We start from the raw sequence: 57,671 nt of genomic DNA on the forward strand, positions 1-57,671 counted from the left end.
AGGTGTGCGCGCAGGCGATCCGATGAAGGCCAAGCACCTTGAAAAGGCTCTGATGCAATTCGCCGAAGAAGGGGCGGCCAAGGTGTTCAAACCCAATATCGGATCGGGTTTCATCGTCGGCGTCGTCGGCGCGCTTCAGTTTGAAGTGCTCGCCAGCCGGATCGAACTGGAATACGGCCTGCCGGTGCGGTTCGAGGCGTCCCAGTTCACCTCGGCCCGCTGGATCATCGGCGACAAGGACGAGGTTGAAAAACTGGTCGAAGCCAACAAGCAGCACATCGCCCATGACAACGACGGCGATCCGGTGTTTCTGACGCGTCTTCAATGGGATATCGACCGTGTTGAACGTGATTATCCGGCACTGAAATTGTCTGCGACGAAGGAAATGATGGTCTGACTCCATGCCCACGCATCGCCCCTCGCCCTTGCAAAACCGCGTGTTACCAACGGGTGAGATTGTAGCGGACCGCGCGCGCGGGATGTTCACCGGCAACCGGGGTATTCTGCCCTTCACCCATGGCCGCCTTGGCACGTCACGCTGGAAGCACCACCACTGGATCATTTGCGCGCTGACCCATCCCAAGGGGCGCTATCATGGCCCCATGCCTGCACGCGGCTGGACGCCGTTGTTCTTTCTGGACGAGGCCGTAGGGCTTGCTGCAGGCCACCGCCCCTGTGCCTATTGCCGTCCAGAAGCCTACCGCGCGTTCAAAGCCGCTTGGGAAACAGCAACAGGTTGCGCCGCGAACCACAACAAGATTGATAAGGTTCTGCATCGCGACCGGGTCACTCGCACGCGCACACAAATTCGACACCGGGCTGCCCTGCCCACATTGCCAAACGGCAGCTTTATCATACATGATGACACGCCACATCTGGTAGGCGACGATCACCTTTTTCCCTTTCGATCAACAGGCTATGGCGCGCAGATTCGCCGACCATCGGGCGACGTCATCGTTCTGACCCCCGCGCCATTGATCAAGGTGCTACGCACAGGCTTCGCACCAATTCTGCATGAAACCGCCTGATCCCATCAACAATTGCAACGCTTTGCCCGGATTGTTCACAAACCGACCCATGTCATTGACCATAGCGCCATTTTTCTTTACCCACAGGGCATATCGAAGGGGCGTATTCTTGCGCATCGGCCATACGGGCTTTCCCTTCTCTTCCGCACGGGCCAGTGTTGTCCGTGAAACAGGACATACATGACTAAATTTTCCGACCTAAAGCTCAGCCCTAAAGTGCTGAAAGCCATCGACGAAGCAGGCTACACCAGCCCCACCCCGATCCAGGAAGGCGCCATTCCACCCGCCCTTGAAGGGCGTGACGTCTTGGGTATCGCCCAAACGGGAACCGGCAAAACCGCCAGCTTCACACTGCCAATGATCACGGCCCTTGCCCGTGGCCGCGCGCGTGCGCGCATGCCGCGTTCGCTGGTTCTGTGCCCAACGCGCGAATTGGCCGCGCAGGTTGCGGCAAACTTCGACACCTATGCCAAAAACGTGAAACTGACCAAAGCACTGTTGATCGGCGGCGTCAGCTTCAAGGAACAAGATCAGCTGATCGACCGTGGTGTTGACGTGCTGATCGCGACCCCCGGCCGTCTGCTCGACCATTTCGAACGTGGCAAATTGCTGCTGACGGGTGTGCAAATCATGGTGGTGGACGAGGCTGACCGGATGCTCGACATGGGCTTCATTCCGGACATCGAACGCATCTTCTCGCTGACGCCGTTCACCCGCCAGACGCTTTTCTTCTCGGCCACGATGGCGCCCGAGATTGAGCGGATCACCAACACGTTCCTATCAAACCCCGCCCGGATTGAGGTCGCCCGTCAGGCCACCGCGTCCGAGACGATCACGCAGGAACTTTGCATGTTCAAAGCGTCGCGCCGTGATCGCGCGGCGACTGAAAAGCGCAAAATCCTGCGCGCCCTGATCGACCGGGAAGGTGACGCCTGCACCAACGCAATCATCTTCTGCAATCGCAAAACCGATGTGGATACCGTCGCCAAAAGCCTGAAGAAATACGGCTATGACGCGGCCCCGATCCACGGTGATCTGGAACAATCCAAGCGAACCGAAGTGCTGAACGGGTTCCGCGCAGGCACGCTGCGCTTTTTATGCGCGTCAGACGTTGCGGCGCGCGGGCTCGATATTCCCAATGTCAGCCACGTGTTCAACTTCGACGTGCCCGGCCACGCAGAAGACTATGTGCACCGGATCGGCCGCACGGGCCGCGCAGGGCGTGACGGCAAGGCCATCATGATTTGCGAGCCGCGCGACGAAAAGAACCTCGATGCGGTGGAACGCCTGATCGAAACGAAAATTCCGCGCGTCGACAACCCGCTTGAGACCCATCAGCCAGCGTCCGAAAAACCGGTCGAAAGCGACGCCGAGGCAAAGCCAAAGCGCTCACGTGGCCGGCGGTCGGATGACACAGCCAAGCCTGCGCCCAAGGACGCGCCCGTCCAAGAAGCGCCTCAGGCACAAGACACCGAAACGAAACCGCAAAAACCTCAACGCCAAGCTGCCAAGCCGCAACGCGGTGGTCGTGGGCGTGGTGGGTCAGACCGGCGCGACGGCGGCAACAAGCCCGTCGGTATGGGCGATCACTTGCCTGATTTCATTGCCAAAAGCTTTGACGATCGCCGCACCAGCTAAGGCACAGATCACAGCAGAATAAAAAGGCCCGCATATCACAATGCGGGCCTTTTTTTGGTTCGTAAGTGGGCGTTTCTTCTGGCCAGAAATATCCCAGCCGGAGGCTGCCGAGCTTAGCGAAGCAATACTCAGCCTTATTCCAGGCGGCTGACCACAACAGTGACTTCCGGCTTGTGCCCGGTCTCATCGTTGGTGGTCTTGCGGGCGATACGTTTCAGCTCTTCGCCAAGCTTGTCGTCATCGCGCAGGCTCTTGCGCCCTGCGCGCATCAAGTACTGACCCAGATCTTCTTCCAGCACGTCAACCAATGGTGCTTTGGAACGCCCCGTCTCGGGCAGACCCATCAGTTCGACCCAAGGGTCGCCCAATGGCTCATCCCCCTCAACGATCACGTTAACAATGACATGACCGTTCAGGGCCAAGCGGATGCGGTCGCGCACGACCCCGTCCAGCGCGCCGATCAGGATATCGCCATCCAGATAGATGCGATCGGCCTCGACATGTTCGACCACACGCGGGGTGTCTCCGGTCAGGTCGCAAACAGCGCCGTTGACGACGACCAGCGACTTCCGCCCGCCCTCTTCCACGATCTTGGCATGTTCGCGCAGGTGACGGTGTTCACCATGCATCGGAATAACCATCTCAGGATTGATGAGATCATGCGCCCGTTGAAGGTCGGGCCGGTTGGCGTGGCCGGACACGTGGTATTGATCATTCTCGGCGACAATATCCACGCCCATTTCGGAAAACGCGTTCATGATGCGGATCACGCCGCGTTCATTGCCCGGAATGGTTTTAGACGAGAACAGGAACATATCCCCTTCCGCCATCGTCAGGCCCAGATATTTACCTCGGCTTAACTGCGCCGACGCCGCACGTCGTTCGCCCTGACTGCCGGTCACGATCAGCATCAGGCTCTCGCGCGGAATATCGCGTGCATCTTCGGGCGTCACCGTTGTTGGAAAGTCGCCCAACACGCCGGTTTCGACACCCGCTTGAATCATCCGCCGCATGGCACGACCCAAAAGGCAGACCGACCGCCCTGCTGCTTTACCAGCCTCGGCCAACTGTTTCACACGCGCCACGTTTGACGCAAACGTGGTCGCCACCACCATATGCGGCGCGTCCTTGATCAGCGTCACCAGCTCGGGGCCAACCTCAGCTTCTGACCGACCGGGATGGGTGGAGAACACATTGGTGGAATCGCACACCAGCGCCTTCACACGCTGGCCATTTTTGGGAGCCGCAATCTCGCGCCACAGGGCTTCGTCAAACGCATCGCCCAGCACCGGGGTTTCGTCCAGTTTGAAGTCGCCCGTATGCACGATGCGCCCCGCTGGCGTGTCGATCACAAGCCCCGCGCTTTCGGGGATCGAGTGGCTGAGCGGCAGATAGCTGACTTTGAACGGCCCCGCCTCGATCACTTGTGGATAGACATCGGCCGCGACGACGACCTCGGACACTTGGCCCGCTTCTTCCATCTTGCGCTGCGCGTGATAGCGGGTGAACGGTCGCGCGTGGATCGGCGTTTTCAGTTGCGGATACAGCCGCCCGACCGCGCCCACGTGATCTTCGTGCGCGTGGGTGATGAAGATCGCCTCTAGCCGGTCAGCGTTTTTCGCCAGCCAACTGATGTCGGGCATGATCAGGTTCACCCCCGGCGTCGTGTCCATATCCGGGAAGGTCACGCCCAGATCGACAAGGATCAGACGTTCTTTTCCGGGTTTGCCATAGCCATAGACATAGGCATTCATGCCGATCTCGCCGGCGCCCCCCAGTGGGAGGTAAATCAGACGGTCAGCACTCATAAGTTGCCCTGTTCCTTGTTGTAATCGTAGATCCGAACCAGACCGTGCATGGTCAGGTCGTGATCAATTACGTCATATAGATTGTCGCCCTGCTCGAACAGCGGGGCAAGGCCACCGGTTCCGATGACTTTCATTGGCAGGCCGTATTCGTCTTTCACCCGTTGCACAAGCCCTTGCACAAGCCCGACATAGCCCCAGAAGATGCCCGACTGAATGCAGCCAACCGTATTGGTGCCAATCACCTTATCTGGCTGGGTCACGTCCACATGCGGCAGGGCTGCGGCGCCTTGGTGCAGAGCCTCGAGCGACAGGTTCACACCCGGCGCGATCACGCCCCCGATATAGGCCCCGTCATGCGCCACCACGTCGATATTTGTGGCGGTGCCGAAATCGACAACCATTGCGTCGCCACCGTGGCGGTCAAAGGCCGCAACCGCGTTTGCCAGACGGTCGGGGCCAGGCACGGCGCCCACGTCAACACGTGGCGCAACGGGCAAAAGGCAATCCGGTTTGCCGACGACCAAAGGACGGCAATCAAAAAACCGGTCTGCGAAAACGCGCAAGTTCCACACCACGCGGGGCACGGTCGAGCTGACGACCACATCTGAAATCTCGGGTTTGATCCCATAGTGATTTATCAGGGTTGAAAACCAAGTGAAATACGCGTCAGCCGTGCGCGAATGGTGGGTCGAGGTGCGCATCGTGCACAAGAATTTCTCGCCATCCCAGATCGAGAATGCGGTGTTTGTGTTGCCAGCGTCGATTGCCAGAAGCATCGGTTCCCCCTCAGAAAAAAATCTCGGCCGCGGGGATGACCTCGCGGGATGTGGCTGTTGATAGAACAAGGTTGCCGTCCGCGTCCACCGTGTCAAACCGTCCGGTATATTCGGCGCGCGTGGTGCGCGCGGTGATGACCTCGCCCAGACGGGCGGCGCGGGCCAGCCACGCCTCGCGAATGGGCGCGAAACCGTAGGTGGTGAAGCTCGCCTCGTGTTGCGCATAGGCGGGGGCGAGCAGGTCAAGAAAGCCTTCAGGCGTCAGGCTGACCCCGGTTTCCCCGGCCAGACTGACAGGCGCAACGGCGCGCCCTTCGATCGCAGCCCCCGCAGGGGCGTCGATCAGGTTCACGCCGATGCCGATGGCAAAATGCCCAACCTGCGCGCCCAACCCGGCGCTTTCCAGCAATATGCCAGCCACTTTGCCGCCGTTCAGCAGCACATCGTTGGGCCATTTCAGCGAAAACGCCTCCGGCCGACCCGTGGCCATGACGAGTGCATCAAAAAGCGCCAGTGAGGCCACGAAGCTTCGCAGCGCCACCTGTGCAGGTGGTTCGGTCGGGCGCATCACAAGCGTGGCTGAGAAATGTCCCTTGGGGTCTGCCCAAGCGCGGCCCCGGCGACCGCGGCCTGCGGTTTGCCGGTGGGCTAATATCCATGTTGGACCCAAAAGACCCGGCGCGATGCGCCGGGCCTCTTCATTGGTGCTGTCGACCTGATCCAGAACGCGTTTTCCAACGCCCTCTGGCCAAGCCGTGACGGGTTTATTTGACAAGGGCTTCGGCCGCGGCAGCGGCGGCTGTTTCGATGCCGAAGAAATTGACGACGCCCAGAACGACAATCGCCGCCGATCCGACCAACGCCACCCAAGCCGCGGGTGACATGTTCAGTTCAAGACCTTCGCCTTCTTCCCCGAAATACATGAAATACACGATACGCAGGTAATAGAAGGCCCCGATCACCGACGCGACCACACCAGCGACGGCCAGCCATGTCAGGCCCGATTGCACGGCGGCAATCAGCACACCGTATTTGGCGAAGAAGCCAAGCATCGGCGGCACACCGGCCAGTGAGAACAGCAGCACCAGCATTGCCAAGCCTCTAAGCTTGTCGTTCACCGCGAACTGGTTCAGCGCTGCAATGTCTGCGACCGGGCGGCCGTCACGTTCCATCGACATAATGAAGGCAAAGGTGCCGATGTTCATCGTCAGGTAAACCGCCATATAGAGCAGCATCGCCTGCACACCGTATTCCGTGCCAGCCGCCAGACCCATCAGGGCAAAGCCCATATGGGCGATCGACGAATAGGCCATCAGGCGTTTGATGTTGGTCTGACCGATGGCGGCAATCGCGCCAAGGAACATCGACAGAACCGCAAGAAGGGCGATGATCTGCTGCCAATCGCCGATGGCTCCACCGAACGCATCAAACATAACGCGGCCAAACAAGGCCATGGCGGCCAGCTTTGGCGCGGTGGCGAAAAACGCCGTGACCGGGGTCGGCGCACCTTCGTAAACGTCCGGCGTCCACATGTGGAACGGCACGGCCGAGACCTTGAACGCCAAACCGGCAGTCACGAAGACCAGACCAACCAATAGACCAAGTCCGACATGGCCGTCATTTGCGGCTTCGATAATGCCCGAGAACAGCGTCGTGCCTGCATAGCCATAGGTCAGCGAGGCTCCGTAAAGCAGCAGACCCGAGCTGAGCGCACCCAGCACGAAGTATTTCAGACCAGCTTCGGTCGATTTCACGCTGTCACGGTTCAGCGAAGCGACGACGTAAAGCGAGAGCGACTGAAGCTCCAACCCCATGTAAAGCGCCATCAGATCGCCTGCGGACACCATCATCATCATGCCAACGGTGCCAAGCGCCACAAGTATCGGGTATTCGAACCGCAGAAGCCCACGGCGCGACATTGTTGCCTCGCCCATCACCAGAACGGTGGCAGCGGACAGAAGGATCGCAACCTTGGCAAAGCGCGCGTAAGCGTCGTCAAGGAACATGCCGTTAAAGGACGCCGTATTGCCGTCGCCACCCGCCACCATCAACGCGATGGCAACCATCACTGCACCGGTGATCCAGGTGATCGGTTTCGCCAGCGCATCCTTGCCAGTATAGACCGCAGCCAGCAGCGCCACCATCGCATAGATGGCCAGCGCCAGCTCAGGCAGGACCGTTTGAATATCAACAGAGCTCATCTGTGCTCTCCTTAATGCGATGCGGTCTGGGCCATCTCTGCGACGTCAGCAGGAATGGCGGCGTGGAAGTTGGTCAGAAGGGCCTCAACCGAAGGACCGATCATATCGGTCACAAGGCTGGGATAGACGCCCAAAAGCAGGGTCATGAACACCAGCGGTGCGAAGATCATCTTCTCGCGTGCGTCCATATCGGTGATCGACTTCAGGCTTTCCTTGATCAGATCACCAAAGACGACGCGGCGATACAGGTAAAGCGCGTAAGCGGCCGAGAAGATGACGCCAGATGCGGCAACCAAGGCGACCCATGTGTTGGCTTGGAACATACCGACCAGCGTCAGGAATTCCCCGACGAAACCCGATGTGCCCGGAAGGCCGACATTGGCCATGGTGAAGAACATGAAGATCAGCGCATAGGCTGGCATCCGGTTCACAAGGCCACCATAAGCGTCGATATCGCGGGTGTGCATGCGGTCATAGATGACGCCTACACACAAGAACAGCGCGCCCGAGATAAAGCCGTGGCTGAGCATCTGGAAGATCGCCCCATCCAAACCTTGTTGGTTGAGCGAGAAGATACCAGCCGTCACAAACCCCATATGGGCAACCGATGAATACGCGATCAGCTTTTTCATGTCCTCTTGTACCAGCGCCACCAGCGACGTGTAGACGATGGCGATGGCTGACAGCCACAGCACGAAACTCGCCATCACATCCGACCCAACCGGGAACATCGGCAGGCTGAAGCGCAGGAAGCCATAGCCGCCCATCTTCAAAAGGATTGCCGCCAGAACGACCGAACCGGCGGTGGGCGCCTGAACGTGCGCATCCGGCAACCAGGTGTGCACCGGCCACATTGGCATTTTCACCGCGAAACTGGCGAAGAAGGCCAGGAACATCAGTGTCTGCACCCCGCCCACGACCTGAATACCCAGCAAGCTGAACGTGTCAGACCCAAACTTATGGGCCATCAGCGTCGGAATATCCGTCGTGCCTGCGTCTACATACATATAGACCATCGCGACCAGCATCAGGACCGAGCCCAGGAAGGTATACAGGAAGAATTTGAAGGCGGCATAAATACGCTCTTTCCCGCCCCAAATCCCGATGATCAGGAACATGGGGATCAGGCCTGCTTCAAAGAACAGGTAGAACAACACCAGATCCAGCGCCATGAACACGCCAAGCATAAGGGTTTCAAGCAGCAGGAAGGCGATCATGTATTCCTTCACGCGGGATTTCACGCCCCAGCTCGCCCAGATGGTCAAAGGCATCATGAAGGTGGTGAGCATCACGAACAGGACCGAAATCCCGTCGACGCCCATCTTGTATTTCAGGCCCATGATCCAGCTGCCCTCTTCCACGAACTGGAAGCCCGTGTCGGCAGAGTCAAACCCTGTCAAAAGAAGAAGCGAGAACAGGAAGGTCGCCACAGTTGCCGCAAGCGCAAGCCACTTGGCGTTGCGGGTGGCCGCTTCGTCATCCCCGCGCAAGAACAGCGCAAGGATCACCGCCGCGACCAGCGGCAGGAAGGTGATGATGGAAAGCAGGTTGTTCATTAGTGCGCTCCACCGCTGAAGAGGATCATGATTGTGACCAGCGCGACGATACCAAGGACCATCGAGAAGGCGTAAGTGAAGAGGTAACCGGTTTGGGCCCGGCCCGCTTGTTTGGTAAACCAGGGCACGACGCCCATCGCCGTCCCGTTCAGGAACCCGTCAATGACATTGCCGTCGCCACGTTTCCACAAGAACCGTCCGATTGCGAAAATCGGCTTGACGAAGAGAACCTCGTAGATCTCGTCGAAGTACCATTTGTTCAGCAGGAACTGGTAGACATGCGGGAACGTCTCGGCCAGCTTTTTGGGCAGGCTGGTGTTCACCATGTAGAACCAATAGGCCGTCACAAGCCCGATCAGCATCGCAATGAACGGTGACACCTTGACCCATGCAGGCGCGTGGTGTGCGTCGTCGATCACGTGGTTATCGGGGCCCATAAAGATCGCGCCCTTGGGTGCCTCGCCGTGATGAACGGCGGCCACGGGGGCGTGGGCCGGGTCTGCCATCGTGGCGGCGTGGTCCTCGCCCTCGGAATGGGTTGCGTCCGCATTTGTGTCTGCGGTCGCTGCATCCGCGGCCTGATCACCAGAGGCGTCTTCGTGGGTTTCCCCAGCCTCGGCATGATCGCCTTCAGCCGCCATTTCAGCGTGCGCTTCGATCCCGAAGAAACTGTTGACCTTGTCGTGGTCGCCAAAGAACGAGCCATACCAGATCATGCCAGCAAAGACCGACCCCAGCGCCAGCACACCCAGCGGCACCAGCATGGTCATCGGGCTTTCATGCGCGTGCTCATGCGTGTGCTTGTCGCCGCGCGCCTTGCCGTAGAAGGTCATGAACATCAAACGCCAGCTATAGAAGCTGGTGAACAGCGCTGCGATGACCAGCATCCAGAAGGCATAACCGCCTTGGGTGCCCGCATAGGCGCTTTCGATCACAGCGTCTTTTGACAGGAATCCCGCAAAACCGATGGTGGTCAGCGGAATGCCGACACCGGTGATGGCCAGCGTACCGATCATCATCGCCCAGAAGGTCATCGGCAGTTTTTTACGCAAGTCGCCATAGTTCCGCATGTCTTGTTCATGGTGCATGCCGTGGATGACCGAACCGGCCCCAAGGAACAACATGGCCTTGAAGAAGGCGTGGGTGAACAGGTGGAACATGGCGACCGAATAAACACCGACGCCCGCGGCCACAAACATATAACCCAGTTGCGAACAGGTCGAATAAGCGATCACCCGTTTGATGTCGTTTTGCACCAGTCCCACGGTGGCCGCGAAGAATGCAGTCGTGGCCCCGATGAAGACGACAAAGCCCGTCGCCTCGGGCGCGTATTCCATCAAGGGAGACATGCGGCAGACAAGGAACACACCCGCCGTCACCATGGTCGCAGCGTGGATCAGCGCCGACACAGGGGTCGGGCCTTCCATCGCGTCGGGCAACCAAGTGTGCAGGAACAGCTGCGCTGATTTACCCATCGCGCCAACGAACAGCAGGAACGCCAGAAGGTTGGCCGCGTTCCAGTCGCGCCAGAGGAAGTGAAGCTCGGTCTCGGCCAGCGCGGGAGCTGCGGCAAAGATGTCGTCCAGCATCAAGGAGTCGGTCAGATAATACAGACCAAAGAGCCCCAACAAGAAGCCGAAATCACCGACACGGTTGACCACGAAGGCCTTGATCGCGGCCGCGTTCGCCGACGGTTTCTTGTAGTAAAAACCGATCAGCAGATACGACGCGACACCCACGCCTTCCCAGCCGAAGAACATCTGCAACAGGTTGTCGGCTGTGACCAGCATCAACATCGCGAAGGTGAAAAAGCTGAGATAGGCGAAGAAACGAGGGCGATAGCTTTCGCCCTTAAACTGTGGATCGTCAGCCATGTAGCCCATCGAATACAGGTGAACCAGCGACGACACCGTGGTCACAACGATCAGCATGATCGCGGTCAGGCGGTCCAGTCGGATCGACCAGTCAACAGACAGCGTGCCAGACTGCACCCAATCCATAATGTGGATGTGTTGGGTTTCCGACCCAAGGCTCAAGAACGTTGCCCAAGACAGAAGCGCGGACAGGAACAAAAGCGCGGTGGTCAAAACCTGCGCGCCCTTGTCGCCAATGACCCGATGGCCAAAGCCCGCGATCAGCGCTGCGATCAGGGGGGCAAAGAGGATGATTTGTACCATTTGCCGTTAGCCTTTCATCACGTTGACATCTTCAACCGCGATGGTGCCGCGGTTTCGGAAGAAGCTGACAAGGATCGCCAGACCGATGGACGCCTCGGCGGCCGCAACGGTTAGCACGAACAGGGTGAAAACCTGCCCGACCAGATCGCCAAGAAAGCTTGAGAAGGCAACGAGGTTGATATTCACCGCCAGCAGCATCAATTCGATCGACATCAACAAAATGATGACGTTCTTGCGGTTCAGGAACAGCCCGAAAATGCCGATGACGAACAAAGCCGCCGCCACCGCGAGATAATGTTCAAGTCCAACCATGTGCTTGCGTCCCTTCGTTCCGGGCTTGGCTGCCGGTGCAGCCTGCCCAAGTCTTGTTATTCGTATTCATCAAAGCCCCTGCCCCGGTTTCACGTCGATGATCTTCATCGCCTCGGCCGGGTCGCGGTGCATCTGGGCAATCACGTTCTGGCGTTTGATATTGGTGCGGTGGCGCAGCGTCAGGACGATTGCGCCGATCATGGCGACCAACAGGATCAAACCGGCCAGCTGAAACAGCAGGATGTAGTCGGTGTAAAGGATCATCCCCAGCGCCTGCGTGTTATGCGCGACATCAAGCGCCGGCGTCACAGCGCCGCGCGCCGCCTCGGCACCATCCGAAAACTGCCAGACGCCGAAAATCGTGCCCAGTTCCATCAACAAGATCACACCAATCAGCAGCGCCAGCGGCAGCGACTTGGCCATTTCAGCCTTCAGTGCCGCGAAATCCACATCCAGCATCATCACGACGAACAGGAACAGAACCGCAACCGCGCCCACATAGACGATCATCAGAAGCATCGCCACGAACTCGGCGCCCAGTAGAACGAACAGCCCGGTTGCGCCAACGAAGGCGGTGATCAGCCACAGGACCGAATGCACGGGGTTGCGTGCCATCACGGTGAAAAACCCACCCACGACCGTCGTCATGGCAAAGAGGTAAAATGCGTAATCGGCAACGCTCATGCGTCCCCCTCCTCGTTGTCGGCAAACACGGCTTGCGCCAGTTCCAATGCGCGGGTCATGGCAGGAAGGCCGCCCAGCATCGACATTTGATAGATCACCTCGGCGATCTCTTTCTCGGTCGCGCCCGCTTCCAAAGCGTGGCGCACGGTCATCTTGATCTGCGCGTCCGCTTGCGCGCCAAGAACGGTCAGACCCGCCAGCGTGATCAGCATCCGCGTTTTCGCGTCCAGCCCGTCCTTGTTGAAGGCGTTGCCAAACATCATGTCCATCATGTCTTTCGGCATGGTCGGCATCATCTTGTCAAAGCCCTGCGGCTTGAACGTCTCCAAGGCGGGGTTGAAATTGCGGAGCATTTCCTGCCCCTGCTCCATCATCTGCGCATATAGTTTGGAGAAATCGTCCATGGCTTTTTCCTTCGCGATACTTTGCAATGCTTAGCGATACGGCGCATCAAGTTCGATATTGCGGGCAATCTCGGCTTCCCAGCGTTCGCCGTTCTCAAGCAGTTTCGCCTTGTCGTAAAACAGTTCCTCGCGCGTTTCGGTCGCAAACTCGAAATTCGGACCTTCGACAATCGCGTCCACCGGGCAGGCTTCCTGACAGAAGCCGCAATAGATGCACTTGGTCATGTCGATGTCATAACGCGTGGTGCGGCGCGACCCGTCATCGCGGGGTTCCGCATCAATGGTGATCGCCTGCGCCGGGCAGATCGCTTCGCACAGTTTACAGGCGATGCAACGCTCTTCCCCGTTGGGATAGCGGCGCAGCGCGTGTTCACCGCGGAAGCGCGGGCTCAGCAGGCCTTTTTCATGCGGATAGTTCAGCGTCGCCTTGGGCGAGAAGAAATATTTCAACCCCAGTCCGAACCCCTTCACGAAGTCCGCTAGCAGGAAGTATTTCGTTGCGCGTACGTAGTCGAATGCCATCCGATCAGCCCCCTACAGTCCAGCGGGCGTAAGTGCCCCAGAATGCCCCGTATTGGGCGAAGAATGCGACCAGAACAACCCAGCCAAGCGACAAAGGCAGGAAGACTTTCCAACCGATGCGCATGAGTTGGTCATAGCGGTAGCGCGGCGTGATGGCTTTCACCATCGAGAACACGAAGAAGAAGAAGAAAATCTTTGCAAACAGCCACAGGATGCCGTCCGGCAATGCCTCGACCGGCGACAGCCAGCCGCCGAAGAACAAGATCGAGATCAGCGTGCACATCAGCACGATGGCCACATATTCTCCGATCATGAACAGAAGGAACGGGGTCGAGGAATATTCGACCTGATAGCCCGCCACCAGTTCGCTTTCAGCTTCCGGCAAGTCGAACGGTGGGCGGTTTGTTTCCGCAAGTGCAGAAATCAGGAACAGGAAGACCATCGGGAAGTGCGGCAGCCAATACCAGCTCAAGAGCCCCTTGCCGTCTTGCGCCATCACGATATCACCGAAGTTCATCGAGCCTGTGGTGATGATCACACCGATGATGATCAGGCCAAGCGACACCTCGTAAGAAATCATCTGCGCGGCCGACCGAAGCGACCCAAGGAACGGGTATTTCGAGTTCGACGCCCAGCCGCCCATGATCACGCCATAGACCTCAAGCGACGAGATCGCGAAGACGAACAGGATCGCCACGTTAATATCGGCCAAAACCCAGCCATCATTGAACGGGATCACCGCCCAGGCCAACATCGCCAGAACGAAGCTTGTCATCGGGGCCAGGAAGAAGACAAAGCGATCCGCCCCGGACGGCACCACGATTTCCTTCAGCACGTATTTGATGAAGTCCGCAAAGGACTGCAAAACGCCGAACGCGCCGACCACGTTGGGCCCTTTGCGCATCTGCACCGCTGCCCAGACCTTGCGGTCGAAATACAGCAGGAAGGCCAGCGCGACCAGAAGCGGGACCACGATCAGCAGACACTGACCAAGGATCAAAAGGGCGATGCCCAGATTTGTTGTCGTGAAGAATTCAATCATTTCTCTTCATGCCCTCAGACCGTCGGTATTCCGTTTTCGCTTGCAGAAACATTAGGATAGACAGGCACACCGGTTGCGCCTGTATGCAGGCCCGTCCGCGCGTTTGCGTCTTATGTTCGTTTAAATACATCCCTGTTCCGCTCTCTGTCTTACTCTGCAGCCAGTTTCGACGAAGCACGCGCGCGTGCCTGTGACGAAAGCTCTGCCATCACCTCTGACGCCCGTGCTATCGGGTTGGTCATATAAAAATCACCGATCGCGTAACGGAAGCTGGCAGCCCCCATCTTGTCGACCGGCAGCGGTTGCCATTCATTCGCAGCCACCTGATCGACGCCACCCAGAACCGGTGCGGCCTCAACCATCGCCCGGCGCAGGCCCGCCAGGCTGTCCCACGGCAAGGTCGCGTCCAGTTCAGCAGACAGAGCGCGCAGGATGGCCCAGTTTTCCTTGGCCTCGCCCGGTGCGAAATTCGCCCGCAGCGCCAATTGAGGACGCCCTTCGGTGTTCACAAACAGCCCGCCTTCTTCGGTATAGGCCGCACCCGGCAAGATCACGTCGGCACGCATCGCACCACGGTCGCCGTGGCTGCCCTGATAGATCACGAAGGGGCCAGCATCGATGTCAATCTCATCGGCACCCATGTTGTAAATCACGTCCGCGCCCATCGTGGCGGCGTCTATGCCACCTTTGGTGACGGCGCCAACATCCATCGCGCCAACACGGCCCGCGGCGGTGTGCAGGATCATCAGCTTCGATCCGGTGTCCTCGGCCAGCTTCATCGCGTTGGACAGAACCGCCAGACCATCGGCTTCGCGCACAGCACCCATGCCCACGATCACCACTGACGGTGCGTCTTTCACCGCGCCGTAGTCTTTGCCCACGATGCTTTCCAGCGCAGCGCGGTCATTGCCGACATGCGCATAATCATAAGTCAGATCAACGGCTTCGCCGACCAGACCGACTTGAGCGCCCTTGAGCCACGCCTTGCGAATGCGCGCATTCAGAACCGGCGATTCAACGCGCGGGTTGGTGCCGATCAACTGGATGAATTTCGCGTTGTCGATATCTTCAATCGACGCCGTGCCGACATAGCCCGAACGATTGCCGATGGGCAAACGCGCGTTGTCGGTGCGGCACTCGACATTGCCGCCCAGCCCTTCGATCAGGGTTTTCAGGCTGAACGCGGTTTCGGTCGAGGCCAGATCACCGACCAGACCCGCAACCTTCTTGGCGCCCTTCATGGCGTCAGCGGCCTTGGTCAGCGCCTCGGCCCAGGTGGCTTTGCGCAGTTTGCCGTCTTCGCGAATGTAGGGCACGTCCAGACGCTGGCGGCGCAAACCGTCCCAGATGAAGCGGGTCTTGTCGGAAATCCACTCCTCGTTCACGCCATCATGGTTGCGCGGCAGAACGCGCATGACTTCGCGGCCCTTAGTGTCGACCCGGATGTTTGATCCAAGCGCGTCCATCACGTCGATGGTTTCGGTCTTGGTCAGTTCCCAAGGACGGGCGGTGAACGCGTAGGGTTTCGAGGTCAGCGCGCCAACCGGACACAGGTCAATGATGTTGCCCTGAAGGTTGCTGTCCAGCGTTTGGTTCAGATAGCTGACAATCTCGGCATCTTCGCCGCGACCGGTCTGGCCCATCTGGGCGATACCGGCGACTTCCGTGGTGAAGCGCACGCAGCGGGTGCAGCTGATGCAGCGCGTCATCGCGGTGCCGATCAGCGGACCCAAATCAATATCGTCCACGGCACGTTTCTGTTCCTTGAACCGCGAGCCGGACAGACCATAAGCCATTGCCTGATCCTGCAAATCACACTCGCCGCCCTGATCGCATATCGGGCAATCCAGCGGGTGGTTGATCAGCATGAACTCCATCACGCCTTCACGGGCCTTCTTGACCATGGGCGAGTTGGTTTTAACCACAGGCGGCTGTCCTTCGGGACCGGGGCGCAAATCGCGCACCTGCATGGCGCAGGAGGCCGCGGGCTTGGGCGGACCGCCCACGACTTCGACCAAACACATGCGGCAGTTGCCAGCAATCGACAGGCGTTCGTGATAGCAGAAACGCGGCACTTCGATCCCGGCCACTTCGCAGGCCTGGATCAGCGTCATCGCGCCATCAACTTCAACTTCCATGTCGTCAATGACGATCTTTTTCAAGTCGCTCATCACGGTCCCTTTTTCAATTCGCAAGCCGGGGTGTTCCCCGTGCCCGCACGTGTCTGCCCCTAGCGTTCGTAAAGCAACGAACCAGCGAAGGAGCCCTTTTCAATCTCGGCGCGGCCAACCGCGCAATAGCTTTCCTCGTCGCCCGCATTCACACCACGCTTGGCCAAGATCGGCTCGGCAATCGCGCGGAACCGGTCCTGCTCGGATTTGCTGTCGACATAGGCCATCACCTCTTTCGACGTGAAACCCAGTGCCATCGCATGTTTGCGCAGTGAAAACGCCTTGTTCAAAAGGCGCAGCTTGCGCAGGTGCAAGGACGAGCAGTTTTCGTCAACCAGATAGGCAATCGACGCGCCCAGCAATTCGCTGTGCATGCGGTCGTCGTCACGCAGCGGTGCATAGTCCTGGGCCGAGGCCATGCTCGTCGTGGCGGTGGCGGCCATAACCGACGCAAGGGCGAAAATACGTAATTTCTTCATGACAGTTCTCCTTTTGTCATGAAGCACGTGGGGACGCAGGGGGCTGACATGCAATAACAACGCACCGAAACGGGCGCTTTCGCACCTGTTTTCAATATGTTGTGTTGCATTACCATTTTCATGTCTTCCCTTGCCCAAGCCGACGGATCACTCCGCCGCGATGCTGGCCTTGCCTTGTTTGTTCACTTGAATGCGGTCTTCGATTTCGTCGCGGAAGTTGCGGATCAGGCCCTGAATGGGCCATGCGGCCGCGTCACCCAAGGCGCAGATCGTGTGACCTTCCACCTGCTTGGTCACGTCCCAGAGCATGTCGATTTCCTCGACCTCAGCCTCACCGCGCATCAGACGTTCCATCACGCGCATCATCCAGCCGGTGCCTTCGCGACAAGGCGTGCACTGGCCGCAGCTTTCGTGTTTGTAGAACTTCGCCAGACGCCAGATCGCTTTGATAATGTCGGTCTGCTTATCCATTACGATCACCGCCGCGGTGCCAAGGCCCGAGCCGAGCTCTCCGCGCAGGTAGTCGAAATCCATGATCGCATCGCGCATGTTTTCACCGCGCACGCATGGCACGGACGAGCCACCGGGGATCACGGCTTTCAAATTGTCCCAACCACCGCGAATGCCGCCGCAATGCTTGTCGATCAGTTCTTCGAACGAGATCGACATCGCCTCTTCGACGACGCAGGGGTTGTTCACGTGACCCGAGATGCCAAACAGTTTGGTGCCGGAATTGTTCGGACGTCCAAAGCCCGCGAACCATTCCGGGCCACGCCGCAGGATGGTCGGTACAACGGCAATACTCTCCACGTTGTTCACGGTTGTCGGGCAACCATAAAGACCCGCGCCCGCCGGGAAGGGCGGCTTCATGCGTGGCATGCCCTTCTTGCCCTCCAGGCTTTCCAGCAGAGCGGTTTCTTCACCACAGATATAGGCGCCTGCACCGTGGTGCAGGAACAGGTCGAAATCCCAGCCGGAATTTGCCGCGTTCTTGCCCAGAAGACCGGCGTCATAACATTCGTCGATCGCAGCCTGCAGGGCTTCGCGCTCGCGGATGTATTCGCCGCGAATATAGATGTAAGACGTATTGGCGTTCATCGCGAAAGACGCGATCAGCGCGCCTTCGATCAGCGTGTGCGGATCGTGGCGCATAATCTCGCGGTCTTTACAGGTGCCCGGCTCGGATTCGTCGGCGTTAATCACCAGATAGGCCGGACGACCGTCGCTTTCCTTCGGCATGAAGGACCATTTCAGACCGGTCGGAAACCCTGCCCCACCACGACCGCGCAGGCCCGAGGCTTTCATCTGCTCGATGATCCAGTCCCGGCCCTTCTTGATGATCCCGGCGGTGCCGTCCCAGTGGCCGCGTTGCTTTGCGCCCGCAAGAGTGCGTTCGTGCATGCCGTAGAGGTTGGTAAAGATCCGGTCTTTATCCTGCAGCATTCGTTCTTATCCTTCATCCGCCCGGCGCTTGCGCCAGATCCGATACGTTACCACCAGGCCAAACAAGAACCCGGCAAGGGCCAGAAGATCCACCAACGCCATGGTCCTGTTGGACCAGTCGAGGCTTTTCCCAACCCATGTGCCACCGACCCACAGCGCACCGGTGAAGGCGATGACAAGACCTGCCAGGCGCCCTTCCCGCTGTATGCTGTTTTTTGGATCGGTGTGCATGATCTGTGTCATCCTTTAATAAACATCGCCCTTTTTGACCTTTTTCGAGAACGCGGTTTCCCCGCCCTCGGCCAAGGTCTTGGCTTGTTCCACCCAGCCGTCACGTTCGATCCGGCCTTTGAAGCTTAGGTTGTCATCAACCCACGAAATCTCGTCCGCGGTCCATTTAGCGACCTGGTCGAAATGCCAAAACCCCAGACCATTCAGCGTCTGTTCCAACTTCGGACCCACGCCCTTCAGTTGTTTCAGATCGTCGGCGCCAGATTTACGTGGCGCTTTCAGGGTGCGTGGCTTTTTCGGCTGGCCAGTCTGCGCGGGTGCTTTCGCTGCGGGCTTGCTGGCGGGCTTGGCGGCTTTCGCCGCGGGCTTCTTGGCCGCCTTCGCAGCCGGTTTCTTTGCGGTCGATGCCTTTGCTGCTGTTTTCTTCGCAGCAGGTTTCTTGTCCGCAGGTTTCTTTTTTGCAGGGGGCGTTGCAGCCTCTGCGGGCACAGGTGCGCCGTCCATCGCGGCCGCCGGAATGCTGGCCGCAGATGCAGCCACGTCATCAGATGCCGAGGCATCCGCTGCACGGGTGCTGGCGGTTGCGTTGCCACTCAGACTTGCGGCCGTCATCTCGCCCTTGGCGGGACGGGTATCGACCACTTCGCCACAAAGGAATTTCTGCAGAAGTATCGCCGCGGCGACGGCCACGATGATGCCAACGATCAGGCCGATGAAGCCAGAAATCATCAGGAAAACTGCGAAACCCAGCAGCGCGCCGATGATCCAGCACACATTCTTGCAAGTGAAAAATCCGGTATTGTTACTCATTGTCCCTATCCCTGTTGTTGATTGTGGACACACCAAGCGGGCGCACAGATGCGTTGGCATTTTCTTGCCTTTTCATACACTTATGCTCCAAACGCCCCGCCATCATACCTGTTCCTATCAGACCTCGCCCTTTTTACCCTTGCGCGAGAATGCGGTTTCACCGCCCTCGGCAAGAATTTTGGCTTGCTCTACCCATCCGTCACGCTCAATCCGGCCCTTAAAGGACAGTTGATCGTCAACCCAGGCAATTTCTTCCGCACCCCATTTGGCAATCTGGTCGAAATGCCAGAAGCCAAGGCCATTCAGGACACCTTCCAGCTTGGGGCCAACGCCCTTCAGCAGTTTCAGGTCATCCGCACCCGACTTGCGGGGGGCCTTCATGATGCGCGGTTTCTTAGTTTCTTTGCCCGCAACCGGCGCGACGGCAGGTTTTACCGGAGGTTTGGCAATTTTCTTGCTGTCGTCTGCGGGCACTTTGCGCACTGGCTTTTGCTTGTTCGCAGGCTTAGCACTTGCCGCCGGTTTCGGTGGTTGTGCCTTACCGCTGGTCGCATTCTTGCCCAGCCACGGCGTCAAAAGCGGACCTTCGCTGCCGTCGATCCGCTTCAACGTGTCGCCAAGGTCAGTGGCCAGTTGCGCGCTTGCGTTATACTGCGTCTTGCCGCTGTCATATTCTTTCAGGCTGGTCAGACCCGACAGAGGTTCAGACGCATAACGCCCGTTCTGCGGGCCCGGCACGGGCACATTGCCAGCGGCCAGATCATCCAGCAACTTGGCGAAGTTTTCGGCGGTCAGATCTTCGTAATAATCTTTGCCGATCTGCGCCATCGGCGCGTTGGTGCACGCACCAAGGCATTCGACCTCTTCCCAACTGAATCTGCCATCAGCGGAAACAACATGCGGTTTGTCGGCGATCTTTTCACGGCACACGGCAATCAGGTCTTCCGCGCCACAGATCATGCAGGACGTGGTGCCGCAAATCTGGATATTTGCCACCGATCCAACCGGTTGCAGCTGAAACATGAAGTAGAACGAGGCCACTTCCAGCACGCGGATATAGGCCATATCCAGCATGTCAGCGATATGTTCAATCGCCGGCTTGGTCAGCCAGCCTTCCTGTTCCTGCGCGCGCCACAAAAGCGGGATCACAGCCGAGGCCTGACGGCCTTCAGGATACTTACTAATCTGCCCTTCGGCCCACGCAAGGTTGGCGGGCGTGAAAGCGAAGCTTTCGGGCTGTTCATGATACAAACGGCGGAGCATTAGCGGTCGATCTCCCCAAACACGATGTCCATGGTGCCGATAATGGCGGCGACGTCGGCCAGTTGGTGGCCAACGGCCACGTGGTCCATAGATTGAAGATGCAGATATCCGGGCGCGCGGATCTTGGCGCGGTAGGGTTTGTTCGACCCGTCCGACACAAGATAGACGCCAAACTCGCCCTTGGGTGCCTCAACTGCGGCATAGACCTCGCCTGCTGGGACCTTGAAGCCTTCGGTGTAGAGTTTGAAGTGGTGAATCAGGCTTTCCATTGAGCGCTTCATGTCGCCACGTGACGGCGGCGAAAGCTTACCGCGCGCCATAACGTCGCCCTGCCCTTCAGGGGCACGCAGCTTGGCGATGGCTTGGTGAATGATCGACAGAGACTGACGCATTTCTTCCAAGCGGACCAGATAACGGTCATAGCAATCGCCGTTGGTGCCGACGGGAACCTGGAATTCAAATTCGTCGTAACATTCGTAAGGTTGCGCGCGACGCAAATCCCACGCCAGACCCGATCCACGCGCCATAATTCCGGAATATCCGTAGTTCTGGATGTCCTCTTCGGTCACAACGCCAATATCGACGTTACGCTGTTTAAAGATGCGGTTTTCAGTCAGTAGACCGCTAATGTCGTCCAGAACTTGCGGGAAGCCGTTGGCCCATGTTTCAATGTCGTCAATCAACTCGGGCGGAAGATCCTGATGCACTCCACCGGGGCGGAAATAGGCGGCGTGCATCCGCGCGCCACAGGCCCGTTCATAAAAGACCATCAGGTTTTCGCGCGCTTCCAGCCCCCAAAGAGGCGGCGTCAGCGCGCCCACATCCATGGCCTGCGTGGTCACGTTGAACACGTGGTTCATGATGCGGCCGATTTCCGAAAACAGAACCCGGATCAGAGAGCCACGGCGCGGAACCTCGACCCCGCACAGTTTTTCAATCGCCAGACACCAAGCATGTTCCTGGTTCATCGGCGCCACGTAATCCAGCCGGTCGAAATAGGGCAAGTTTTGCAGATACGTGCGGCTTTCCATCAACTTTTCGGTGCCCCGGTGCAACAGGCCGATATGCGGGTCAGCGCGTTCGACGATTTCGCCGTCCAGCTCCAACACCATGCGAAGCACGCCGTGGGCGGCCGGGTGTTGCGGGCCGAAGTTGATGTTGAAATTGCGGATCTTCTGTTCACCGGTCTGGGTGTCGTTGAAGTCCTTGGATCCGTCCATCATGCGCTCACCATCTTCTGGGTCCATTCCGTCGGAAGCTCACCCATGAACTTCTCGACAAAATTGTATTGCGGTTTCAGTGCTGCCTGCAATTGGGCGCGTTGACCCATGGGCAGCGCGGCTTTCGCACTTTGATGCACCACACGATCAAACGATGCGGGCTGGGGAGCGATCCCCAGAAACGCACACAGACGTTCGATTGCGGCGGGAGTGAAAAGCCGTTCATAAAATTCGATATGCAGGGCGTCGCGCGGGATCGCACGGGTCAGCCGGTTTAGCGTGCGACGATAGTTCGAACGGTCGAGGATATTGTCCGCCGTGCCGTTCAGCACGCCGTCAACCTTGGCGTCCAACGCCGTCTGGCCACCAGCCCCCGCGACCATGCGGATGTTTGACCAGATCCGGTCGACCGGATCGCGCATCAGGTAAACGAAGCGAACCTTGTCTGTCAGCGCTGCCATGGCTTTCAATGACGCTTCGCGCAGCAGCCCGTAGGCCGGCGTAAAATCACCGATCAGACGGGCGTTTTCACCGCCCTCTCGCACATATCTCAGATAGGCGGCATCGTCGCGGGTCTTGCCGTCAAAAGTTGCCAGCCAGCGTTCCAGATCGGCCACCAGCTGTTTTTGCCACCGTGTCGGACGATCACTGCGGGCGCGTTCAAGGCGGGCCTGCGCCTGCTTGCGGTAAAAATCGCCGGTGCCATGCTCCAACGCGTCGAAGTAATGCAATTCCTTCACCGCCGGGAAATGACAGTCCCGGTGCCCATACAGGTAGTCGAACAGCCAGCTTGTGCCAGCTTTCGTTGCCCCAAGGCAGAATATGAAGGTTTGCCCGCTCATCTGGTTCAGCCCTTGGCCTCGTCAGATTTTTCGTCTCCGGGCAGGATGTAGTTGGCCCCTTCCCATGGCGACATGAAATCGAACTGGCGGTATTCTTGCGTCAGCGACACGGGTTCATAAACCACGCGTTTCTCAACTTCGTCATACCGCACTTCGGTATAGCCTGTGGTCGGGAAATCCTTGCGCAGCGGGTGACCTTTAAACCCATAGTCGGTCAGGATGCGGCGCAGGTCTGGGTGGCCCGAGAACAGGATGCCAAACATGTCGAACACTTCTCGTTCGAACCAACCGGCCGACGGGTGAACGTCAGTGATCGACGGCACCATGTCCGCTTCGCGCACCGCAACCTTAACGCGGATGCGCTGGTTCGTGTACATCGACAGGAAGTGGTAAACCAAATCGAAGCGTTCTTCGCGCGACGGGTAATCAACCGCCGTAATGTCCACCAACGTCGAGAATTTGCAGGCCTTATCGGCCTTCAGAAACTCGATGAAAGACGGAATGGCCGACAGCGGCACATTAACGGTCAGCTCGCCAAAGGCGATGTCCCAGTTCAGCACGCAATCGGGGCGTTTTGCTTCCAGCAGACCGCCAAGTTCTTTCAGGGCGTCACTCATCGCTTACCTCACAATCGTGCCGGTGCGGCGAATTTTGCGTTGCAGTTGCAGGATGCCATAGACCAGCGCCTCAGCAGTTGGCGGGCAACCCGGCACATAGATGTCCACGGGCACGATACGGTCACACCCACGCACCACCGAATAGGAATAATGGTAATACCCACCGCCATTTGCGCATGACCCCATCGAGATCACATAACGCGGATCCGGCATCTGGTCGTAAACCTTGCGCAGCGCCGGGGCCATCTTATTGGTCAGCGTGCCAGCCACGATCATCACGTCTGACTGACGCGGCGAGGCGCGCGGCGCAATCCCATAGCGTTCAAGGTCATAGCGCGGCATTGAGGCATGCATCATTTCAACCGCACAGCAAGCCAAACCAAAGGTCATCCAGTGCAGCGACCCGGTGCGCGCCCAGTTGATGATGTCGTCGGTGGTGGTCAACAAAAAACCCTTGTCGGCCAACTGCTCGTTCATCAGGCGCGTGCCATGTTCGCGGTCGCCTTGTGCCGTGTTGGCTCCAGTCATCACTCCCATTCGAGCGCCCCTTTTTTCCACTCATAGGCAAAGCCGATTGTCAGAACAGCCAGGAACACCATCATCGACCAGAACCCGACCAGCCCGACATCCTTGAAGGCCACGGCCCAGGGGAACAGGAATGCGATCTCGAGGTCAAAAATGATGAACAGGATCGCCACCAGATAAAACCGGACATCGAACTTCATCCGCGCGTCGTCAAAGGCGTTGAACCCGCATTCGTAAGCGCTGAGTTTTTCGGGATCAGGATTGCGCACTGCAAGCACGACGGCTGCAAGGATCAGAACAAGTCCGATAACAATGGCTAATCCAAGGAAAATGATAATGGGGAGGTATTCTTTAAGAAGGTCTTCCACGTATGGCTCCTTTAACGGTTTACCCGCCTGTCGCTAGCTATCAGCGGTTTACCTTTGCGTGTGCGCAGGGTCAACCGAGAGCCGCTCGCATTCGAGTTTGTGAATGCTTGCGTAAAACGAGTGGCGGAGCCGTCTGCATACCGTTGTTTGCAAGGGCTTCAGACACAGGTTAAGCATATCGCGCGCGCAGAATTGCGTCACCTGTTAACCAAAAAACCATCGCATTTTGCCGTCGCGCAGCAAACGAACGGCAAAACCGGCTTGGGAAAAGAGACTCACTTGCTTGAAAGCACGGCGCTAACTCCACGCCAACCGAACGCCGCACAGGACCAGAAGAACGGTCACCGGACCCCAAATTCGCCGTTCGGGTCGCGACGGGGTGGCAAGGTTTGCGACACATGTCATGACAGTCACCCCCAGCGCCGCCCAGAAGGTCCAAACAGGAAGTGTGCCAACAATTCCTGCCCGCGCTGCCATCGCCCAGCCCATCAAGCCAAGTATTGCTCCCTGCCCCACCGCCGCGAACCGCATCGGCACTGGCAACTGTCCCGGCCACCTGCCGCCATTCGCCAAGTGGCCCCATGGTGCACCTGCCGCCATGCACGCCTGAAACAGCATAACGATGGCGATCAACGCGACATAGATGTATCCGGCCCAGGTCATCGGCTCTCAGTCAGGTCAAGCATCACGCCCAGCTTGGCTTGCGCTTGTCAAAGAACGCGGCAATGCCTTCCTGCGCCTCGGCACTTTCCCAGCGCGCGACCAGACCTGCGATAGTTTCGTCGATGATCGCTTCGGTGATCGGCGGTCCAAGACGGCGGGCCAGCGCCTTGGCTTCGGCCACCGCGCCGGGGGCGACGGAAAGGTAAGGTTTCACTTCGGCCTCGACAGCGGCGTCCAGATCCTCGGGCGCGACCGCTTTCGCCAACAGGCCCAGCGTTACGGCTTCTTCCGCGTCAAAAATGCGCGCCGACATGAAGACGCGCCGCGCCATCGCCTCGCCCAGACGGGCCAGCACATAGGGGCCGATGGTGGCCGGGATCAGGCCCAGCCGCGTTTCGGTCAGACCGAATTTCGCGCCGGTGACACCGATGGAGACATCGGACACCGAGGCCATGCCGACCCCGCCACCAAACGCCTGCCCTTGCACGCGGGCAATCAGAGGTTTCGGCATTTCATTCAGCGCGTTCAGCATCATAGCGAGCTTCTTGGCCTCAATCCCCCGTGTTTCCGGGTCGGCTGCCATCTGGTCCTGCATCCAGCGCAGATCGCCCCCCGCGCAGAAACTCTTGCCCGCGCCGGTCAGGACCACCACACGCACCGCTTCATCTGCGCCCAGCGCGTGGGCGGCGTCAGTCAGTTCCTCGATCATCTTGGCGCTGAGCGCATTGTGCTTGTCCGCACGGTCCAGAAGCAATGTCGCCACGCCACGCTCGTCAGCACGAATGGAAATCGTCTCGTAACCCATGATCAGTCCCCTGCCCGCATTTGCCGCGCCATCCGGGCAGCCTTTTCAAGAATGTCCCGGTCCAACCCGGTCGAATAGCCCAGCGCCGTGACGCGGTCATGCACCGCCTCGGTCGCCACGTTACCTTGAGCTCCCGGCGCATAGGGGCAACCGCCAAGGCCACCCACCGCAGCGTCAAACACGCGCAGACCCTTTTTCAACGACGCCTCGATATGGTCGCAAGCCCGGCCCGCCGTGTCGTGGTAATGGCCCGCGAACATATCTGGACCCGCCACGCTCAGCACCGCATCCAGCATCGCGTCGATGCTTGCGGGTGTCGCCTGCCCGATCGTGTCGCCCAGCGAGATTTCATAACATCCCATGGCGATCAGCTGCTCGGCCACCCATGCCACCTTGTCGGGCGGGGTCGGCCCGTCGAACGGGCAGTCGGTCACGCACGAGATATAGCCCCGCATCATGATCCCCGCCGCGCGCGCCGCGTCGGCCACGGGTTGGAACCGTTGAAGGCTTTCAGCGATGGTGCAGTTGATATTGGCCTTGGAGAACCCCTCAGACGCCGAGCCGAATATCGCGATCTCGTCCGCCCCGGCTGCCACCGCGCCTTCGAACCCGCGCAGGTTCGGGGTCAGCGCCGCATAGGACACATCCTTGGCCCGCGTGATCCCTGCCAGCACTTCGGCACTGTCCGCCATTTGCGGCACCCATTTGGGGCTGACGAAGCTCGCGACCTCGATCCGTTTGAAACCCGCACCGGACAGAAGATCAACCAGCGCGATCTTGTCCTCGGTCGGGATCTGGCGTTTCTCGTTTTGCAGCCCGTCGCGCGGGCCGACCTCGAATATTTCGACATAGTCAGACATCGGGCACCTCATAGAAGTCTTGGGCATAGAAGTTTTGCGGCCCTTCGATCTGCGCCGCCGCCTGCCAGCCGGGGCGCGCCTTCACCCGGTCGATATAGGCGCGCAGGTTCGGAAAATCGTCCAGATGCACGAAGAACGGCACCGCAAAGAGGTTGAAGCCCAACATCACATCCGCGCCCGAAAAGCCCGACGCGAGCAACCAGTCCTGCGCGCCCAATCGCCGCTCTAACGGGGCAAGCGTCTTTTCCAGCCGCTTGGTGTCCAGCTTGATCAGCAAGGGCGAACGTGCCGCCGGGTCCCGCAGAAACACCTGCGCCAGATTGAGGTTGGCGATCAACGCCGCCTGCGTTTCAGCGAAATGCAGGAATTCCAGATAGCGGGGGCGTTCCGGATGACCCGGTGCGCGGCCCAGCCCGGCCTCGGGTCGTGTTTCGCAGAGGTATTCGACGATCGCGCCGCTTTCAAACAACACCTGCCCGTCGATTTCCAGCGCGGGCACACGGCCTGCGGGACTGATCGCCAGAAAGTCCGGGTGGCGCAGCGACCCATCGGTGATCGAATAGCATTCGATCGTCGAGCGCAGGCCCAATTCTTCCAACAGCCACAACACCCGGAAGGAGCGCGACCACGGCACATGATGCAGCTTGATCATGCGGCGGCCTCCTCCTCTTCTTCCTCAAGCCGCACAAGTGGCGCGCCCGCTTCGACCTGATCGCCATCGGCAACCAGCACCTCGGCCACGACACCATCGCGCGCGGCGGTCAGGCTGTGTTCCATTTTCATGGCTTCCAGAATGGCCAACCGGTCGCCTTGCTTGACCACCTGCCCTGCTTTGGCAAAGACGGCTTTCACAAGACCCGGCATCGGTGCTTCGACCACACCGGCCCCTGCACCCGCGCCCGCGTCTTGGTCCAACGGATCAACGACGTGGAATTCCAGCCCGGATTGCGCAAAGACGGTCACGACATTGCCCGCCATTGCGACGCGCGGCCCGCGGTCGCCGCCCATCTTCCATTGGCCATTGAGGCACGTGGCCTCGATGCTGTCTTCCCCAACGGTGATCACATGACGGTCAGCACCATAAGAGGTCACAACAACCTCATATGTATCTTCGGCATGGGTCAGTGTCACAAAGTGGTTCAATCCACCCCAGAGCGTAAAGCCCGACCCTTCGCGCTTTAGCAAATCCAGTGCACACAGCGCGGCTGCCCCCACATCAGCCATGCTTGGGCCGGGGTCGGCGGTCAGCGCCTCTAGATCGCGTTCGATCAGTCCGGTATCCACATCGCCTGCCGCAAAGCCCTCGTGTCGGGTCAACGCCCCGAGAAAGGCGAGGTTCGTGACGGAACCCGCCACCTCGGTATGGGTCAGCGCCGACGACAATTGCCGCAGAGCCGCCGCACGTGATCCTGCATGCACGGTGATCTTGGCGATCATCGGGTCATAGAACGGGCTGATCGTGTCGCCCGCCCGCACGCCAGTATCGGCCCGCGCGCCTTCGGGGAATTTCAGATGGGTCAGCGTGCCGGTGGCGGGCAGGAAACCCTTCGGCACGTCCTCGGCATAGAGCCGCGCTTCAAAGGAATGGCCGTTGATGGACAGTTCGTCCTGCTGCTTCGGCAGCCCCTCGCCTGAGGCCACGCGCAATTGCCATTCGACCAGATCGACGCCGGTGATGGCTTCGGTCACGGGATGTTCCACTTGCAGGCGTGTGTTCATTTCCATGAACCAGAACCCGTCGGTGCGCAGGCCGTTTGCGCCGTCGACGATGAATTCCACCGTGCCTGCGCCCTTGTAGCCGATGGCTTCGGCTGCGCGCACGCCCGCCTGCCCCATCGCCTCGCGGACCTCTTCGGTCATGCCCGGCGCAGGGGCTTCCTCGATCACCTTCTGGTGGCGACGTTGCAGCGAGCAGTCGCGTTCGAACAGGTGCACCGCTTGGGTGCCGTCGCCAAACACCTGAACCTCGATATGGCGCGGGGAGAGAATATATTTCTCGACCAACACATCCGCGTTGCCAAAGGCGGTCTTCGCCTCGCCCTGCGCGCTGGCCAAAGCATCCGCAAAGTCCTTGGGATCATCAACCCGGCGCATCCCCTTGCCACCACCGCCTGCCACGGCCTTGATCAACACGGGATAGCCCATCTTGTCAGCCTCTGACGCCAGCAGCGCGGGGTCTTGGTCTGCACCGTGATAGCCGGGCACGACGGGCACGCCAGCCTCGACCATCAGTTTCTTGGCGGCATCTTTCAGACCCATCTTGCGGATCGCGTCTGACGACGGACCGATAAAGACCAACCCGGCCTTTTCAACCGCATCCACGAAATCGGGGTTTTCCGACAGGAACCCATAACCCGGATGGATCGCCTGCGCGCCGGTATCAAGTGCTGCCTGAATGATGACATCACCCTTCAGGTAAGACTGCGCGGGTTGCGACGGGCCGATATGCACGGCTTCGTCCGCCATTTTCACATGGCGCGCGGCCGCGTCGGCGTCGGAATAAACCGCCACCGTGGTCACACCCAGCTTGCGGGCGGTGTCGATCACGCGGCAGGCAATTTCGCCCCGGTTGGCAATCAGGATTTTCGTGAACATCAAGGTTCCTCCTTCGGGTGGGGTCGCAATGCGCCCCGGAATTTCAACTCGCCCCTCAATCCGGAGCGTCAAAAAAGTCAGCCGCCCAAGCGGTCACACCAATTGATCCGCGCGCCAGCAGTATAGGCGACCGCCAATCCTTCGCGGATCAGCGTCTTGCCAACATCTTGTCCGTCCGCTGACAACCGCACCAACTCGCGCCCATATTTGTCGTGGCCTTCGTGGCGCAGCGTAAGGTCCGCACTTTCAACAATCTCACGCAAGCGGCGCGTGGCCTTGTCGCCCAGTGCCTTCTCAGCAGCGCACCCGGCATCTTTCGTCTCGGGCGTGTCAAACCCCACCAGCCGGGCAGTGTGCGTGCGGTCGGAGCATTTCAGCTCTACCGTATCCCCGTCATAGACAAAGCCGACCACACAGCCCGCAATCCCACTTTTGCGCGGCACGGGCGCAATCTGCTCGGCCAGCGAATAGAGGATCAACAGCGTCAGTCCGCAGTATATGACGAGGTTCGTGTCCAAGGCTTACATCCGGAACACGCCGAATTTCGTCGGCTCGATCGGGGCATTCAGCGCCGCCAGCAGCGACAGATACAGCACCTCGCGCGATTTACGCGGGTCGATCACGCCGTCATCCCACATCCGCGCCGAAGCATAGAGGGGATGGGACTGTTCCTCGAACATATCAATGGTGGGTTGTTTGAAGGCGGCTTCTTCTTCCGCCGACCATTCACCGCCCTGACGCTCAATGGCGTCGCGCTTTACGGTGGCCAACACGCCCGCCGCCTGTTCGCCCCCCATCACGGAAATCCGCGAGTTGGGCCAGGACCACATGAAACGCGGCTGGTAGGCGCGCCCGGCCATGCCGTAGTTGCCAGCCCCGTAAGAGCCGCCCACAACCATCGTCACCTTCGGCACGTTCGTCGTTGCCACAGCCGTCACCATCTTGGCGCCGTGGCGCGCGATACCTTCATTCTCATATTTACGACCCACCATGAACCCGGTGATATTTTGCAGGAAAACCAAGGGTATATTGCGCTGGCTGCACAGTTCCACGAAATGCGCCCCCTTCTGGGCGGCTTCCGAGAAAATCACGCCATTGTTGGCGATGATCCCGATGGGGCAGCCTTTCAGATGGGCAAATCCTGTGACCAGAGTGTCGCCAAAGCGCGGTTTGAATTCATCGAAGCGCGAGCCATCGACGATGCGCATGATCACTTCGCGAATGTCGTAAGGCGTCTTGAGGTCGGCAGGCACAACGCCCAGCAACTCCTCCGGATCATAGGCCGGTTCTTCCGATACCTGCCATTTCACCGTCATCGGCTTGGTGCGATTCAGGCTTTCCACCGCGCGCCGCGCCAAGGCCAGCGCATGGGCGTCATCCTCGGCCAGATAATCGGCGACACCAGACAAGCGGGTATGAACATCGCCGCCGCCCAGATCTTCGGCTGTGACGACCTCACCCGTTGCGGCCTTCACCAAAGGGGGCCCAGCAAGGAAGATTGTCCCCTGCTCTTTCACGATGATCGTCACGTCCGACATGGCAGGCACATAAGCGCCCCCGGCGGTGCACGACCCCATCACCACAGCGATTTGCGGGATGCCCTTGGAGGACATCCGCGCTTGGTTGTAGAAAATCCGGCCAAAGTGATCGCGGTCGGGGAACACCTCGTCCTGATTGGGCAGGTTGGCGCCACCACTATCGACCAGATAGATGCAGGGCAGATTGCATTCCTCGGCAATCTCTTGCGCGCGCAGGTGCTTCTTCACGGTCATCGGATAATAGGTGCCGCCTTTGACGGTGGCGTCGTTGCAGACCACCATCACCTCTTGCCCGTGCACCTGACCAATGCCCGCGATGACACCGGCACAGGGCGCAGCCCCGTCATACATGTCATGCGCCGCCGTCGCGCCGACCTCGAGGAACGGCGATCCGGGATCGAGCAGGTTCGACACCCGGTCGCGCGGCAGCATCTTGCCGCGGCTCAGGTGCCGTTCGCGCGATTTCTGCCCGCCACCCATCACGGCGGCCTCGGCAGCGTCAGCCACAACTTGAAGCGCCTCAAGATGGCCCTCGCGGTTGGCTTTGTACGCCTCGGAACCGGGCGTGGCTTGGGAATTCAGTTTCATCTCAGCATCCTTCGTGGTTGCAGATTGTATCGCCGTAGCCGTTCAAATCGGCCTCCAGCGCAAGCGACTGGCGGGCGGTCTGATGCAGCATGCAGGCGACAGACGCAGGGCCTCCGCCTGTGCCACCACCCCATTTCGACCGTTCATAGTCGCACGACGCATCGCGGAAGGTGATCCAAGCGCGTTGCATGTCCAGAAGCGCGGGGGCTTGTTTGGGGGCCGCTGACCCAAGCGTTGCCATTTCTTCATCTTCGGCCCTCAACCGGGTCATCAAAAGCCCATAGGCGCGGTTCAGGCGGCGATCCCAGTCCTCGTATTCCAGCCCAAGACAGGACGACATGCCAACCGTGCTTGACCCGCCTTCGGTTGCTTCCATGCAATAATTGGCCGCCGATCCAACGCAGCGCATCGGGTCGCCATCGTCCCCCATGGCGGACAGGCAGTCCGTTGTGGGATGAAAACTATAGGTCATGTCTTGGGCTGTGGCCGGAGAGGCCAAAGCCACAAGCGCAGCAAGGATAAACCCCCGGATGCCCATCACATCTTGCCCATCAGTTCGCGCCCGATCAGCATCCGGCGGATTTCCGAGGTGCCCGCGCCGATCTCCATCAGCTTGGCGTCGCGGAACATGCGGCTGACGGGGGTTTCGTTCATATAGCCCGACCCGCCCATCGCCTGCACCGCTTGGTGGGCCTGCTTCATCGCCTCCTCAGACGCATAAAGCACACAGGCCGCCGCGTCCTGACGGGTCACCTGACCGCGATCACAGGCCTTTGCGACCTCGTAAACATAGGCACGGGCCGAGTTCATCGCGGTATACATATCCGCGATCTTGGCCTGCATCAGCTGGAAGTCCCCGATGGGGCGACCAAACTGCTTGCGCTCTTTCATGTAAGGCATGATTTCATCCATGCAGGCGGCCATGATGCCGGTGCCGATGCCCGACAGAACGACGCGTTCATAGTCGAGCCCCGACATCAGCACGTTCACGCCTTTGCCTTCTTCGCCCAGCACATTTTCGAACGGCACTTCGACATCTTCAAAGATCAACTCGGCGGTGTTCGACCCGCGCATCCCCAGCTTGTCGAAATGGGGCGAGGTGCTGAAGCCCTTCATATCCTTTTCGATGATGAAGGTGGTGATGCCCTTGGGGCCAGCGTCCGGGTCGGTTTTAGCATAGACGACCAAAGTGTCTGCGTCCGGGCCATTGGTGATCCAGAACTTGGTGCCGTTCAGCACATAGTAACCATTGCGCTTCTCGGCGCGTAGTTTCATCGAGACGACGTCCGACCCCGCACCCGCCTCGGACATGGCCAAGGCGCCCACATGCTCGCCCGAAATCAGCTTGGGCAGGTATTTCTGTTTCTGTTCTTCGGTCGCATTGCGGCGGATCTGGTTCACACACAGGTTCGAATGCGCCCCATAGCTCAGCGAGACCGAGGCCGAGGCCCGCGCGATCTCTTCCACGATCACCACATGCGCCAGATAGGTCATGCCGGCACCGCCGTATTCTTCGGGCGTGGTCACACCCAACAGGCCCAGCTCGCCGAATTCTTTCCACAGCTCGTTGGGAAATTCGTTCTTCTGGTCCACCTCACCGGCGATCGGCTTGATCCGGTCTTGTGCAAAGCGGTGCACCATCTCGCGCATTGCATTGACGTCTTCGCCCAGGTCGAAATTCATGGAGTGATTGAACATGTGCTGCCCCTCTTGGTGGTCAGGTTTATTGAACGCTTGTTCAGTTATGCGCGCAAGCGACGATTCGGGTCAATACGCAAGCAATTGCACGCAGCGTCACAAAGGGTCTCAGTCGCCGATGTCAGGCCCCGGATTGGAAGCGCGTCGACACCTCATCACGGATAATCCGGCCAATCATGGCACAGTCTTCAAGGCTGAACGTCAGCGGCAGGCGCAGATCCAACACGGCTTTCAGAACGCGGTCGGTCTGCGGCAATTTCGGCGACTGGGCATAGCGCCAACTGTCATAACGGCTGGTGAAGCCGGTCGGCTCGGCCCCGCCGAACCATTTCAGTTCGACCCCACGGTCTGCGCTTTTTTTCATGACCTGCTGCACATCAGCCTCGGCCCAATCCAACAGCAGGAATTGAAACGAGGACATGACGTAGGCTTCCACCTCGGGGCGATTGATCAGTGTCAGGCCGGGCGTGTTTCGCAGCCCCTCCTCGACGACACGATAGCGCGCGTTCCACGCCCCACACTGCTCATCCAATTTCGCCAGTTGCGGGCGCAAGATCGCCGCGCGCAAATTGTCCATCCGGCCCGAGATGTTGGGCGTCACGTATTTTATTCGCTCGAAAGCTTCGGGTGGTGGCCCTGCCAGGTGCCGCTCATATAACATATAGCTGCCCGACAGCACGATCGCCCGCGCCATCAGGTCGGGATCGTCCGAGATCAGAAGCCCGCCCTCACCCGAATTCGCGTGCTTATAGGTCTGGGTCGAGTAGGCCGCCATGACGCCATGACGCCCCGACAAGGTGCCATTCCAGCGCGCGCCCATCGTGTGGGCGCAATCTTCGATCACCGTCACACCAGCCGCATTCGTGATTTCCATCAGCCAGTCCATGTCACAGATATGTCCGCGCATATGGCTGAGCAGCAAAACCTTCGGCGCATCCGGGGCCGCGACCTTGGCCGCCAGATCGTCCAGATCAATGGTCAGCGCCTCGGTCACCTCGACGAAGACGGGCACGCCGCCGACTGAGGCAATGGCACCGGGCACAGGGGCCAGCGTAAAGGCATTGGTCAGCACCCGATCGCCCGGCCCTACCCCAATCGCGCGCAGGGCGGTCGCAATGGCATACCCGCCTGACGCCACCGCCAGCGCGTATTTCGACCCCATCAGGGCGGCGAATTCCTGCTCCAACAAGGCTGTGTGGGACGTCTCGCCCTCGGCCACATTGTAGCGGTGCAAGCGCCCGTGGCGCAGCACCTCCATTGCCGCGGCAATCCCGTCCTCGGGAATCGGTTCTTGCTGGGTGAAGTTGCCAGTGAATCGCTCTGTCATGTGGTGAGCCTGCGCAGGAAGCCGCTCGGCGTCAATGGATCAACCGATCAGACGCGCAACCACTGCATCCAGATCATCAAAATGATCCAGCATGGCCTCGGGTGCCAGCCGCGCAACACCCGGCCCTTCGGGGCCAAAGCCCACAAGGATGCACGGCACACCCGCAGCTCGCGCTGTCAGGCGGTCCGTTTCGGTGTCACCGACCAAGAGCGCCCGCGTCGGATCGCCACCCGCCCCATGCGCCGCCGCAACAAAAGGGGCAGGGTCCGGCTTGCGGGTCGGCAATGTATCCGCCCCGATCAGCGAGGTGAAACGATCCAGAATGCCAAGGCGGGACAGCAACAGCCGTGCCAGCCCCTCGGACTTGTTGGTGCAAATCCCTACCGCATAGTCGCTCGCATGTAGACGGGCGACCGCGTCCATGGCACCGGGATACAGGTGTGTGTGGCGATCAATGTCGGCTTCATAGGCATCCAGTAGGTTCGGGAACTCGCGATTCACATCGGCCTCGTCCACGTCGCCGCCGTTCAGACGTGAAAATCCTAGGCGCAACATCGCCCGCGCGCCATGAAAGGCAGTCAGCTGGTCTTGCGATGGGTCCAGAACCTCGCCATGCCCCAGCGAGATAAAACACGCATTCGCCGCCGCGATCAGATCGCCGGACGTATCCGCCAAAGTACCATCCAGATCGAAGATCACCGTGCGGCGCCCCGGCGTTGCTGTATCGGTCATTCTACCCCCTGCTTTGGAATTTCCACGCAAAGCCTGTAACCTCGCGTAAGGTTAATTGAACAGCTTTCGCTTGCGAGCCGCGCCCCAAGAGGTAAAACGGGCGAAAAGAAATTGAAAGAGCAGATAGATATGGCGACCGCCCTGATTGTCCTTGCCGCTGGCATGGGAACACGGATGAATTCAGACCTGCCCAAAGTGATGCATGAAATTGCGGGCGCTCCGCTGTTTGCGCATGCGCTGGCGTCGGGGTCTGCCTTGGCACCCGAACGCGCGGTGCTGGTCGTGGGGCACGGCGCCGACATGGTCGAGGCCGCCGCCAAAGATCTGGACCCCGACATCAACATCGCGGTGCAGGAAGACCAACTGGGCACAGGCCATGCAGTTGCGCAAGCCCGCGCCGCATTAGACGGGTTCGAAGGAGACGCCATCGTCCTATACGGCGATACGCCGTTCATTCGCCCCGAAACGCTGGACGCGATGACCGCTGCCCGGGCGGCTGGGTCGGACGTCGTGGTGCTGGGTTTTGAGGCTGCCGATCCGGGTCGCTATGGTCGGTTGATCGTCAAAGACGGTGCGCTGAATCGGATCGTTGAATTCAAGGATGCATCAGATGAAGAACGCGCCGTAACACTCTGCAATAGTGGTGTTATCGCAGCAAATTCTGATGTGCTTTTCGATTTGATAGACGCGGTCGGAAACAACAACGCATCCGGTGAATACTATCTGACAGACATCGTTGAAGTCGCCCGTACAAAAGGCCTAACCGCCTCGGTTGTAACCTGCGACGAAGCCGAAACACTGGGTATCAATTCCCGCGCCGAACTGGCCGCCGCCGAACAGGTATTCCAGACCCGCGCCCGCGACGCCGCACTCGAAGATGGCGTCACCCTTATCGCCCGCGACACGGTCTACTTCGCCCATGACACCGTCATCGGGCGCGACACGGTGGTGGAACCCAACGTGGTGTTCGGCCCCGGCGTGACCGTTGAAAGCGGCGCGTTGATCCGCGCGTTTTCACATCTGGAAGGCTGCCACGTCTCGCGTGGCGGTGTGGTCGGCCCCTATGCCCGCCTGCGCCCCGGCGCTGAACTGGCTAATGACGCCAAGGTCGGCAATTTCGTCGAAATCAAGAACGCCCAGATCGAAGAAGGCGCGAAGGTCAATCACCTGTCCTATGTGGGCGACGCACGGGTGGGCGAGCACGCAAATATCGGCGCAGGCACCATCACCTGCAATTATGATGGCGTTTCCAAGCATCACACGGACATCGGCGCGCGGACGTTCATCGGGTCAAACACCTGCCTTGTCGCCCCCGTATCCATCGGGGACGAGGCGATGACGGCCACTGGCACCGTGGTCACGAAAGATGTGCCTGCAGGCGCCATGGCCGTCGGTCGCGCGAAGATGGAGGTCAAACCCGGCCTTGCCATTAAATTATTTGAAAAACTGAAGGCCGCGAAGGCCCGACGTCAGAAAGGTTCCTGATTATGTGTGGTATTGTAGGGGTTCTGGGCAATCACGAGGCCGCGCCGATTTTGGTCGAAGCGCTAAAACGGCTGGAATATCGCGGCTATGACAGCGCCGGGATCGCCACCATCAACAACACGGGCGCGCTGGACCGCCGCCGCGCGGTCGGCAAGCTGGTGAACCTGTCAGACACGCTGGTGCACGACCCGCTCGCCGGCAAATCCGGCATCGGCCACACCCGCTGGGCCACTCACGGCGCGCCGACCACCGAAAACGCCCACCCGCACCGCGCGGGATCCGTCGCGGTGGTCCATAACGGGATCATCGAAAACTTCCGCGAGTTACGCGAAAAGCTGGCGGGCGAAGGGCTGAAATTCTCCACCGAGACCGACACCGAAACCGTCGCCTTGCTGGCGCAAAGCCACATCGCACGCGGCAAAACCCCGCAAGAGGCGGTCGCCGCCACGCTGGCTGAATTGGAAGGCGCGTTCGCGCTGTGCTTCCTGTTTGACGGCGAACACGACCTGATGATTGCCGCGCGCAAAGGCAGCCCATTGGCCATCGGCCATGGGGACGGCGAGATGTTCGTGGGGTCCGACGCCATTGCACTGGCCCCGATGACCGACAAGATCACCTATCTGGAAGAAGGCGACTGGGCCGTCATCACGCGTGACGGTGCCCAAATCTTCGACGCCGAAGGTCGCCGCGCCAACCGCCCGATGAAACAGGTGCACCTGGACGCCGCCCGCATCGAAAAGGGCGGCTATAAGCATTTCATGGCAAAAGAAATCGCCCAGCAACCGACCGTAGTGGGGGAGGTGCTGAATGCCTATCTGCAGGGTGACCAGATCACGATGGATCTGGATGGCATCAACTTTGCCGATGTGGACCGCCTGTCCATCGTCGCCTGCGGCACGGCCTACTATGCCGGGTTGGTGGCGAAATACTGGTTTGAACATTACGCCCGTCTGCCCATCGACATCGACGTGGCCAGCGAGTTTCGGTATCGTGAAGCCCCTTTCGCACCCAAAACCTTGGGCGTCTTTGTCAGCCAGTCCGGCGAAACCGCAGATACTCTGGCTGCCCTTCGATACTCATCCGGCAAGGTCGATAAGATCGTCAGCCTGATCAACGTGCCCGAAAGCTCGATCGCGCGCGAAAGCGATGTGGCAGTGGAAATATACGCGGGGCCGGAAGTATCCGTGGCCTCGACCAAAGCATTCACCTGCCAGCTAACCTGCTTTGCAATCATGGCGCTAAAGGCTGCCCATGATCGGGGTCATTTGGACGACAAAGCCTTGGCCAGGCACCTTGCAGAGCTGCGCCAATTGCCTGGTTTGATGAGCCACGCGCTGACCATCGATAGCGCCACGAAAGAGATAGCGACCAAACTGGCCGAAGCACGCGACGTGCTGTTTTTGGGGCGCGGGCAGATGTTTCCTTTGGCGCTCGAAGGCGCGCTAAAATTAAAAGAAATCAGCTATATACACGCCGAAGGTTATGCGTCAGGTGAACTGAAACACGGACCCATTGCGCTGGTCGACAAGGCCACCCCAACCGTGGTGATGGCGCCCCATGACAAGCTGTTCGACAAGACGGTGTCCAACATGCAAGAGGTCATGGCACGCGGCGGCCGTGTGGTTCTGGTGTCAGACGCACGCGCCGCGAAAGAGGCGGGCGACGGGGTCTGGCAAACGCTTGCCCTGCCAGAAGCGCCCGAACTGGTGCAGCCGATCCTTTACGCGATCCCGGCCCAGCTTTTGGCCTATCACACAGCGATTGCCAAAGGCACAGATGTGGACCAGCCGCGCAACCTTGCCAAGTCGGTCACGGTCGAATGACGCTGGATGATGCCCTCGCCGCGCTGAAATCGCATGTGGAAGAAGGTCGCGCCGAAGGCATGGCCGCCTATCACAAGCAGACGCGCGAAGTGCTGGGCATACCAAACCCAGCGCTGAATGATCTGACCAAAAGCTGGCGCCAAACCCTGACGGTCGAGGAGCGTGTAGCGCTGGCCGACCAGCTCTGGCAAAGCGACATCTTTGAAGCGCGCATCGCGGCGGCCAAGCTGCTGACCCAAGCGCGCTTGCGCCCGGACGCCGCCGCTTGGGCGCTGATCCAAAGCTGGGTGCCTGATTTTGACAGTTGGGCGATTGCGGATCATGTCTGCATGGCAGGCCAGAAACGGCTGGTCGCAGACCCGTCCCGCGTCGATGCGGTCGAAGGCTGGACGCAATCCGACCACATGTGGACCCGGCGCGCCGCGCTTGTCGTCACCCTGCCTTGGACCAAACAAAACAACCCCAAGTCGGACGATCTTGCGATCCGTGACCGCGTGCTGGGTTGGGCCGCGTCCTATGTCGAGGACCACGAATGGTTCATTCAGAAAGCCGTGGCGTGGTGGCTGCGCGATCTGTCAAAGCACGACCCCGACCGTACCCGCGCGTTTCTGGACGCCCATGGCGAGAAAATGAAAGCGTTTGCGCGCAAGGAAGCTGGAAAGCACCTTACGTAAGCGGGGTCTTCCCGCGCCTATCGTTTTGCTTTCATAAGAAAAGACATCGCAAGGCAGATCAGCCCAACGGCCCCCAGAATGAACGAGAGTGGCAGGAAAAAGCTTTCCTGCAAGACGCCTGTGATCTCAACACCACTGTAAAAGGTCCGCTCAGCCAGCCATGACGCGGCCGCAAAGACCAGCGCGACCAAACCAAGTGTTCGCAGCATTTGCTTCATGAAACCCCTCGCGCTTCCGGTCGGGCTGACACCACGTTGCTCATTCGTCCTGCGCCGTGCGCAATTCACGCCGCATAATCTTGCCGGTAGCGGTCATAGGCAGGTCGGTCACGAACTCAACCAGACGTGGGGCGACATGGGGGCTGATGCGACCGCGCACCAGTTGGATCAACTGGTCGGCCACTCCCGCCTCGTTCACGCCCGGGCGCAACACGACAACCGCTTTCACCGCCTCGGTGCGCAGAGCATCTGGCACGCCGATCACTGCGGCCATCACCACATCGGGATGGGTCATCAGGCAGTTTTCAATCTCGGACGGCCCAATCCGATAGCCCGCCGAGGTAATCACGTCATCGTCCCGGCTGGCAAAAGTGAAATACCCGTCGCCGTCACACACCGCCAGATCGCCGGTGCGCATCCAATTCCCGACAAACTTCTCGTCCGTTTTTTCGGGCAGGTTCCAATAGCGCAGGAACATCACCGGGTCGCCCACCCTGACGGCAATTTCGCCCATCTCGCCGGGGCCACATGGCGTGCCGTGCGCGTTGATCACAGCAACATCATGGCCGGGGATGGCTTGGCCCATGCTGCCGGGCTTGACCGCCATCGCACCCGCAACAGAGGACAGGACGAGGTTGCATTCCGTCTGACCGTAGAACTCGTTCACATTCACGCCCAGCACATCGCGCGCCCAATCCAGCAGCCCGGCCCCAAGGCTTTCGCCACCCGATCCGATGGAGCGGATGTTGACGCCCTTCGGCGGTGCATCGGACTGGCGCAGAAGTTTCAACGCGGTGGGCGGCATGAAAAGATTGCGAATATTATGGTTGGCCAGCAGGCGATAGGCCGCGTCGGCCTCGAACTTGCGCATCCGGTGGCTGACAATCGGCACGCCGAAATAAAGAAACGGCAGCGCAAGATCCATCAACCCACCGATCCATGCCCAATCTGCGGGCGTCCAGCCTTTGTCACCAGCCTGCGGGAAATCCTCGTTGAAACATTCAACACCGGGCAGATGGCCCAGAAGGAACCGCTGCGCATGCAGCACCCCCTTGGGTGGTCCTGTGGTGCCGGAGGTATAGATCATCACAGCCGGATCTTCGGCGCGGGTCAGTTCGGGCTTGTCCAAAGGCTCTGCGGCGTTCAGTTCGGCCCAGAAATCACGCGCGACGTCGGATGGGCTGGTCGAAAACACGTCTTTCAGTTCTGGCAGATTCGCCCGAAGCGCGTCAATTTTTGCGAGGTTCTGTGCATCCGTCACCACCACCCGCGTGCCACTGTCAGACAGGCGATAGGCCAAAGCATCCGCACCAAACAGCGTGAACAGCGGCAAGGCAACCGCGCCCAACTTATAGGCGGCGAAATGGGTGATTAGCGCCTCGGGCCCCTGCCCCAGCAGCACCGCAATCCGATCGCCCTTGCGCAACCCGCCGGCGCGCAAGACCGTCGCCAGCCGGTCCGACGCTGCCTTCAAGTCGCCAAAGGTCCAGTCTTTGGCCGCGCCATCCTGTGCCACATGGGTCAACCCGACGCGGCCCGCGTCAAGGGCCGCCCAGCTGTCACAGCATCGTTCAGCGATGTTGAAATGCTCAGGTATGTCCCACGCAAAATCCGCGCGCATCTCGTCCCACGGGGCCCATCGCGCGATCAGCTTTCGTGACCGACCCTGCGCCAGCCACTCCGCGTCAGATAGGCTGGGGCTCATGAGCCAAAGACAACCAACTCATGCAATCCCGAGATATCGAGGTCCAATAGCTGAAGCGTCGACAGGGAAACCCGGCTTCCGCCACCCGAAATGGGGCGAAGGGTCACTTTGACAGTGCGCCCGGTGGATTGGGACTGCACACGCCCCTTCGTCTCGGACGAGACAAGCGGCGTTTCCAGCCAGAACCCCGGCGCGGTCGGATCACCAAGGCTGGCAACCGTCACGCCCAGCGATCCGGCGGCAGCATTCGGTGCTATCGTCGCGGCAGCCATACGATCTTCGTTGGTCGCTGTGTCCAGTTCGTCAACGGTGATCGCATCACTTGGCGGGACCGGTGGCAGATCACTGTCATAGGTGGGTTGGTTCTGCAAATGTGGGGGGCGCGGCAGCATATTGTTCATATCCAAGCCAGAGCACCCGGCCAGGGTTAGACAAATTGCGGGCAATAGAATGACATGTTTCATATCCACAGCGTGGCGCAATTCGTCGCCGCTTTCAACGGCAGAATTTACTGCTCTGCGTCTTGCGCGTATGCCCGCCCGTGATTAGGATTGATCCATGGAAAAATCCCCGCTTGTCGACCCATTTATGCGTGCGGTCACCTATCTGCGCTTGTCCGTCACGGACCGATGCGATTTCCGCTGCACCTATTGCATGTCCGAGAACATGACCTTTCTGCCAAAGAAAGACCTTCTGACGCTAGAGGAACTGGATAGGATTTGCACCGCCTTCATCGGCCTTGGCGTGCGCAAACTGCGTATCACCGGGGGCGAACCGCTGGTGCGCAAAGGAATCATCGATTTTTTCCAAGGTATGGGGCGACATCTGGACAGTGGCGCGCTGGACGAGCTGACATTGACCACCAATGGATCACAACTGCACCGCTTTGCCGCCGACCTTTATGCCGCTGGCGTGCGGCGGGTGAACATCTCGCTGGATACGCTGGACGAGGAAAAGTTTGCGCAGATCACCCGCTGGGGGCGCTTGGCGCAAGTCATGCGTGGCATTGACGCCGCGCTGGAGGCCGGGCTGAAGGTGAAAATCAACGCCGTCGCCCTGAAAGGTTTCAACGATAGCGAGCTGTTCTCGCTGGTGGACTGGTGCGCCCAGAAAGGTCTGGACCTGACCTTTATCGAGGTTATGCCGATGGGTGATATGGGCGAAGAGGACCGGATCGACCAATACTGGCCGCTGTCTGATCTGCGCGCCCAACTTGCCGAACGCCTGACCCTAACCGATCTGGACGAAAGCACCGGTGGCCCGGCGCGTTATATGCGCGTTGAAGAAACCGGCCAGAAAATCGGCCTGATCACGCCCCTGACCCACAATTTCTGCGAAAGCTGCAACCGCGTCCGGATGAGCTGCACCGGGCAGTTTTACACCTGCTTGGGCCATGACGGCATGTCTGATCTGCGCGAACCCCTTCGCGCGTCAGAAAGTGACGCCGTGCTGATCGACGCCATTCACGCCGCAATTGGACGCAAACCCAAGGGTCATGATTTCGATTATTCCCGTCAGGGCATTCAGGGCCAGACCATCCGCCATATGAACCATACCGGCGGCTGACAGGCCCCGCCCGCGTCGCTTATCGCGCGGGCATTCGCTGTTCGACAACTTCCGCCCACCACGAACACCCTTGCGGGATGATCTCGTCGTTGAAGTTATATTCCGGGTGATGGACCATCGCGGTATCGCCGTTGCCGACAAGGATATACGCACCGGGGCGTTCTTCGAGCATGAAGGCGAAATCCTCGCCGCCCATGATTAAAGGCGCGTCCTCGCATTTGCCCGACACCGATTTTGCCGCGCGCGTAGCGAATTCGGTTTCTGCTTCATGGTTCACCATGACAGGATAGTTACGATCATAGCGCACAGTGACCGACCCGCCAAAGGCCGCCGCAATCCCGTTGCAGATCGCATGCACCCGCGCCTCGGCCAAATCCCGCAACTCGGGCGACAGGGTGCGAACCGTGCCTCTAAGGTGAGCTTCTTGCGGTATCACATTGAAAGCGTTTGAGCTTGTCTCAAACGAAGTGATCGAAACGACCACCTGCAATGTCGGGTCCGCATTGCGCGACGCGATGGTCTGCAGCGCCTGCACAGCGTGTGACGCCATCACGACAGGGTCCACCGTGTCATGCGGTTTCGCGGCATGTCCGCCGCGCCCGATGAACTGGATATCAAGCAGATCGGCGGCCGCAAAAAACGGCCCCGGACGGATTGCAAACGTGCCTTCGTCATGGCCCGGCCAATTGTGCATGCCATAGACTTCCTGAATGGCGAACCGCTCCATCAATCCATCTTCGCACATCACACGCCCGCCCCCGCCGCCTTCTTCAGCAGGCTGAAAAATCGCCACGCAGGTGCCGTCGAAATTCCGGGTCTCGGCCAGATACTGAGCCGCGCCAAGAAGCATCGCCGTATGCCCGTCATGGCCACACGCATGCATCTTGCCGGGTTGGGTCGAGGCATAGTCCAGCCCCGTCGCCTCCTCAATCGGCAGCGCATCCATGTCGGCGCGCAGACCGACAACCCGGCCCGCACTGTCGGTGCGCCCCTTGATGACGCCGACCACGCCAGTGCGCCCAATACCTTCGACCACCTCGTCACAGCCGAACGCGCGCAGCTTGTCGGCCACGATCCCGGCGGTGCGGTGAGTGTCGAACATAAGCTCGGGATGGGCGTGGAAATCACGACGCCACGCGGTGATGTCGTCTTTCAACTCGTGAAACCTGTTTTTGATTGGCACGGTCTGACCTTCCTGTTTTGTCGCGGCGACAAATCCGGTTTGATCCGCGCCGTAGCGACCACCATGCGCTTGTTTTGGGGCTGGTTCAACTGGTCTGCGCGCAGAACTGGGGTCGAAGGTTCGCGCGGGCTTTGTGGGCAAGAACCTATCCCAAAGCATTATGCTCGCTCGTTCCACACCCCGCCGCGACGCCCCAAACATTGAAAAAACTTTTAGCTTTGCGCGCTAAGACCTTGCGTCTAGGCGATTTATTATGTGTCATTCGATGGATCGCAGCGACGACAAACAAAGCCTCACTGACGAACGGAACGCTCGGACTGCCCGATCGGCAGTCCGAAGCAGGTGTTTGGGGCGCACGCTGCGCGGGGATAGTACCAGCCGCGAACGAGGCGGTTTGCACAACAAAAAAGACGAATGTTCGGGGGAACAGGGATGGGACACAATAGATTTTCTGCTTGGGGATTTGCCACAACTTTTGCGCTGTCATTGATGCCCGCCGCGGCTGTGGCCGAGCGCGGCGATGCAGGCCATCTGAACATTCTCTACTGGCAAGCGCCGACGATCCTGAACCCCTATCTGTCCAGCGGCCCAAAAGACATCGAACCGGCATCGATGGTTCTTGAACCCCTTGCGCGGTATGATGAACAAGGCAGCTTAACTCCTTGGCTAGCCGTAGAAATTCCCACCTTAGCCAATGGCGGCATCTCGAAGGACCTGACGACGATCACGTGGGTCTTGCAGCCGGGTCTAACATGGTCGGACGGCACCGCAGTCACCGCGCATGATGTTGTCTTCACCGCCGATTATTGCATGGCGCCAGAGGGTGGTTGCCAGCAGGCCACTAAATTCTCTGACGTAACGCAGGTCGAGGCACTGGATGATCTGACCGTCCGCATCACCTTCGCAGGCTCCAAACCGTTCCCCTATGGCCCACTGGTCGGTGTGGAAACGCCCATTCTTCAACAGGCCCAGTTCGCGGACTGCGTCGGCGCAAGCGCTCCCAGCTGTACCGCGCAGAATTTCGCGCCCATCGGGACTGGTCCGTTTCGAGTGACAGAGTTTCGCGCCGGCGATGTGGTCACGTTTGAGGCAAACCCCGCCTACCGCGACCCAGCCAAACCGGGCTTTGCGACGGTGACGTTCAAGGGCGGTGGCGATGCCATAGGGGCCGCGCGCGCCGTGCTGGAAACCGGAGAAATGGATTACGCTTGGAACCTTCAGGTTGACCCCGCCATCCTGAACAAAATGGCCGAAAGCGGGAAAGGCCACCTTATCCGGTCTTTCGGCACGCCGGTCGAACGGCTGATGATCAACCGCACCGACCCGTCCGCTAGGCTGGGCGACGCGCGATCGACTCGCGAAGGCGGCGCGCATCCGTTCCTGACCGATCCCGCCGTTCTGGGCGCAATGTCGGCGGCCATTGACCGCGCCGTGGTCGCTGAACTGGGATACGGAGCAGCAGGTAAACCGACCTGCGACATCCTTCCCGCCCCGGCAATCTATGCCTCGACCACAAATGACGCTTGTCTGACACAAGACCTAGCCGGTGCGGCTCAGGCTTTGACTGACGCGGGCTGGGTGGACAGCGACGGGGACGGCGTGCGCGAAAAGGATGGGGTGCGTCTGTCGGTGCTGTTCCAGACATCGACCAACCCTGTGCGCCAAGACACGCAGGCCTTGCTGAAATCCTGGTGGGCCGAGATCGGCATCGAGACCGAGCTGCGCCACATTGACCCCTCGGTCTTTTTTGGCGGCGATCAAGCCAGTCCGGACACGTTTCAGAAATTCTATGCGGACATCCAGATGTTCACCAATTTCTTCCCCGGCACTGATCCCGAGGCCTACTTGAACAACTGGACCTGCAAGAGCATTCCTGAGCCAACCAACAACTGGCTGGGTTTCAACATCCCGCGCTATTGTGACCCGGCCTACGATGCGCTGGCCATCGAGCTGGCGCAAACCGCTGTTCTGGAAGACCGCGCCGCCATTGCGCGCACGATGAATGACATGCTGATGCAAGCGGGCGCATTGATCCCGCTTGTGCATCGCGGCGACGTCTCGGCGCAGGCCAATACGCTTGAAGGGGTGCGGATGAATTCATGGGACAGCGAGCTTTGGAACATCGCGGACTGGACCCGCGCCAAGTAAGCCCGCTAGACTAGCGCCAACGCCCGCCACCGGCGGCGGGCAGCCCCGAAGGACCGCAGGTCGCCTTATGTTCACCTATACGCTGCGGCGGCTTGCCTTTTCTGTTCCGGTGCTGCTGGCGATTAGCCTTGTGATTTTTTTGCTGATCGACTTAGCGCCGAACGATCCAACGGCCAACCTGCCCCTGACCATCCCGCCAGAAATGCGCGAACAAATCCGCACCAGCCTTGGCTTGGACGCCCCCACGCACGTGCGCTATCTTTTGTGGTGCAAACAGTTTTTCATCTATGAACCGCTGAACCTGATCGAGGCGTTGACGGGCTGGGGCGGGCTTGGCGAAGACCGGTTGAGGGTGCAAAGCTGGTCCGCGCGCGCGCCCGTTGTTGACCTGATCGTCGAGCGTTTGCCCCAAACCCTGTGGGTGGTCGGCCTGGCCATGCTGATCGGCATCATGATCGCCCTGCCGCTGGGCATCCTGTCGGCCTATCGCCAATATGGCTGGGTCGATCAGGTCGGCACGTTCATCGCGATGGTTGGCTTTTCGGTCCCCAGTTTTTTTCTGGGCGTGCTGATGATCATCATCTTTTCGGTCAAACTGGGGTGGTTTCCGTCGATTTATGACACGACCCACAAAGTCTCGGACTGGCAAAGCTTTGTGGTTCAGATGCGCCAGATGATCATGCCGGTCGCGGTGCTGGCGCTGTATAATGCGGCCCAGTTCAGCCGCTACATGCGCGCCGCCATTCTGGACAATCTGCATCAGGATTACGTGCGCACTGCCCGCGCCAAGGGGATGAGCGAGGTGCGCGTGATGTTGGGCCACGTGCTGCGCAACTCGATGATTCCTGTGGTGACCGTCATTTCCCTGACGGTGCCGCACGTTTTTGCAGGCGCGATCATCACCGAGCAGGTGTTCAAGGTGAACGGTTTGGGGCAACTTTTGATCAGCGGTATACAAAATGGCGACGTGCCGCTGGTGCAGACACTGACCTTCCTGTTCGCGGTCTTGATCGTGGCGTTCAACTTGATGGCCGACATCCTTTATGGCCTTCTTGACCCGAGGATCCGGTATGACTGAGCCGGTGATGATCACAGCAACACACCCGCCACGCCGCGCAACAGTTTGGCGTCGCTTCTGCGCCCATCCCGGCGCGGTTGCGGGCGCTGTGGTCTTTGGGCTGATCAGCCTCGCCGTTCTTCTCGGCCCGTTAATCTGGAGCCTTGATGCCGCGCAGATCGACATTGCCGCGAAAAACCAAAGGCCTAATCTGGCCCACCCCCTTGGCACCGACCAACTGGGCCGCGACCTTTTGGCCGCGCTTCTGGCTGGCGGGCGCATATCGCTGTTGGTCGGTTTAGTGGCCATGGTGCTGGCCCTGTGCCTTGGCACGCTGGTCGGCGTGGTCGCGGGCGTGTTTCGCAGCTGGGACGGCCCGCTTATGCGCCTGACCGACCTGTTCCTGTCCCTGCCCCTGCTGCCACTGCTATTGGTCGCAATTATGTTGTGGCGCGACAGCCTGCGTGCGCAATTCGGCCCCGAATTCGGGATATTCCTACTGATCGTTTGCGTCATCGGATTGACCAGTTGGATGCAAACCGCGCGGATCGTGCGGGGCGAGGTTCTGGCCCTGCGCGAACGTGAATTCGTCATGGCTGCCACCGCCCTTGGCGCGCGGCCCTTTGCAATGATTGGGCGTCACATCCTGCCCAATGTGCTCAGCCCGATCATGGTCTCGGCCACGCTGGGAATTGGTCACGCGATCATCACCGAAAGCGCGCTTAGCTTTCTGGGACTGGGTTTTCCATCGGATGTTCCGACCTGGGGTCGTTTGTTGTTTGATGGCACCAACTACATGACCCTGACCCCGGCACGAGTGATCTGGCCGGGGCTTGCGATCTCGCTAACGGTGTTGAGTGTGAATTACATGGGGGACGGATTGCGCGACGCGTTAGACCCGCGCAAGTCGCACGGCGGGCGGACCCGGTTAAAAAGAACGCGACAGGTCGGTAGTTAACCTTAAAACCAATTACGGTTCACCATAACCGCCGATGGCATGCACGATGTTCACGCCAGACACCTTTGCGCAGGAAATAATTCTGTCAAGCCGCGCGCGCCACACCACACATACCCTTGTCAGACCCAAAATCAGACGCCAGATGGAACATATTCCCAAATGCGGAGACGTGAAGATGTTTGAGACCTTTGGCTTTGAGACCCTGACCCCACGCACAGCCTCGATCCTTTTTGGATTGGGACTTGGTGTGGCCTTTGGTGTTCTGGCGGAAATCACACGTTTCTGCCTGCGCCGCGGCCTGATTGGTGGCGGCGGTGACAACCGATCCGCCTTGGCGATTTGGGTGACGGCACTGGCCGTCGCCGTGCTGGGCACACAAGGCATCGTTCAGGCCGGGTGGGTCGAATTCTCTGCCCACCGCTTCCAAGCCGCAAACCTGCCCTTTCTATCGATCATCATCGGCGGCCTGATCTTCGGCGTCGGCATGGTGATGACACGCGGCTGCCTGTCGCGCCTTGCTGTGCTTGGCGCTTCGGGCAACCTGCGCGCTTTGGTCGTGCTGGGTGTCGCCGCACTGGCCGCGCTTGCCACGTTGAAAGGATTGCTGGCCCCCGCCCGCGTCGCGTTGGAGGCTGTGGTCACCCCTGCCCCGACCCTGCCCATCTGGACAGCTGCGGTGCCGCTGGTGCTTGCAGGCTATCTCGTGGCCCAATCGCGCCCACGTGCAGGAACGCTGGTTCTTGCGGCACTTCTGGGTGCCCTGATCCCGTTGGGGTGGCTGGGCACCGGGCTTGTGCTGCAGGACGAGTTCGATCCGATCACCTTCGAAAGCCTCTCGTTCACCGCGCCGTTGGCCGACACGCTGTTCTGGACGGCCGCGTCTTCGGCCGTTGGCGGCAATTTCGGCACCGGGCTGATCGGTGGTGTGATCCTTGGTGCGCTGGCGTCTGCGCTGCTCGCCGGCCGCTTCCAATGGCAGGGCTTTGATGGCCCGGCCCAGATGGGGCGTTACCTCAGCGGCGGCGCTTTGATGGGCTTTGGTGGCGTGCTGGCTGGCGGTTGCACCGTGGGTGCCGGTATTTCCGGCGTAGCCACTTTGTCGGTCGCGGCAGTGTTGGCGCTGCTGGCCATATCGGCGGGCGCATGGGTTGCGGGGCGCGTTGATGCGCGCGTCACTTCTCGATCGAATGACGGATCCGTCGCACGGCCAGCCACACAAGCCCAACCACAGGCAGCGTAAGCACCGCGGTCAGCATCCCTTTCGAGATGCCAAGCACGTCCGTCAGCGGATAGGCCAGATAGCCCGCCAGCGACACGGCGTAGTAGCTGATCGCGACGACGGACAAGCCTTCGACCGTTTCCTGCAACCGCAACTGCATATCGGCGCGCCGGTTCATGCTTTCCAGCAGGGCTTGGTTCTGCTCTGACCGCTGCACATCGACGCGCGTGCGCAACAGATCGCCCGCGCGCATCGACCGCCGCGCCATCGCCGTCAGCTGCTTTTCGGCGCTTTTGACCGTGCGCATGGCCGGGTCATAGCGGCGCATCATGAATTCGCTGAGGGTCTGGCGATCCATGAACCGGGCTTCACGCAGCGAGGTGATCCGTTGATGCACAATCGCCTCATAGGCTTTCGTGGCGCTTAACCGAAACGAGGTCGCCGCCGTCAAATCCTCAAGCTCGGACGAGATTTGAAGCAATTCGTCCAACGTCGCTTCGGCGGGTTCGTCATCGCGCGACATGGCGCTGACCAGATGGGTCAACTCTCCGTCCAGATGACCCAGCTTGGCCTGTAGGTTACGCGCCAACGGCAGGCCCAGCATGGACATGGACTTATAGGTCTCGATCTCGCACAGGCGCTGAACGATCCGCCCGATGCGACTGTCGCCGGCATCCTTGCCGATAAAGGCGGCAAAGCGCATGTGGCCCGCCGGGTCAATGCGGAAATCCCCAGCGATCATCGCTGCGCGTTCCAGAACCCAGGTCGAGGCGACACTTTCCGACACGAACCACTTGCTGATCGCCTCATTCATCTCGTCTTCGGTGTCGGGCATCGTGTCGATACGGATATGGGCCGATGTCACGCGCTTGCCCGGGGCAGTTTGCAGCCAATCATCGGGAAACACGTCGAAGGCGGCGGGATCAAAGGCACGCGAGGCAACGCCATCACCGAATACCGTATAGGTGACGAATTCGGTATGCTGTTCCCATTTCAGATGATAGCGGCCGATTGCCCCGAAATAGTGGTTCGCACCGGGGCCGGGATGGGGGGCGCCGAACCGATCCAGCAGGTCGATCAGATGCGCACGGTCTGCATCGCGATCCCGACTGGCCGCATTCTCTGGTCGCTTCACCGCCAGATACACCGCCGTCCCCGGCGCTTTCAACGCGGGCGACGGGCGGGCATGTAACTCGTTTGCCAGCTCGTAACGCTGTGGGTGATCGTCCAGTGAAAACATCGCGCGCCCTTCCTTTTGCGACAGAGGTAGCAGAGCAAGGACGCCTTGCAAACCCTTTATAACAAGGGGTTTTCGCGGTGCTTCGTATGCTGCGGGATACCGCCGAGGCTATGGATTGGCGATCAGGGCTGCAACCTGCCCGGAGAAATCCTCGCCGCGCTTTTCGAAATCCGGATATTGGTCGAAACTGGCAGCCGCTGGCGCCAGCAAAACGGTGTCCCCGGGTTGGGCATCAGCCGCCGCCTGCGCGACGGCCTGCGCCATGGTTTCGCAAATCTCGTGCGGCACGTCGCCCAGTTGCAGCGCGAAGTCACGCGCTGAATGGCCGATCAGGTAAGCTTTCGTGACGCCAGACAGATCATCGGCGGACAGGCTTTCGATCCCGCCATCCTTGCCCAGACCACCCGCGATCCAGCGGATATTCCGAAACGCAGACAAGGCTGCCCGCGCGCTGTCCACATTGGTGGCCTTGCTGTCATTGATGAACGCCACGCCGTTGCGTTCCCCCACCAATTGCGAGCGGTGCGGCAGGCCCTTGAACGCGTGAAACGCGGCCTCGATCTGTTTCGGCGCCAGCCCCAGCGTGCGACAGACCGCGTAAGCTGCGCAGGCGTTCTGGTGGTTGTGGGTGCCGGGCAGCCCCTTGACCCCCCGCAGGTCGATCGAGCCGACCTGCCGCCCCTTGCGGTATTCGGACAGAAAGCCCTTGCGCGCAAAGACCTGCCAGCCGGGACCGGTCAGCTTGCGGTCCACAGACATGCGGATCACCCGGTCATCGGTCGGCCCTTCGGACAGTTGACCCGCCAGAAAGACACCTTCGGGTTCATCTACGCCGATCACCGCACGATCCGGGCCACCTTCTGCAAACAGACGGCGCTTGGCCGCGAAATAGCCGCCCATGCCGCCGTGGCGGTCCAGATGGTCGGGCGACAGGTTGGTGAACACGGCCACGTCCGGGGTCAGGGCGCGTGCAAGGTCGGTCTGATAGCTCGACAGTTCCAACACCACGACCTCGCCGTCATGGGCGGGGTCAATGTCCAGCACACCGCGCCCGATATTGCCCGCCAACTGCGTGGGGCGTCCTGCCTCTTGCAAGATGTGATGGACCAGGGCCGAGGTGGTGGATTTGCCGTTCGATCCGGTGATCGCCACCACCTTCGGCGACACTTCGAAACTGTCCCAATCGTAGGTGGCAAAGCTGCGAAAGAACAGGCCGATATCGTTGTCGACCGGCACGCCTGCCTCCATCGCGGCGGCGATGATCTTGTTGGGTTCGGGATAAAGATGCGGGATGCCGGGGCTGACGATCAACGCGGCCACATCCTTCCAGGCCTCTGGTTTGGACAGATCATGCAGGATCAGGGCCTGGCCTTCGGCGCGGTCACGGGCTTCAGCGCTGTCGTCCCAGCACAGGGCTTCCGCCCCGCCTTCTTCCAGTGCGTGTGCCGTCGCAATGCCAGAGCGCCCAAGCCCCAGAACCGCTACCTTTTGGCCGTCATAACCTTTGACCGGGATCATCCGCGCCTCCTGCATTCGTTGCTTCATCGCTACCGGAGTTGACGAAAAAACAAAAGCCCCGCCTGTTAAGAGGCAGGGCTTGAAATCTTGGCGGTGCGGCGTGGTTACCGCACCTTCAGCGTCGCCAGCCCGATCAGCGCGAGGATCAGTGAGATGATCCAGAAGCGGATGACGATCTGCGGCTCTTTCCAGCCCAGATGTTCGAAATGGTGGTGAATCGGAGCCATCAGGAACACGCGGCGCCCGGTGCGTTTGTAATAAAGCACCTGAATGATGACCGACAGCGCCTCGACCACGAAGAGGCCGCCGACGATGGCCAAAACGATCTCGTGCTTGGTGGCGACAGCGATGGCCCCCAAGGCGCCGCCCAAGGCCAGCGACCCGGTGTCGCCCATGAACACCGCCGCAGGGGGGGCGTTATACCAAAGAAAGCCCAACCCGCCGCCAATGAGTGCCGAGGTGAAAATAAACAACTCCCCCGTGCCGGGCACATAATGCACGTCCAGATATTCGGTGAAGTCGACGCGGCCAACGGCGTAAGCAATCACACCCAACGTGCCTGCCGCGATCATCACCGGCATAATCGCCAGCCCGTCCAGACCGTCGGTCAGGTTCACCGCATTGGCAGCCCCGACGATGACGATCATCACGAAGGGGATAAAGAACATCCCCATGTTCAACAGCGTGTCCTTGAAGAACGGCAGCGCCAGCTGGAATTGCAGCCCCTCGGGGTGGCTGATCGACGCCAGATAGCCCGCAATCGCGGCAATCGCCAAGCCGAGGCCCATGCGCAGCTTACCCGAAACGCCCGCTGTGGTGGCCTTGGACACCTTGGCGTAATCGTCTGCAAACCCAATCAAACCAAAGCCATAGGTCACGAACAGCGTGATCCAGATATAGGGATTGTCCAGCCGCGCCCACATCAGGGTCGATACAAGAAGGGCGGACAGGATCAACAGCCCGCCCATCGTCGGCGTGCCCTGCTTTTCCTTGTGGCTCTCAGGCCCATCATCGCGGATCGGTTGCCCCTTGCCCTGCCTGCGACGCAAGATATTGATCAGCGGCTTGCCAAAAATGAACCCGAAGATAAGGGCTGTGAAGAACGCCCCACCGGATCGGAAGGTGATATAGCGAAACAGGTTGAAAACATCGCCACCGTCCGAAAACTCGGTCAACCAATACAACATATTGTGGGTCCCTTTTTGGAGTTAGTCGAGCGATTGGCCCATTTTGCGCAAGACGTCAACCGTCTGAGACACCAAAGAGCCCTTGGACCCCTTGACCAACACAACATCGCCTGCGTCTACGATTTTGCGGATATGGGGGTTCATCTCGGCGGCGGTTTCCACCCAAACGCCTTGTTGATCGCCGTCCAACCGCGCCCAAAGCGCGCGCATGCGCGGACCGACGCAATGTATCTGGTCAATCGGCTTGATGAACGGCAGGTCTGCAATGGCAGCGTGCAGCGCGGCTTCGTCCGGGCCAAGTTCCAGCATGTCGCCAAGGATTGCGATCCGGCGACCTTTCTGGATAAGGCCCACACCGTCAACCGGCTCCATCGCTCCCAGCACTTCCAGCGCGGCGGCCAATGAGGTGGGGTTGGCGTTGAACGCGTCGTCAATCACGGTCAGCGTCAGGCCCTCGCTGGCATCCAGCATGACCTGTTCGCGTGTGCCGCGCCCGGTGGGCGGTTGCCACGTCGCCATATGGCGCGCCGCCAGCGTTGTGTCAGCTCCCAAGGCGTGTACCGCAACCAAAGTGGCAAGGCCATTCATCGCAAAATGCCTGCCGGGTGTCGCGATCTTGAACAACTGTTCGTCGCCCGCGATCATTGCTTTGCAAATCGTGGCGTCCGGGGTCAGTGAGACATGGGTCAGTCGATGATCGTTCCCAGCCCCCTCGCCGAAACTTTGCAGGTTATAGCCGTCCGCTGCCAGTGCAAGCAGGGGCGAGGTTTCCAGATCGCCGTTGATCACGGCTGTCCCGCCTGGCTCTAACCCCTCAAAAATCGCAGCTTTTTCGTGAGCGATTCCGGCAAGGTCGTCAAACGCTTCCAGATGGGCCGCCGCAACGGTCGTGATCAGCGCAACATGGGGCCGCGCCATGCGGGCCAGCGGGCCTATTTCGCCAGGATGGTTCATGCCGATCTCGATCACGGCAAATTCGGTGTCCCGAGGCATCCGCGCCAAGGTCAGCGGCACGCCCCAATGGTTGTTGTAGCTTGCCTCGGCGGCGTGGGTCCGGCCCTGCGCGGACAGAACCGCGCGCAACATTTCCTTGGTCGAGGTCTTGCCGACAGACCCCGTCACCGCCACGACGCGCGCCTTCGTTCGCGCACGTCCGGCGCGACCAAGCGCTTCCAGTGCAGCCAGCACATCATCGACGATCAATAGCGGGGCACTGGGGTCGATACCATCCGGGATACGGCTGACCATCGCCGCCGCCGCGCCCTTTTCAAGCGCTTGAGCGATAAAGTCATGGCCGTCGCGAATGTCTTTCAGGGCGACAAAAAGATCGCCCGGCTGGATCGTGCGCGTGTCGATCGACACACCATCAACGGCCCAGCTCCCCTGCACTTGCCCGCCCGTTGCGGCAGCGGCATCTTCTGCGCGCCACAGGCTCATGCCAAATGTCCGTCAAGTGCGGCCACCGCAACCGACGCCTGTTCGGCGTCATCAAACGGCAGCACATCGTCGCCAACGGTCTGGCCTGTCTCATGCCCCTTGCCTGCGATCAACAGCGCGTCGCCGGGGCCAAGCGCATCAACGCCGCGCAAGATCGCCTCGGCCCTGTCACCGACATTCACGCCCTCTGGGCAGCCGCCCATCACCATCGCGCGGATCGCAGCAGGATCTTCGGTGCGTGGGTTGTCATCGGTCACGAACACCACATCGGCGTTCTGTGCTGCCGCCTGCCCCATCAGTTTCCGCTTCGAGGTGTCGCGGTCTCCGCCCGCCCCAAACACCACCACAAGACGGCCCAGCACATGTGGGCGCATCGCGCGCAGGGCGGTCTTCAGGGCGTCAGGCGTGTGGGCATAGTCCACAAAAACCGCCGCCCCATTGTCGCGGGTCGCGGCGTGCTGCATCCGACCGCGCACGGTCTCGAGATCTTTGAACGTCTCAAACACATGGTCGGGGTCCGCGCCGCAGCCGATTGCAAGCCCAGCTGCCGCCAATACGTTATCCGCCTGAAATCCACCGATCAGGTTCAGGCGCGTGGTATGCGCTTTGCCATTCCATGTGAACCTCAATTCTTGACCAGTGGCATCGAAACGGCGTGCTTTCAGCCGCAATTCGCATACCTCACTTCGGCCCACGCGGATAAGGTGTTGGCCGCGCGCGTCTGCAATTGTTGCCATCTCGGACCCTTTGGGATCATCCATATTGATCACAGCTGTGCCCCCTTCAGGCAGCACGCGCGCGAAAAGGCCAGCTTTGGCGGCAAAGTATTCTTCGAAGGTTTCGTGATAGTCCAAATGGTCTTGGGTGAAGTTGGTAAACGCCGCCGCCGACAGACGCACACCGTCCAGACGACGTTGTGCAAGCCCGTGCGAAGATGCCTCCATCGCGGCATGGGTCACGCCTGCGCCTGCCATCTCGGCCAGCACTTTGTGCAGGGTGATCGGCTCGGGTGTGGTGTGGTTAAGGGGGGCGGTGAACGCGCCTTCGACGCCTGTTGTGCCAAGGTTGGCGGCTTCAATCCCCATCAACGTCCAGATTTGGCGGGTGAACGACGCGACCGAAGTTTTGCCGTTTGTGCCCGTAACCGCGACCACGTTTTCAGGCTGCGCGCCAAACCACAACGCCGATGCATAGGCCAGCGCCATGCGTGGATCTTCTGTGACGACAAGGGCCGCGTCGGATGCATCCAGTTCAGCTTTCGCAATCTTCGCGCCCTCAGGGTCGGTCAGGACCGCAGCGGCCTTCATGCGCAGCGCATATTGGATGAACTCACCCCCATGCACTTTCGCCCCCGGAAGCGCTGCGAACAGATGCCCCGGCTTCACAAGGCGACTGTCGACCGACAAGCCCGTAATATGTGTCGCTTTGCCACCTCGGGCGCTTAGTCCCAGTTCAGCCAGGGATTTGGTTGTCGTTTCAGCGCCCATGATTGTCCCGCCCATCCAGATCAGTTCGAGGTGAGTGTTACCCCAGTTGGCAAGAGGGTTTCAACGACAGGTTCAGGTTCAGGCTTCAAACCCAGAAGTGGCGCGACACGGCGCACAATTTCCGCCGCGACCGGAACAGAGGTCCAGCCCGCTGTGCGCCGGGGCTTGGGACCGGACGTTTCAACCGGTTCGTCCAATGTCACCACCAGCACATATTTCGGATTGTCCGCCGGGAACATGCTGGCGAAGGTGTTGATCACCTTATCATCGTAATACCCGCCGCGCGGCTTGGGTTTGTCGGCGGTGCCGGTTTTGCCAGCCACCTTATAGCCAGCCACCTCGCCAAAGGACGCGGTGCCTTCGGTGACAACCTTGCGCAACATATCACGTGCCGAGGCTGCAGAGGCGGAAGACATCACCCGCTCGCCCCGCGCCAGCCGATCTTGCTTCAGCACGGTAGGCTTGACGGCGAATCCGCCATTGGCGATCGCCGCGTAGCCCGCCGCCAAATGCATCGGGGTGGACGACAACCCGTGCCCGTATGAGATCGTGACCGAGCTGAGCGTGCCCCATTTCTTGGGCAACAATGGCTGCGATCCGCGCGCCTCGACGATCTCGAACGGGGTGCGGTCAAACATCCCGATCGAGCGCAGGAATTCTTGTTGACGCTCTGGCCCGATTTGCAAAGCCATCCGCCCGGTGCCCCGGTTCGAGGACTTCACGATAATGTCGGTCACGCTAAGTTCGCCGTAATTCTTGCCTTTGAATTCGCCGATCCGATAGCCAGCGATCTTCATCGGAACATCCGTGTCGATCACCGTATTCGCGTTCACCAGACCCAAATCCATCGCCTGAATCGCTGTGAAAATCTTGAAGGTGGACCCGAGCTCGTACACCCCCTGCACCGCGCGGTTGAACAGTGGGCTATCGGATTGATCACCCTTGGTCAGCACGCGTGGGCGTTTGTTGGGGTCGAAGTCGGGCAGCGACACGACCGAGATCACCTCGCCGGTATGCACATCCATCAGGATTGACGCGGCCCCCTTGGCATTCATCAGTTTCATGCCGCCATACAAGACACGTTCAATCGCGGTCTGGATGGTCAGATCAAGTGACAGCTCAAGCGGCTTGTCGCCATTGGCCGGGTCGCGCAGATAATCGTCGAATTGCTTTTCAACGCCCGCCACGCCGATCACCTCGGCGGCGCTGACGCCTTCGCGGCCAAAACTCGCGCCACCCATCACGTGGGCGGCCAGTTTGCCATTGGGGTAAAGCCGCATCTCACGGGGTCCGAACAAAAGGCCGGGCTCGCCGATATCAAACACCGCCTGCTTTTGCTCAGGGCTGAGTTTCTTCTTGATCCACAAGAACTTGCGCGTTCCAGTAAAGTCTTTGATCAGGCGCTCTCGCTTAAGGTCCGGGAATATCTTGATCAACTCATCCGCTGCACGGGCCGGATCAACCATTTGCGGTGGCTGAGCATACAGCGCGTGAGTCACAAGGTTCGTGGCCAGTATGCGGCCTTGACGGTCCACAATATCCGCCCGCGCGGTTGCAATCGCAGATCCCGGCGCTTGCGCGCGCGGCTCTTGCGGTTCTGTTGAAGACAGCACCGCCATGCGGCCGCCAACAACCAAGAACGCGCACAAAAACAAGCCGGCGAGCACCAAAAGCCGTCCCTCTGATCGCAGACGTGAACGGTCGCGAATTTCTTCGTGGCGATGGCGCAGGTTCTCGCGTTCGATCACATCGGGGTTTTCGCCCTTGGCGCGGGCTTCTAAAATACGCGCCAGCGGGCGCAGGGGGACGCGGGTCATTGCTCAATCTCCCCAAATACATCAAA

Annotated in this window: 53 protein-coding genes and 2 pseudogenes (1 of these 55 running past the window's edge); 11 read left to right on the forward strand and 44 right to left on the reverse strand. The window is 59.9% G+C overall.

From position 1 onward, the window contains the following. The 3 genes and pseudogenes from prfC to MUY35_RS16420 form a co-directional block, all read left to right on the forward strand. A pseudogene (gene prfC / locus MUY35_RS16410) lies at nt 1-397 on the forward strand (peptide chain release factor 3); the annotation flags it as partial. A gap of 4 nt (nt 398-401) precedes the next feature. Further along, nucleotides 402-1,028 carry a hypothetical protein gene (locus tag MUY35_RS16415; protein WP_248370267.1) on the forward strand — a complete coding sequence of 209 codons (627 nt, stop codon included), beginning with the start codon at nt 402-404 and terminating at the stop codon, nt 1,026-1,028. 180 nt (nt 1,029-1,208) lie between these two features. Next, the gene (locus MUY35_RS16420) at nt 1,209-2,666 is read left to right on the forward strand and encodes a DEAD/DEAH box helicase (RefSeq protein ID WP_248370268.1); all 1,458 of its coding nucleotides are present in this window, start codon (nt 1,209-1,211) and stop codon (nt 2,664-2,666) included. A gap of 134 nt (nt 2,667-2,800) precedes the next feature. On the opposite strand, the gene MUY35_RS16425 is transcribed toward MUY35_RS16420, so the two are convergent. The 33 genes and pseudogenes from MUY35_RS16425 to MUY35_RS16585 all read right to left on the reverse strand — a co-directional run bounded on the left by MUY35_RS16425 (nt 2,801) and on the right by MUY35_RS16585 (nt 34,923). After that, nucleotides 2,801-4,474 (reverse strand): ribonuclease J, encoded by a 1,674-nt coding sequence (locus MUY35_RS16425; protein WP_248370269.1) that lies wholly within the window; start codon nt 4,472-4,474, stop codon nt 2,801-2,803. After that, entirely contained in the window at nt 4,471-5,250 is a 780-nt protein-coding gene (locus MUY35_RS16430) for a type III pantothenate kinase (RefSeq protein WP_248370270.1), read from the reverse strand. The genes MUY35_RS16425 and MUY35_RS16430 overlap by 4 nt, the downstream gene beginning before the upstream one ends. Before the next feature lie 10 nt (nt 5,251-5,260). Continuing rightward, complete coding sequence (locus MUY35_RS16435; RefSeq protein WP_248370271.1) at nt 5,261-6,025, reverse strand: biotin--[acetyl-CoA-carboxylase] ligase; 765 nt, start codon at nt 6,023-6,025, stop codon at nt 5,261-5,263. Further along, nucleotides 6,015-7,451, reverse strand: a complete 1,437-nt coding sequence (gene nuoN / locus MUY35_RS16440; RefSeq protein ID WP_248370272.1) for an NADH-quinone oxidoreductase subunit NuoN — start codon at nt 7,449-7,451, stop codon at nt 6,015-6,017. The genes MUY35_RS16435 and nuoN overlap by 11 nt, the downstream gene beginning before the upstream one ends. Before the next feature lie 11 nt (nt 7,452-7,462). Then, nucleotides 7,463-9,007 (reverse strand): NADH-quinone oxidoreductase subunit M, encoded by a 1,545-nt coding sequence (locus tag MUY35_RS16445; protein ID WP_248370273.1) that lies wholly within the window; start codon nt 9,005-9,007, stop codon nt 7,463-7,465. Further along, the gene (nuoL, locus tag MUY35_RS16450; protein WP_248370274.1) at nt 9,007-11,184 is read right to left on the reverse strand and encodes an NADH-quinone oxidoreductase subunit L; all 2,178 of its coding nucleotides are present in this window, start codon (nt 11,182-11,184) and stop codon (nt 9,007-9,009) included. The genes MUY35_RS16445 and nuoL overlap by 1 nt, the downstream gene beginning before the upstream one ends. 6 nt (nt 11,185-11,190) lie before the next feature. Beyond that, complete coding sequence (gene nuoK, locus MUY35_RS16455; RefSeq protein ID WP_248370275.1) at nt 11,191-11,496, reverse strand: NADH-quinone oxidoreductase subunit NuoK; 306 nt, start codon at nt 11,494-11,496, stop codon at nt 11,191-11,193. A gap of 69 nt (nt 11,497-11,565) precedes the next feature. Continuing rightward, a complete protein-coding gene (locus tag MUY35_RS16460; protein WP_248370276.1) occupies nt 11,566-12,180 on the reverse strand; it encodes an NADH-quinone oxidoreductase subunit J in 615 nt (204 codons plus the stop codon). Then, a complete protein-coding gene (locus tag MUY35_RS16465; protein ID WP_248370277.1) occupies nt 12,177-12,584 on the reverse strand; it encodes a carboxymuconolactone decarboxylase family protein in 408 nt (135 codons plus the stop codon). The genes MUY35_RS16460 and MUY35_RS16465 overlap by 4 nt, the downstream gene beginning before the upstream one ends. 30 nt (nt 12,585-12,614) lie before the next feature. Then, complete coding sequence (gene nuoI / locus MUY35_RS16470) at nt 12,615-13,106, reverse strand: NADH-quinone oxidoreductase subunit NuoI (protein ID WP_248370278.1); 492 nt, start codon at nt 13,104-13,106, stop codon at nt 12,615-12,617. Nucleotides 13,107-13,110: 4 nt separating this feature from the next. Further along, nucleotides 13,111-14,148 (reverse strand): NADH-quinone oxidoreductase subunit NuoH, encoded by a 1,038-nt coding sequence (nuoH, locus tag MUY35_RS16475; RefSeq protein ID WP_248370279.1) that lies wholly within the window; start codon nt 14,146-14,148, stop codon nt 13,111-13,113. 149 nt (nt 14,149-14,297) lie between these two features. Further along, nucleotides 14,298-16,319: an NADH-quinone oxidoreductase subunit NuoG gene (gene nuoG, locus MUY35_RS16480; RefSeq protein ID WP_248370280.1), complete on the reverse strand. Its 2,022-nt coding sequence runs from the start codon at nt 16,317-16,319 to the stop codon at nt 14,298-14,300. A 59-nt stretch (nt 16,320-16,378) separates the two neighbouring features. Then, the gene (locus tag MUY35_RS16485; RefSeq protein ID WP_248370281.1) at nt 16,379-16,798 is read right to left on the reverse strand and encodes a DUF5333 domain-containing protein; all 420 of its coding nucleotides are present in this window, start codon (nt 16,796-16,798) and stop codon (nt 16,379-16,381) included. A 147-nt stretch (nt 16,799-16,945) separates the two neighbouring features. Continuing rightward, the gene (nuoF, locus tag MUY35_RS16490) at nt 16,946-18,241 is read right to left on the reverse strand and encodes an NADH-quinone oxidoreductase subunit NuoF (protein WP_248370282.1); all 1,296 of its coding nucleotides are present in this window, start codon (nt 18,239-18,241) and stop codon (nt 16,946-16,948) included. A gap of 6 nt (nt 18,242-18,247) precedes the next feature. Next, nucleotides 18,248-18,472, reverse strand: coding sequence for a DUF5337 domain-containing protein (locus MUY35_RS16495; RefSeq protein WP_248370283.1), 225 nt, complete (start codon nt 18,470-18,472; stop codon nt 18,248-18,250). A gap of 15 nt (nt 18,473-18,487) precedes the next feature. After that, nucleotides 18,488-18,910: pseudogene (locus tag MUY35_RS16500) on the reverse strand (fused NADH-quinone oxidoreductase subunit E/endonuclease); the annotation flags it as partial. A 489-nt stretch (nt 18,911-19,399) separates the two neighbouring features. Next, nucleotides 19,400-20,545 (reverse strand): NADH-quinone oxidoreductase subunit E, encoded by a 1,146-nt coding sequence (locus MUY35_RS16505; RefSeq protein ID WP_248370284.1) that lies wholly within the window; start codon nt 20,543-20,545, stop codon nt 19,400-19,402. Continuing rightward, on the reverse strand, nt 20,545-21,765 hold the full coding sequence (locus MUY35_RS16510; protein WP_248370334.1) for an NADH-quinone oxidoreductase subunit D: 1,221 nt from the start codon (nt 21,763-21,765) through the stop codon (nt 20,545-20,547). The genes MUY35_RS16505 and MUY35_RS16510 overlap by 1 nt, the downstream gene beginning before the upstream one ends. After that, entirely contained in the window at nt 21,765-22,607 is an 843-nt protein-coding gene (locus MUY35_RS16515) for a sulfotransferase (protein ID WP_248370285.1), read from the reverse strand. The genes MUY35_RS16510 and MUY35_RS16515 overlap by 1 nt, the downstream gene beginning before the upstream one ends. 5 nt (nt 22,608-22,612) lie before the next feature. After that, a complete protein-coding gene (locus MUY35_RS16520; protein WP_248370286.1) occupies nt 22,613-23,224 on the reverse strand; it encodes an NADH-quinone oxidoreductase subunit C in 612 nt (203 codons plus the stop codon). 3 nt (nt 23,225-23,227) lie between these two features. Further along, the gene (locus MUY35_RS16525; protein ID WP_248370287.1) at nt 23,228-23,761 is read right to left on the reverse strand and encodes an NADH-quinone oxidoreductase subunit B; all 534 of its coding nucleotides are present in this window, start codon (nt 23,759-23,761) and stop codon (nt 23,228-23,230) included. Next, complete coding sequence (locus tag MUY35_RS16530; RefSeq protein WP_248370288.1) at nt 23,752-24,117, reverse strand: NADH-quinone oxidoreductase subunit A; 366 nt, start codon at nt 24,115-24,117, stop codon at nt 23,752-23,754. Before MUY35_RS16530 ends, MUY35_RS16525 begins: the two co-directional genes overlap by 10 nt. Before the next feature lie 297 nt (nt 24,118-24,414). Continuing rightward, the gene (locus tag MUY35_RS16535) at nt 24,415-24,780 is read right to left on the reverse strand and encodes a hypothetical protein (RefSeq protein ID WP_248370289.1); all 366 of its coding nucleotides are present in this window, start codon (nt 24,778-24,780) and stop codon (nt 24,415-24,417) included. Nucleotides 24,781-24,802: 22 nt separating this feature from the next. Further along, complete coding sequence (locus MUY35_RS16540) at nt 24,803-25,585, reverse strand: crotonase/enoyl-CoA hydratase family protein (RefSeq protein WP_248370290.1); 783 nt, start codon at nt 25,583-25,585, stop codon at nt 24,803-24,805. Between the two features lie 2 nt (nt 25,586-25,587). Continuing rightward, entirely contained in the window at nt 25,588-26,445 is an 858-nt protein-coding gene (locus MUY35_RS16545) for a hydroxymethylglutaryl-CoA lyase (protein ID WP_248370291.1), read from the reverse strand. Next, complete coding sequence (locus tag MUY35_RS16550) at nt 26,438-27,097, reverse strand: glutathione S-transferase family protein (RefSeq protein ID WP_248370292.1); 660 nt, start codon at nt 27,095-27,097, stop codon at nt 26,438-26,440. The genes MUY35_RS16545 and MUY35_RS16550 overlap by 8 nt, the downstream gene beginning before the upstream one ends. Then, nucleotides 27,094-29,040, reverse strand: a complete 1,947-nt coding sequence (locus MUY35_RS16555; protein ID WP_248370293.1) for an acetyl/propionyl/methylcrotonyl-CoA carboxylase subunit alpha — start codon at nt 29,038-29,040, stop codon at nt 27,094-27,096. Before MUY35_RS16555 ends, MUY35_RS16550 begins: the two co-directional genes overlap by 4 nt. Nucleotides 29,041-29,117: 77 nt before the next feature. Beyond that, nucleotides 29,118-29,558, reverse strand: coding sequence for a thermonuclease family protein (locus MUY35_RS16560; protein ID WP_248370294.1), 441 nt, complete (start codon nt 29,556-29,558; stop codon nt 29,118-29,120). A 3-nt stretch (nt 29,559-29,561) separates the two neighbouring features. Next, complete coding sequence (locus MUY35_RS16565) at nt 29,562-31,166, reverse strand: carboxyl transferase domain-containing protein (RefSeq protein WP_248370295.1); 1,605 nt, start codon at nt 31,164-31,166, stop codon at nt 29,562-29,564. A 1-nt stretch (nt 31,167) separates the two neighbouring features. Beyond that, nucleotides 31,168-31,704, reverse strand: a complete 537-nt coding sequence (locus MUY35_RS16570) for a lysozyme inhibitor LprI family protein (RefSeq protein WP_248370335.1) — start codon at nt 31,702-31,704, stop codon at nt 31,168-31,170. Next, nucleotides 31,704-32,864: an isovaleryl-CoA dehydrogenase gene (locus MUY35_RS16575; RefSeq protein WP_248370296.1), complete on the reverse strand. Its 1,161-nt coding sequence runs from the start codon at nt 32,862-32,864 to the stop codon at nt 31,704-31,706. The genes MUY35_RS16570 and MUY35_RS16575 overlap by 1 nt, the downstream gene beginning before the upstream one ends. A gap of 121 nt (nt 32,865-32,985) precedes the next feature. Beyond that, a complete protein-coding gene (locus MUY35_RS16580) occupies nt 32,986-34,191 on the reverse strand; it encodes an aminotransferase class I/II-fold pyridoxal phosphate-dependent enzyme (RefSeq protein WP_248370297.1) in 1,206 nt (401 codons plus the stop codon). Between the two features lie 39 nt (nt 34,192-34,230). Next, nucleotides 34,231-34,923: an HAD-IA family hydrolase gene (locus MUY35_RS16585; protein ID WP_248370298.1), complete on the reverse strand. Its 693-nt coding sequence runs from the start codon at nt 34,921-34,923 to the stop codon at nt 34,231-34,233. 129 nt (nt 34,924-35,052) lie between these two features. On the opposite strand from MUY35_RS16585, the gene glmU reads away from it, so the two are divergent. Genes glmU through MUY35_RS16600 form a run of 3 tightly spaced genes read left to right on the forward strand, consistent with a single transcriptional unit; the run spans nt 35,053 to nt 38,905 of the window. Then, on the forward strand, nt 35,053-36,408 hold the full coding sequence (gene glmU, locus MUY35_RS16590) for a bifunctional UDP-N-acetylglucosamine diphosphorylase/glucosamine-1-phosphate N-acetyltransferase GlmU (RefSeq protein WP_248370299.1): 1,356 nt from the start codon (nt 35,053-35,055) through the stop codon (nt 36,406-36,408). 2 nt (nt 36,409-36,410) lie between these two features. After that, nucleotides 36,411-38,231, forward strand: a complete 1,821-nt coding sequence (gene glmS, locus MUY35_RS16595) for a glutamine--fructose-6-phosphate transaminase (isomerizing) (protein WP_248370300.1) — start codon at nt 36,411-36,413, stop codon at nt 38,229-38,231. Next, a complete protein-coding gene (locus MUY35_RS16600) occupies nt 38,228-38,905 on the forward strand; it encodes a DNA alkylation repair protein (protein ID WP_248370301.1) in 678 nt (225 codons plus the stop codon). Before glmS ends, MUY35_RS16600 begins: the two co-directional genes overlap by 4 nt. 17 nt (nt 38,906-38,922) lie before the next feature. Here the strand turns inward: MUY35_RS16600 and MUY35_RS16605 are convergent, their stop codons facing one another. Genes MUY35_RS16605 through MUY35_RS16615 form a run of 3 tightly spaced genes read right to left on the reverse strand, consistent with a single transcriptional unit; the run spans nt 38,923 to nt 41,220 of the window. Further along, the gene (locus tag MUY35_RS16605; RefSeq protein WP_248370302.1) at nt 38,923-39,123 is read right to left on the reverse strand and encodes a DUF3955 domain-containing protein; all 201 of its coding nucleotides are present in this window, start codon (nt 39,121-39,123) and stop codon (nt 38,923-38,925) included. 40 nt (nt 39,124-39,163) lie between these two features. After that, nucleotides 39,164-40,828, reverse strand: coding sequence for an AMP-binding protein (locus MUY35_RS16610; RefSeq protein ID WP_248370303.1), 1,665 nt, complete (start codon nt 40,826-40,828; stop codon nt 39,164-39,166). Continuing rightward, complete coding sequence (locus MUY35_RS16615; protein WP_248370304.1) at nt 40,825-41,220, reverse strand: D-galactarate dehydratase; 396 nt, start codon at nt 41,218-41,220, stop codon at nt 40,825-40,827. The genes MUY35_RS16610 and MUY35_RS16615 overlap by 4 nt, the downstream gene beginning before the upstream one ends. 166 nt (nt 41,221-41,386) lie before the next feature. Between MUY35_RS16615 and moaA the strand changes: the two genes are divergently transcribed. Further along, on the forward strand, nt 41,387-42,394 hold the full coding sequence (gene moaA, locus MUY35_RS16620) for a GTP 3',8-cyclase MoaA (RefSeq protein ID WP_248370305.1): 1,008 nt from the start codon (nt 41,387-41,389) through the stop codon (nt 42,392-42,394). A gap of 19 nt (nt 42,395-42,413) precedes the next feature. On the opposite strand, the gene MUY35_RS16625 is transcribed toward moaA, so the two are convergent. Further along, nucleotides 42,414-43,577: a M20 aminoacylase family protein gene (locus tag MUY35_RS16625; protein ID WP_248370306.1), complete on the reverse strand. Its 1,164-nt coding sequence runs from the start codon at nt 43,575-43,577 to the stop codon at nt 42,414-42,416. 489 nt (nt 43,578-44,066) lie between these two features. Here MUY35_RS16625 and MUY35_RS16630 point away from each other — a divergent pair, with 489 nt between their 5' ends. From MUY35_RS16630 to MUY35_RS16645, 4 genes are all read left to right on the forward strand, one after another. Beyond that, complete coding sequence (locus tag MUY35_RS16630; RefSeq protein ID WP_248370336.1) at nt 44,067-45,725, forward strand: peptide ABC transporter substrate-binding protein; 1,659 nt, start codon at nt 44,067-44,069, stop codon at nt 45,723-45,725. A gap of 67 nt (nt 45,726-45,792) precedes the next feature. Further along, nucleotides 45,793-46,803, forward strand: coding sequence for an ABC transporter permease (locus MUY35_RS16635; protein WP_248370307.1), 1,011 nt, complete (start codon nt 45,793-45,795; stop codon nt 46,801-46,803). Continuing rightward, nucleotides 46,796-47,740, forward strand: coding sequence for an ABC transporter permease (locus tag MUY35_RS16640; RefSeq protein ID WP_248370308.1), 945 nt, complete (start codon nt 46,796-46,798; stop codon nt 47,738-47,740). Before MUY35_RS16635 ends, MUY35_RS16640 begins: the two co-directional genes overlap by 8 nt. A gap of 175 nt (nt 47,741-47,915) precedes the next feature. Continuing rightward, complete coding sequence (locus MUY35_RS16645) at nt 47,916-48,980, forward strand: YeeE/YedE family protein (RefSeq protein ID WP_248370309.1); 1,065 nt, start codon at nt 47,916-47,918, stop codon at nt 48,978-48,980. Here MUY35_RS16645 and MUY35_RS16650 read toward each other — a convergent pair. The 7 genes from MUY35_RS16650 to MUY35_RS16680 form a co-directional block, all read right to left on the reverse strand. Then, complete coding sequence (locus tag MUY35_RS16650) at nt 48,913-50,199, reverse strand: DUF3422 domain-containing protein (RefSeq protein WP_248370310.1); 1,287 nt, start codon at nt 50,197-50,199, stop codon at nt 48,913-48,915. The two genes, MUY35_RS16645 and MUY35_RS16650, sit on opposite strands and share 68 nt — an antisense overlap. Nucleotides 50,200-50,307: 108 nt before the next feature. After that, nucleotides 50,308-51,717, reverse strand: a complete 1,410-nt coding sequence (gene murD, locus MUY35_RS16655) for a UDP-N-acetylmuramoyl-L-alanine--D-glutamate ligase (RefSeq protein WP_248370311.1) — start codon at nt 51,715-51,717, stop codon at nt 50,308-50,310. A gap of 104 nt (nt 51,718-51,821) precedes the next feature. Continuing rightward, entirely contained in the window at nt 51,822-52,904 is a 1,083-nt protein-coding gene (gene mraY, locus MUY35_RS16660; RefSeq protein WP_248370312.1) for a phospho-N-acetylmuramoyl-pentapeptide-transferase, read from the reverse strand. Between the two features lie 21 nt (nt 52,905-52,925). Next, on the reverse strand, nt 52,926-54,341 hold the full coding sequence (gene murF, locus MUY35_RS16665) for a UDP-N-acetylmuramoyl-tripeptide--D-alanyl-D-alanine ligase (RefSeq protein WP_248370313.1): 1,416 nt from the start codon (nt 54,339-54,341) through the stop codon (nt 52,926-52,928). Next, a complete protein-coding gene (locus MUY35_RS16670) occupies nt 54,338-55,828 on the reverse strand; it encodes a UDP-N-acetylmuramoyl-L-alanyl-D-glutamate--2,6-diaminopimelate ligase (RefSeq protein ID WP_248370314.1) in 1,491 nt (496 codons plus the stop codon). Before MUY35_RS16670 ends, murF begins: the two co-directional genes overlap by 4 nt. Before the next feature lie 20 nt (nt 55,829-55,848). Next, nucleotides 55,849-57,645, reverse strand: a complete 1,797-nt coding sequence (locus MUY35_RS16675) for a penicillin-binding protein 2 (RefSeq protein ID WP_248370315.1) — start codon at nt 57,643-57,645, stop codon at nt 55,849-55,851. Continuing rightward, nucleotides 57,642-57,671, reverse strand: the final stretch of a protein-coding gene (locus MUY35_RS16680; protein ID WP_248370316.1) for a cell division protein FtsL. It continues 312 nt past the right edge of the window; the window shows 30 of its 342 coding nt (coding positions 313-342); its start codon lies beyond the right edge, outside the window — the gene reads right to left on this strand; its stop codon occupies nt 57,642-57,644. The genes MUY35_RS16675 and MUY35_RS16680 overlap by 4 nt, the downstream gene beginning before the upstream one ends.

The organism is Aliiroseovarius sp. S1339 (assembly GCF_023195695.1).
GTDB lineage: Bacteria > Pseudomonadota > Alphaproteobacteria > Rhodobacterales > Rhodobacteraceae > Aliiroseovarius.

Coding starts and splice junctions, on each gene's coding strand:
- murF (WP_248370313.1), bottom strand. CDS start 54,341: ATGAGCCTGTGGCGCGCAGAAGATGCCGCTGCCGCAACGGGCGGGCAA.
- MUY35_RS16640 (WP_248370308.1), top strand. CDS start 46,796: ATGACTGAGCCGGTGATGATCACAGCAACACACCCGCCACGCCGCGCA.
- MUY35_RS16550 (WP_248370292.1), bottom strand. CDS start 27,097: ATGATCAAGCTGCATCATGTGCCGTGGTCGCGCTCCTTCCGGGTGTTG.
- MUY35_RS16675 (WP_248370315.1), bottom strand. CDS start 57,645: ATGACCCGCGTCCCCCTGCGCCCGCTGGCGCGTATTTTAGAAGCCCGC.
- MUY35_RS16535 (WP_248370289.1), bottom strand. CDS start 24,780: ATGACCTGGGCCGGATACATCTATGTCGCGTTGATCGCCATCGTTATG.
- MUY35_RS16670 (WP_248370314.1), bottom strand. CDS start 55,828: ATGGGCGCTGAAACGACAACCAAATCCCTGGCTGAACTGGGACTAAGC.
- MUY35_RS16635 (WP_248370307.1), top strand. CDS start 45,793: ATGTTCACCTATACGCTGCGGCGGCTTGCCTTTTCTGTTCCGGTGCTG.
- MUY35_RS16630 (WP_248370336.1), top strand. CDS start 44,067: ATGCCCGCCGCGGCTGTGGCCGAGCGCGGCGATGCAGGCCATCTGAAC.
- MUY35_RS16575 (WP_248370296.1), bottom strand. CDS start 32,864: ATGTTCAATCACTCCATGAATTTCGACCTGGGCGAAGACGTCAATGCA.
- nuoI (WP_248370278.1), bottom strand. CDS start 13,106: ATGGCATTCGACTACGTACGCGCAACGAAATACTTCCTGCTAGCGGAC.
- glmU (WP_248370299.1), top strand. CDS start 35,053: ATGGCGACCGCCCTGATTGTCCTTGCCGCTGGCATGGGAACACGGATG.
- MUY35_RS16580 (WP_248370297.1), bottom strand. CDS start 34,191: ATGACAGAGCGATTCACTGGCAACTTCACCCAGCAAGAACCGATTCCC.
- MUY35_RS16610 (WP_248370303.1), bottom strand. CDS start 40,828: ATGAGCCCCAGCCTATCTGACGCGGAGTGGCTGGCGCAGGGTCGGTCA.
- moaA (WP_248370305.1), top strand. CDS start 41,387: ATGGAAAAATCCCCGCTTGTCGACCCATTTATGCGTGCGGTCACCTAT.
- nuoG (WP_248370280.1), bottom strand. CDS start 16,319: ATGAGCGACTTGAAAAAGATCGTCATTGACGACATGGAAGTTGAAGTT.
- nuoN (WP_248370272.1), bottom strand. CDS start 7,451: ATGAGCTCTGTTGATATTCAAACGGTCCTGCCTGAGCTGGCGCTGGCC.
- MUY35_RS16570 (WP_248370335.1), bottom strand. CDS start 31,704: ATGGGCATCCGGGGGTTTATCCTTGCTGCGCTTGTGGCTTTGGCCTCT.
- murD (WP_248370311.1), bottom strand. CDS start 51,717: ATGATCCCGGTCAAAGGTTATGACGGCCAAAAGGTAGCGGTTCTGGGG.
- MUY35_RS16415 (WP_248370267.1), top strand. CDS start 402: ATGCCCACGCATCGCCCCTCGCCCTTGCAAAACCGCGTGTTACCAACG.
- MUY35_RS16615 (WP_248370304.1), bottom strand. CDS start 41,220: ATGCTGCCGCGCCCCCCACATTTGCAGAACCAACCCACCTATGACAGT.
- nuoL (WP_248370274.1), bottom strand. CDS start 11,184: ATGGTACAAATCATCCTCTTTGCCCCCCTGATCGCAGCGCTGATCGCG.
- nuoF (WP_248370282.1), bottom strand. CDS start 18,241: ATGCTGCAGGATAAAGACCGGATCTTTACCAACCTCTACGGCATGCAC.
- MUY35_RS16600 (WP_248370301.1), top strand. CDS start 38,228: ATGACGCTGGATGATGCCCTCGCCGCGCTGAAATCGCATGTGGAAGAA.
- MUY35_RS16650 (WP_248370310.1), bottom strand. CDS start 50,199: ATGTTTTCACTGGACGATCACCCACAGCGTTACGAGCTGGCAAACGAG.
- mraY (WP_248370312.1), bottom strand. CDS start 52,904: ATGTTGTATTGGTTGACCGAGTTTTCGGACGGTGGCGATGTTTTCAAC.
- nuoH (WP_248370279.1), bottom strand. CDS start 14,148: ATGATTGAATTCTTCACGACAACAAATCTGGGCATCGCCCTTTTGATC.
- MUY35_RS16485 (WP_248370281.1), bottom strand. CDS start 16,798: ATGAAGAAATTACGTATTTTCGCCCTTGCGTCGGTTATGGCCGCCACC.
- MUY35_RS16465 (WP_248370277.1), bottom strand. CDS start 12,584: ATGGACGATTTCTCCAAACTATATGCGCAGATGATGGAGCAGGGGCAG.
- MUY35_RS16515 (WP_248370285.1), bottom strand. CDS start 22,607: ATGAGCGGGCAAACCTTCATATTCTGCCTTGGGGCAACGAAAGCTGGC.
- glmS (WP_248370300.1), top strand. CDS start 36,411: ATGTGTGGTATTGTAGGGGTTCTGGGCAATCACGAGGCCGCGCCGATT.
- MUY35_RS16420 (WP_248370268.1), top strand. CDS start 1,209: ATGACTAAATTTTCCGACCTAAAGCTCAGCCCTAAAGTGCTGAAAGCC.
- MUY35_RS16565 (WP_248370295.1), bottom strand. CDS start 31,166: ATGAAACTGAATTCCCAAGCCACGCCCGGTTCCGAGGCGTACAAAGCC.
- MUY35_RS16505 (WP_248370284.1), bottom strand. CDS start 20,545: ATGCTCCGCCGTTTGTATCATGAACAGCCCGAAAGCTTCGCTTTCACG.
- MUY35_RS16460 (WP_248370276.1), bottom strand. CDS start 12,180: ATGAGCGTTGCCGATTACGCATTTTACCTCTTTGCCATGACGACGGTC.
- MUY35_RS16585 (WP_248370298.1), bottom strand. CDS start 34,923: ATGACCGATACAGCAACGCCGGGGCGCCGCACGGTGATCTTCGATCTG.
- MUY35_RS16430 (WP_248370270.1), bottom strand. CDS start 5,250: ATGCTTCTGGCAATCGACGCTGGCAACACAAACACCGCATTCTCGATC.
- MUY35_RS16445 (WP_248370273.1), bottom strand. CDS start 9,007: ATGAACAACCTGCTTTCCATCATCACCTTCCTGCCGCTGGTCGCGGCG.
- MUY35_RS16525 (WP_248370287.1), bottom strand. CDS start 23,761: ATGGGAGTGATGACTGGAGCCAACACGGCACAAGGCGACCGCGAACAT.
- MUY35_RS16495 (WP_248370283.1), bottom strand. CDS start 18,472: ATGCACACCGATCCAAAAAACAGCATACAGCGGGAAGGGCGCCTGGCA.
- MUY35_RS16605 (WP_248370302.1), bottom strand. CDS start 39,123: ATGAAGCAAATGCTGCGAACACTTGGTTTGGTCGCGCTGGTCTTTGCG.
- MUY35_RS16540 (WP_248370290.1), bottom strand. CDS start 25,585: ATGGGTTACGAGACGATTTCCATTCGTGCTGACGAGCGTGGCGTGGCG.
- MUY35_RS16545 (WP_248370291.1), bottom strand. CDS start 26,445: ATGTCTGACTATGTCGAAATATTCGAGGTCGGCCCGCGCGACGGGCTG.
- MUY35_RS16555 (WP_248370293.1), bottom strand. CDS start 29,040: ATGTTCACGAAAATCCTGATTGCCAACCGGGGCGAAATTGCCTGCCGC.
- MUY35_RS16645 (WP_248370309.1), top strand. CDS start 47,916: ATGTTTGAGACCTTTGGCTTTGAGACCCTGACCCCACGCACAGCCTCG.
- nuoK (WP_248370275.1), bottom strand. CDS start 11,496: ATGGTTGGACTTGAACATTATCTCGCGGTGGCGGCGGCTTTGTTCGTC.
- MUY35_RS16510 (WP_248370334.1), bottom strand. CDS start 21,765: ATGGACGGATCCAAGGACTTCAACGACACCCAGACCGGTGAACAGAAG.
- MUY35_RS16425 (WP_248370269.1), bottom strand. CDS start 4,474: ATGAGTGCTGACCGTCTGATTTACCTCCCACTGGGGGGCGCCGGCGAG.
- MUY35_RS16520 (WP_248370286.1), bottom strand. CDS start 23,224: ATGAGTGACGCCCTGAAAGAACTTGGCGGTCTGCTGGAAGCAAAACGC.